Genomic DNA, 52,711 nt, shown 5'->3' with positions numbered 1-52,711 from the left:
CAAGTAAATGATGGGTTGTCGCCAGTTAATGCTGAAAATCGGCTTAAATCTGTGTCCGGAATTTGTTGACCACTACATACAGCTATTGCAGGTATTAGAAATAGTGCTGCACATGGCAAGCACGATGAGTTTTCTCGTGACGATGTAAGAGTAATGATATCTGATATCGAAAGATTTCTACTAACGTACTTGTTGGAATAATTGCCTAACAAAGCATTTAAGAGTGATTCCCAACGCTTGGCATTTTTCATTCCATCGTTGGGTTTTGTGTTTACGGTGGTATGGGTACGTGTTGGTGGTAGCGTTGCTCACACCTTAATGTGGCTACATGGACTCCCCCGGTTGTCAACAACAGTGTCAGGTAATACAAGGTTTGGGACTGCCGCTCTACATTCGGTCTGTTAACTGGCTTTCATGCCATGACCCTGATGACACTGCGCGGTTGCGGTTCCTCATTCGTTAGAAGGCATCAAACGTGCCCGCCGCATTATCAGGTTTTCCCGCAAAAGGTCTGAACCTTATATCATCATTGGCTGTTGCAATGACCCGGTGAAGCAAGTGACTCCGCTGTACAAAAATATGCTCAATTTTTATATCGGTTGATACTCAGTCTCGTTTCTCAATAACGACCAGATGATTCGGTCGTTCTTGGCTGCGAGCGCGACAATCGCCCGTTTGAACCCTCGGCGCTCGACCAGACTTTTGCACCATAAGCTCAGCCGGTCAGTTTTATCGCCGAGAGCGGCAATCACAGCGCGTGCACCATGAACAAGAAGAGTTCGCAAATACCGATCGCCTTTTTTGGTGATTCGGCCAAGCCTCGGTTTACCGCCGGTTGAATATTGACTGGGAACCAGCCCAAGCCAGGCAGCAAAATCACGACCTTTATCGAGCTGCTCGCCTTTACCGATACTGGCGATAACCGCAGTGGCTGTGATTGGTCCAATGCCAGCAACTTTCATGATTTTCTTTGCCTGATGGCTACGGAAAACCAGCATATCGAAGCATTGTTCTTGGTCTGCAATCCGTTGATTCAGAATGAGCAAATGCCCGAAACAGTCTGAGATGAGCGCTCTGGCGAGATCCGGGAGTTGATTGTCGCCATCTTCAAGCGCTTCCGGAATAGCGGTTTGTAAGGCGTGGCGTCCCTTGGGTGCGATGATGCCAAACTCGGCCAGCATGGCACGGATCTGATTGAGTAATGCCGTTCGCTCATGCACCCAATGATCACGCGCCCGGTGCAGTAGTAAAATCGCTTGCTGCTCAGCCGACTTAATCCGGACGAAGCGCGTTGAAGGACGGGTGACAGCAACACAAATTGCCACGGCGTCATTGAGATCATTTTTGGCACCCGTTCTGAAAGGCGCCACATATTTTGATGCCATGATCTTTGGCGTATGGCCGAGTTTTGCTAACTCTCGGGCCCAATAATGAGAAGCACCGCAGGCTTCCATCCCGATGATGGCCGGTGGAATATTGGCAAAAGTTTCAAGGACTTTAGACCGCGATATTGTTTTGTGGATCAATACCTTGCCTTGATGATCCTCACCGTGGATACTGAAGCTATGTTTGGCTAAATCAATGCCATAGATAGATGGTGACATGGTGGCCTCCGGCGATTACTGAGTCAGACTTTCCAAGTGTGGCAAAGTCTGAGTAGGGGGAGTCCATGTCATTCGTTAGGGTTCTCTCAACAATCGAGGTTACAAATGGAAAGCAAAGTAATCGGAAAATTAAAGGTTCATGCTGAAATTGATGAATGGTATGAAAGTGAAACGATTTCAATCCCTTTACTTGGTGGGCACAAGCTATCATTCACTATCGAAGATATCGACGAAGATGAGAGCCCAGATGAGTTTGAGGAAGCAATATCGAATTTTATGGGCCTTGACGAATCATTAAAGTCTGAGATTGAACCCTACGTATATAAAAACTATCTTGATTTCAAGGAAGCCGTTGGTGATGAGTACTGTCCTCCCAACATACTCAATCCAGCAGGTGTGTGGCAGTATGTCTACCCGAGTTACGTTAGTGTTTCGCGCAGGCCTTATGGCAACAAGGAAGTATACGTTTTACTGCTTGCTGAATGTGAATGGGAGCCTGAGCATGGATTACAAATAGTATTTCACAAAGGTAAAACTCTTAACCGGGTAAGTGATCAAGATGGTCACCTGACACACTCAGACGCATATGCCTTACCTGAGGAACAGGATCGCATATGCTAAACCCTAACAAGTCATTTAAACGGACGCAAAAACGCTGGCTTTGTTCTTCCGTCGCTAAGTATAGCCAGCAATTTTGCGCCGCTTAATGAAGCGTTATATTTTTTAGGGAAAAATCGATGAATATAAAAAGGATAAGTTTTTTATCTGTATGTTTGATAAGTAGTTCTTTCACATTTGCTACTGAAAACACAATAGAAACCACAGTTCCCGCATGTGATTACACGAGGCTAACCATTAACGTGCCTTCGACAGTCAAACTGATTGCAAGTGGTGATTCGTCTGGTACTGTGAAAGGTGCCACTAAAGAACTGAACGCTTTGAAATACACCTGCTTTAACGGCAAGTTTGAAATTAGCACTAAAGATGCTGTCATAATCAAAGAAGGCTTAATCTTTGAGTTAACCAATGGTTCAGTGTCTAGTCTAACCTTAAATGGCGCGCAAACGGTCGACATTACAAATTTGGCAGCTAAAAGTTTTACTCTTGTAGTAAATGGAGCTGGTACATCAAATTTGTTTGGCAGAGTTGACGATTTCAGTGTTTCCTTAAATGGTGCTGCTAATGTGGAAGCTACATCACTAGAGTCTCAAATAGGCAAAATCCAAGTTAATGGTTCAGGCTCGGTTCGACTCAATGTTTCTTCCGAGTTAACTGGAAAATTAAATGGTTCCGGTCGTATTGAGTATTTAGGGACTCCACAAACTATTGATACAAAAATAAATGGCAGTGGCTCGATATCAACAATACTGGTGTCACCAAAAATATAACAAGGCGTTCAAGTGGGATTCATGCCGCGTGGCATTTTTGGTATGCGGTGGTTTTTGGTGGTGAAGGTGCTCAGCGGAAAGTTGCTTTATGCGGCATTCACCCCTTAACGCGGCTACATGGACTCCCCCGGTTGTCAACAACAGCGTCAGGTTCTATAAGGTTTGGGACTGCCGCTCTACATTCGGTCTGTTGATTGGCATTGATGCCATGACCCTGATGACACTGCGCGGTTGCGGTTCCTCATTCGTTAGAAGGCATCAAAGGTGCCCGCCGCATTATCAGGTTTTCCCGCAAAAGGTCTGAACCTTATATCATCATTGGCTGTTGCAATTGGTTTAAACCCACCTCACTTAAAGGTAACTTTGAAGCAGGAAAAACGTACTACGCTGAATGGAGAGGCGATTTGACTACATTTTTGCCAATCCCTAATGGAGCTTTTACAAGCGTTATTGGAAGCGCAGGTGCTGCGCTAGTCGAGTACAAAGAAAGGCCGCGTTACCTATTTTGCAGAATTTATACGACTCTCAATAGACATTAGTCCAACATAGCATTTTAGAGAGATACCCAACATTTGGCATTTTCAGTTCAAGGTTGGGTTTCGTGTAACGATGAACAGGAGTGGGTCAGATAAAGTTGCTCACTCCTTAATGCGGCCACATGAACCCCTTCGATTGTTAACAACTATGTCGGGCCATATAAGGTTTGGGACTGCCGCTTAACGTTGGTCTGTTGACTTGCCTTTATGGCGTTGATCTGAAGACAATACGTTGTTGCAGTTCCTCATTCTTTATCTGGCATCAAACGTGCCCTCCGTATTATAGAGTGTCCGCAAATGATTTGAGCCTCCCATCATTATTGGCTTTCGCAATGAACCGTAAATCAAGTAACTTCGCTGAACAAAAATGTGCCTGGTTTATATATTGGTTATTACTTCGTATCGTTTCTCAGTAACGGCCAGATGATTCGGACGTTCTTTGTCACGAGAGTTACAATTGCGCGTTTGGATTCTCGTCTCACGACTCAACTGCTGTACCATACACTGAGTCGGTCAGTTTTATCATCGAGGCTGGCGAACAGAGAGCGTGCACTATGTACTATGAGTATTCGCAAATATTGGTCTTCATTTTTGGCTATTCGCCCGAGCCCAAGCTAACCGTTGGTTGAATACTGGCTGGGGATCAGTCCAAGCCAGGCAGAAAATTCACGGTTATTGCCGAATTGCACTTTCTTGCCGATGCTGATGATAACTGTGGTGGCTGTGATTGGTCCAATACAAGTAACTTTTGTTATTTTCTAGGTCAGATAGCTTTGAACCCAGCATAACGCAGCATTGTTCTTGATCTGCAACAAAATGATTTATAATGATAAAACCCTCGAGTCAATCAGAGTGAACGTTCTGGCTAGCTCTGGGTGTAGGTAGCCACCATCTTCGAGCGCTTCTGAAATTAGCGGCTTGTATTAAGTGGTGTCCCTTGGGGCGATGATGTCAGACTCACCAGCATGACACAGAGCTGATTCATCAATGCCGTCCGTTCTTGGTACCAATGCTCACGGTTACGAAGCAAAATTATCTTTGCTTGTTGGTCGACCGATTTGATTCGAACGAATCGTGTTGGAATACGAGTGACAGCGGTGCAAATTACCAATACGTTATTGAGATTTTTTTTGGCACCAGCTCTGAAAGGTGCTAAATCTTTTGATGCTGTGATCTTGGATGTCTGTACGAGTTTTCTCTGCTCTCTGGTCCAATAATGAGAAGCCTTACAGGCTTGCATCCCAATGACTGAATGAGGGTTATTGGGAAATGTTGGCAGGCTTTTTTCGCATGATTCATTTGTGGATTAAGATATCATCTTAATGATCTTCGCCGCGGATACTGGAAGCTATATTTTTTAAATTAATTCCATAGACAGATATTGACATGGTGGCTTCTGGTGATTGCGGAATCAGACTAACCAAGTGTGGCAAAGCCTGAAGAGGGGAGTCTATGTTATTCGTTGGGCTCAAGAGCTAATTTAAGTAAATAAGAGGTATTGTTATAGATGGGACTTGGTGAACTGTTGGATAACGTTAGAGAACAATATGTTTCTAACTTTATTCATAAATTGGAAGAATTGAGCGATTCGCATAAAGTTATTGTCGAGCCAGCATACCGTAATTCAGAAGGACAAATCGTTACTGAAGGGCTGTTAGACGTTGGGGCTAGGGTTGATGTCGCTGTAGTCGGGGAAAGTATAGAAGCACTAAACTTTGACGTTGAAAGCATGTTGTCTTTTGAGGCATTTAGTTTCAAGTGGAATAATTCACTTATGGTTAATTTGTCACCTTTTCAGTGGGATTATGTGGCAGTAACGTTTTCTAACCATCTGGAAGACTTGGTTCCAGTAAAGCAGTGGTTTGATAAATGGTTTAAGGAAAATCCGATTGATGGAAGTGAGCTTTTTGATTGCGTTCACTATATCTCAGACCCTGAAATAAATAATGATGACAATACTACTACTACTACTCTGTATATTGACTTTGGCTCAGCAAGAACCAGTGCTTTTGAAGAATTTTTGGATGCAGTAAGTGAGATTGCCACAGAAATTTACATTGGTAGGTAGTCAATTGCGCATTACAAAGCATTTAAGAGTGATTCGCTATCGCTTGGCGATTTTGGTTTAAATTCAGTTTTCTTGTTTAAAGTAGTTTGTCGTGCCTAAGGGGTAAGCGTTGATCACACACCTTAATACAGTGTTATGCCGTAAGAGGTAGTTATGAATCCAACAGCAGTTCTCATTTATGTTCCTGACTTAAAGCTAGCGCTGGAGTTGTAACCTGTTAGCGGTCTCTCGATTGAGGAGATAATAATTAATCGAACTACCACACAGTTGCAGTTAAAGTCTGGGTCTCATCTGACCTGTTTGGAGTGCTTATTATACATACGAATCGTTTAAGTGGGATACCGGACTTGCCCCGTTTTGATGGGACACGCATCAGAAGCCGAGGAAGCAGATGTACAATGAAAAACAGTTCGAAGAATGGACTAACCAAGATTGCTATAATGCAATGCAAGATTTTGTGAACTTCTACATGAATGGTGACAAAAAAGAATTTTGGAATAATCTGTTACTTGACTATAAATTACAGGGAAAGTTTCCTCCAGGAAAAGGTTTTCTGCGTGACCTAGATGAGGCTATTCAAGAATCAAGAAGCCCTGAAATGCCAAAACGACTTCAGCTATACGAACGAATTTGTGCTTATTGTATTTAAAAATATTCATAATAAAGCATTGTAGGAATGATTTCCAACACTTAGCACTTTTGATTCAAGGTTGGTTTTTGTGTTTAAGGCGAAGTAGTTTAGGTTAGGTGGCAGTATTGATCACATCTTAATACAGCGTTATGTGGCAGGAGGTAGTTATGAATCCAACAGCAGTTCTCATTTATGTTCCTGACGTAAAACTAGCACTGGGGTGGTATCAAAAAGATTTTCCAGACGCTGCACCAATCTATCACTCAGAATTTGATTTTACAGTATTGGATTTAGATGGTTTTTTCATTGAAATAGTGCAAGCGGACAAAAAGGTTGGTTTCGGTATAAAGGGACTGTTGTTTATTGGTCGGTAAAAATTCACCTAAGTCACTGGCTTATTTTGAATCTCTTGGTGCAAAACTCTACAGAGGTTCAATGGAAATAGAAAATGGGCTTTCAATGTGCCAAGTAGAAAATCCATTTGGTAACTTAATTGGATTAAGAGGCAAATCCACATAACAAAGCGTTTAAGAGGGACTCTTAGTGCCGGGCGGTTTTGTGTTATATTTGGTTTAAGTGTCTGTAGCACAATGATTTCATTTCCACGGCATAGCGTTGTCGCCGTGAAAGCAGCGTTGGAACAGAAGTTAATTTGAAATAGATTCAGGAAACAAAATGAAAAAATATGTATTTGCTTTAACTTTGCTGACAGGGCTTGTTGGCACTTATCCTGTATCAGCAAGTCAACCATCTCATGATTTGGGGTATTGTATGAATGACAACATGACTGGTGAAGAGAGGAAGATGCTTGCAAAGTGGATATTTTTTTCCATGTCAGAGTACCCGGAAATTAAGCCTTACGCAAATGTCATTGAATTAGATAAAGAGAACGCCAATAAGTATGCAGCTGAACTAATAACCAGGCTTTTGACAAAGGATTGCGTAAATGAAGCAAAAATTGCGATTCAGCACGAAGGGAAGCTTGCTATACAAGGTGCATTCCAATTGGTTGGAAGTGCTGCTGTTGAAGAATTGTCAACGAATAGCGACGTGATTCGAACCATGTCTGGTTTTGGAAAATATCTAGATCAAACTAAATTCGATTCAATTTTATCTGAGTAAATTTCAAGTGAATTCAGTAAACCTCACAAGATATTTAAGGTGGCCCTGGATTATTCATTTTCGTTTGAAGTTCGGTGTGTTTTTGAGGTATAGTGTGGCGTTTGATTGCAGATATTAGGTTCAAGGGATAGGCATGTTCAATAAATCACAAAAACGTGAAACCTATCGAGTGCTTGGGTTAGCTGCAATGTGCTCTGGTGGTAGCGAATATAAGGTGTCTTGGGCTATTTACCTATTGGAGCAAGGTTTCGAAACAGAACATCTTGCTATATTGGCCTCTCTTTTAAAGCCAGTAAATGAATTTGAAGCTGAAGCTTATTTTAATACTGTTCTTAATGAACTCGGTATTGTACGGCCAAATGAGGAAGCTGCTTTAGAGGGGTACGCGAAGGTCTTAGCACAGGCTGTCGTTGATGGTGCCTTAGCTCCAGAAGACGGCGTCTCTCAAATTTATGCGGTAAATGTTCAGTTGGATTATCCGGGAACACTTTCTGAATATACGTCACTTGAAGATAAATGGTATTGCGAACGTATTCACGGTTGGTCAGCGCAACATAGAAGAAGTGAAATAATTAATGCGTGTAAAGAAACGATTGACGTGTTGAATTACCCAGAACTCTTTAAAGACTAATAAAGCGTTTAAAAATGATTCCAAATGTTTGGCATTTTGAATAAGAGTTGGCTTTAATGTTTACTGCACAATGGATTCGGTTGGAAGGTTGCGTTGTTCACACTGAAACGCAGTGTTAGACCCCCTCACAAACATTTATCATGGAGCCATACTATGAATAACTACCAAAACAGCATACTTCTCTCTGTACCTGTCTCTCATGTTTACGAAGCCTTGACCACGCAGCGCGGCATATCTGAATGGTGGACTCCTTCTTGCGAGGTAGGCACTACCGTCGGAGAACTGATAACGATAAGGTTTGGTGAAACGTTCAAAGTGATGCGTATTGAGTCCCTGCGACCTCAATCGGAGGTTTGTTGGAGTGTTATAGACGCGCAATTAGTTGTTCCCGGTTTGACACGAACGGACGAGTGGATAGGGACAACAATCGTATTCCAACTTTCAAGTCCATCCGAATCCACTACGCGTTTGGATTTAGAGCATCTCGGTCTGACCCCACAAATTGAGTGCTTCGAAGTTTGCAGTCAAGGCTGGACTCACTTTCTGGCAAGTCTTAAAAATTACCTGGAGACAGGTAAGGGGATGCCTTATACCGAGCCTGCGGCTGAATAAGTTGCCGATTAGCTCAGTGTGAGGCTTCTTTGATTACATTCTTAAAATCAGGATATTGTATGAAGCGTTTTTTGGGCGTATCTCTTTTGATCTTGCCTCTTGTGGTAAACGCAAAAACCACGGTTGTTTTGGATTCGTCTCGGGAGCGTTCCATTCCAGTTGAAATTGAGTTTCCTAAAAATACTGACAACTGTACTCCCTTAAATCGATGCAATGTTGCTTTTATCAGTGCTGGAAATCGCGTTCCGTTTACAAAGTATAAATTCGTCTCTGAGACATTGAATCGTTTGGGGTATATGACGGTTGCAGTAGATCATGAACTTTCAACTGATCCGCCATTATCGAGAACGGGTGATTTGTATCAGACTCGTATCGAGAACTGGGAGCGAGGGGCAGACACATTGGACTTCCTCCAGCGTGAGCTGGGTATGCGTTTTCCGTCTTTTGACTTCAACAAGCTCACCTTGGTTGGGCATTCGAATGGAGGCGATATCTCGACATGGTTAAGCAATGGAAATAAAAAATATATTTATCAACTAATTACATTAGACCATATGAGAGTCACTTTACCGAAAACGGACAAGATGAAAGTTCTTTCGGTGAGAGCGTCAGAATATCCAACGAAGTCAGGTGTCTTGCCGACAGAAGCAGAACAACAGACGTATGGCAGCTGTATTGTTGAGATTCCAGCGTCGAAGCATATGGATCTAACCGACTATGGTTTGAGTGCGGTTCAACAAAAAACGATTAATATCATTTTTGGCTTTGTGAAAGGGTTAACTTGCGCTGACTTGAGAACAGAAGTCTGACAGACTGTTCAAGAGGCGTCACAACGCGGGGTCTTTGACTGTGCGTTGGTTGAAATGTCTAAGATGGTTTTTGGAGGCTTGGCTACTGTGTCGCTTTCCATTTAACAAGTGTGATGTGTCGTTAGGATGATATGCAAAAATTTTTATTTTTAGGCGGGCTTTTATTTATGCCTTTGGTGCAAGCGAAGTCTATTGAAGGTTGCTATCTGACAAGTGAGAAAATAACCAGTTTTGTCTCTGAAGAAACAGAAATGAAGTCAACGTATTTAAAGATTTCAAAGGCCGCTGATGACTTTTGGGTGGAAGGGGTCATTTGGGGGGCAAACTTTCATGTTTGCTATCTAGGCTCTCCTATTGAAGGTAGTGAAGGGCCACTACAAATGAGACGAGTCGATAACAAGCTTGTCTATAGTCAACATGAGGTTGAATATGGTATCAGCTGCGATCTTGAAATATCATTTCATAACAATAGCCTAACTATAAGCGACTCAAACGACCATTGTGCACGGCACGTATTTTACTGTGGTGCGCGTGTTGGTTTAGATCACGTGGAACTGCCAAAAGTCGTACAGAACTGTCCGGATACCGACAAATAACAAACAACTATAGCGACCGTAGCCAAAAACATGAAGGCGACACCGATGAACGCTGCTCATTGTTCGTGATGTCGCCCTGCTGAGGAAGGCAATTTAGATGACGTTGTGATGTTGTTTTTTCAGATGAATCGCCCCACAAAAGACCTCAAGACCGGCTTTTAGTTGGCTGGTAATTTCCTCGTTTTCCATCACACCATCGGCATCGAGTTCGGTGCCTAATAAAGGGACTGAAACGCTCGCTTTTTCAATCACATCACCCGACATGGTGGCAAGCACTTCCTTTAACGCTTGCTGTGCATGTTGTGCCCGGGGTGATGTATTCACCAGCATGATTGGCTTATAGGGAAAGGACACGCCGCTGACCAGCCAATCGAGCGCGTTTTTCATCGGGCCGCTGATGCCATGCGCATATTCAGGACTTGCGATAATCAGGCCATCCGCAACACTCAAAGCTTTGTTCAGCGCTTCTAAGGCCGGGATGTGTTCATCTTCACGATCCGGGTTAAACAGCGGCAACTCGCTGATAGAACCTATCATGATGTCAACATGACTTGGTGCCAGCCGTTGGAGTGCTGTGATTGCCGTGGTGTTATATGAGGTTTTCCGCAAACTTCCGGACAAAGCCAGTATTTTGATGTTTTCCATGGTGTACGACACTTCCTGTTGAAAGATTTGTTCAGCTCAGAAATTGCAGTTTATTGCACCGCTAAGCTGTCCAAATTTGTTAGTACAATGGTTTCGGGTTGAAAGTGAGTACTTTCTTGTAAATATGTGGCTTTATCACGTTTGATCAGAAGAAATCCGGGAATTGAGACAATTTCAATGAACGGAATAAGCATCTGAGGACCCAGTCTGTCTGGGTTCGCCTTCACCATGAAATAATACTGCTGATTTGGCTCAACAATGAGCTCATAAGTCATTTTTTTGCGTGGTTGAATCCGCTTTGACAGATATCGTATGTTTTCCCGGACTGATTGGCACCTCTGCATAATGGCTTGTACCCAGTTTTAAGATACTCTGATCATCGACATAGAAAATCGCGTTCATGCCCGCAGCATTCAGCTCTTCAACCCGATATAAGTGTATCGTTCCATCATTTTCTGAGATTTGATGGCGATATTGTGTAATCCCTGTACATCCGAACATCATCAGACTCATCAGGAACAAGCATAGTTTTTTCATTTTTATTTCTCTTTATGTTGTTAATCTGCTCAGGAAGAAGAATGCCTTCCTGCGATGTATTTCTTTGTTGATACTGTGTATTCATTTTGACCTCAAGAGGGGCGGCCCAGCCTTCGTTCTGGGAAGGGACAAGATACACTTGAAAATCACTGTCTTCCTCAAATGAATACATCCGCTCGTCGGTGTTGTCGAGCAGTTCTGAGCTGAATATCAGGTACTCGCCAGCCCGGTGAACAATGCCTCAGTCTGGTTTCTGAATATGGAGATGTTCAGAATGAAACATTACGAATTACCAAGCCCAACGTTTCCTTTTTCCATATAGCTGGCTAAAGCATTTGCTTCAGGTTTTTTGCTTTCACTCAGCGCCAGGTAAACACCTTGCTGATCTTCTTTTTTCCGGTGCTGGCCCAGTTTCTCTTTCGCCTGAATGTCATCAATCACAATTTTAAAGCCAACAATTGCCTGTCTCAGTTTGTTTTGAAATTCATCAGGTATGATGTCTCTGTTTGCATCTAACTCAGGCTCATGTCTGGCGATCATCACCTGCAGTAGTTGCTCCGTTTGAGCATCATCTAATAACTGAATCGTGCCATAACAATGCACCGCAGCGTAATTCCATGTAGGGACCGCGGGGGTATGATGATACCAGGTTGGGGAAATATAAGCATGAGGTCCGCTGAATACGATCAGCACCCGTTCGTTTTCCAGTGTTTTCCAGTGATCATTCGCTTTCGCAAAATGACCATACAGAACGCCCATTTCCGCCTCTTTGTCCTCAAATACAAAAGGAAGGTGTGTTGCATCCAAGTTTGATGATACGAGCAAACCGAAGTTGTGCTCTGAGATAAATGCTGAGACAGCAGTTTTGTCATGCATGAGCATGTTTTTGGGAATATACATCGGACTCCTTTCCTGCGATATCCAATAAAGAACCATGAGCAAATGGCTTTGATACAATGCTGAAGGTTTTGCATCAGACAGATATTTTGCTGTCCTGAGCATAGCTTTTATACAGTGAGATTGCAGCTACTGTCAGTGATATTCGGCAGACCAGTATAGAGAATGCTGTATCGATGTTGATTGTGGCTCAAAACATATATCCCAGCCAGTCAATATGGCCGGATGGCCATTCCAGACCGCTGACAGGCTGTATTAAGAGTTCATTCAGGGGCTCAAAACCGATCTCGTAGTTTTGATGTTCATGGAGTCTGAGCCAGCTGTGATGTGCGGTGACCTGCTGAAAGCCATGCCGGCAGTAAAAATGGGTGTGTTCAGACATCAGCATCAGGAAATCCACATCTCTGGTTTTTGCTTACGCAGACAAGGTCGCTAACATGGATGAACCGATGCCTTGTCCACGGGCATGTTCACTGACGCAGAAGTCAATGACGCCCAGTATTTTCAAGACAGCATCGCCAACCCGGATGACACGATAATCCAGTCCCATGTGCCCGATGAGTTGTTCACCAGAATAAGTAAGCATCCGGGAATGTGGCAGTTGTTTGAAGTAGGAACGATTAACCTGATGATCCTGAAATGCAGCGTTTCTGAGCAATTGAATCGCTGCATGAGTTTCAGGAGTGATTTCTATTTCTGCAATAATTTTCAACGAATTGTCCTATGTCTTATCTGACGCCGGGTTCCGTGAAGGGCAAAAGACTTTTGGTGTGATGCATGCTGAATGGAGAACCAAATCGTTTTATGATCATCGATTTGGCTCTCCTGAGTATTGAAAGACATTAAATTTAATTATATGTCCGTACGATGAACGCTGAATCTTTGTAGTTTGTGGCGTTGCAATTGTAGTTATCGGCAGGATAAGCAATCATCACATTCTTCCCGGCCATTTGCGCGGAAAGCAGTGCGGAATATCTTTCTTTGGTGCCCACATCGGTCAGTACACCTAAACGTCGCCAGATACCACTTTGCTGATAAAGGACGATACTTCCTTCAATCTGAATATTTTGGATTGGAGCGGCAGGGCAGTCAGTTCTGGCCATCACACTCTGGCTGAATAACACACTAGTAAGCAGAGAAATTATGGGGATTATTTTCATAAATAAATCCTTCAAAAAAATTGAATTATTGATTTTTCTTGGATGTTATGACTTTGGGAAAGCGAAAATACCTTTGATGGAGCATTTCCACCAGCCGGTATTTTCTGTTTGCTCAAACCTTAAGTTTCCCTGAAAGTTTTTGGTTGCCATCATCGTGAGGAGCAGAGAATATAACTCTTTATAGTTCGGATTTTGTTTGGATAGTCTTGCGCCTTTATCCTGATTGCATCCAGGCAGTGAGCCCGGCTGAAATTCGATGTATAAACCGTCGCCAGCATCATGATAAAACCCTGTCGGATATAGTGTTGCTATACGTGGCCCTGTTTCAATTTCAGCACTGGCGTTGACTGAAAAAAGAAATAGGAGTGATGCAAGAAGTGAGCGTTTCATTTTCGCCTCTGTGAATTAATGTGACTAAATGATAAAAATTGGAGTGAATAACACTAAAAAATAACCGACATATTATGTGTCATCGTTTTTTATATGGCGAGAAAATTATATTTGTTTTTGATTATCACTCGTACGAACAATGTGCAAGTTAGTTTAATTTCAGTGCGCAACGAGTGCTGCAGAGTCAATCTAATCTCATTCAAGCCGTATCATCGCCAGTCTGTAAAAGTCCAGCGCACGGCGTTTTTGTTGTACGGTGGGTCGTTTGTCATTGCAGTAAACCCAGTAGCAGGATTTTAAAATTTCGGTGATTGCTTCGGGTTGTAACCAGGAAGGTGTTGCCAGTCCGGTGAGTTCCAGCAGCAAAAAGCAGAGCTCATGATGAAATGGCACAATGAAAAAAGCACGGTATGCTTTTTTGAGGGCTTTATTGGCCAGATTTTGCTGGCGGTATTGTTGTGCCTGCTTGACTAATGTACTCCCTAATTTCAGTCGCTGATAAATTTCATCTTTAAAACCATTCAGCAATTCAATCTGGCTGAGCATCAGTCCTTCATCTTCAGCCCGGCCACAAATTTGACGGGCGGTAGCCATGGACATCTCATACATATCGGGCATGCCGCAAAAACCGTACATACGGGCAAGATTCAGTGCGGTGTAAAAGTCATCAGTTTGTTCGTGCTCCGTTCCAATCTGATTCGCGATGCTGTAACAGTTCTGAATTTCCCCGCGTAAACAGGCCAGGATGGCCAGACCGACCAGTAAACTGGGGTGATTGGCCAGATTCTTGTCTTCTTTACTGGCTTTTTGATTCAGGCGAACTAACGCATTACGTGCATCATTCACCAGTTTTGAACGATGCTGCACATCCTTGGTATAGATACTGGCTAACAGCAAGGAAATGGATGTATTCACGTCTACGCCATAACTGTACAAACTGGTATCGCGGACTTTATCGGTAAAACGCTGATAGCCGGAAGCCGCATTTTCATGCTCCTGCTGAGTGGCATACAGGTTCGCAATGATCAGTTCACGGACCGGGTTGGCAGGGTTAATTTTGTGCAGCTGTAAAAAGTGCTGCAGTGCCTGAGGCAGTTCTTCTTTGCGGATCAGACAGTTGGCCAGGCACTGTTTGGCTTTGGGGTGATGGGGATGTTTCAGCAGGATGTCCTGAAATACTTCTTCTGCTTGTTTGAGTTCCCCTAATCCCTGAAGGGCGTTGCCAAAGCCTATCATGGGCCAGACATGCTGGGTTTCCTGACATGCCTTCTGATAAAAATCTTTGGCTTCTTGATGGCGCTGTAAACGTAACAGGCAATCGCCGTGAATCCGGCCGACATAGCCTTTGTATTTCGGATACTGATGCGTGAGGTCAGTCCCCAGTGTGATGGCCTCCGCATAGTGTTTTTGCTCAACGGCTGTCAGTAAAGGGTTCAAAGCCATTTTTCGTTCCAGAACATACTCGATCCGGGAAATGAAATCGTGAAAGCGAAATGGCTTAATCAGATAATCATCGGGTTCGAGTTCCAGAAAATGTGTGACCACTTCCTGACTGTTATCCCCGGTTACACAGATAAAAACACTGCTTGGCGGAAGCAGGTGATTGTGTTTGATCTCGTCAAAAATCAGGCCCCCGTCAATATGATGCTGCAAATTATAATCACACAGAACGACATCGTACCGGTTTATTCTCAGCATTCTGAGGGCTTTCAGGCTGTCTGTGGTGGTGTGAATATTGGCGTTGGAGACGCCTGCATTGGTTAACATGGAGCGCATGAGTGCGATGGATATACTGCTGTCGTCAATTATTAAAAATGTGTGGTGGCATAACAACATACACTGCATCTTCCATGACCTTGAATACACACCAAAAAGAATAGCTCAGCATTGCATATATAACAGATAAAATTTTTCCTTTTCTGAAAGTGTTTCGTGAAACAAATTTGTAAAAAACGGAACACAGCTCACATTTTAAGTTAAACCGTTAAAATGACAGTCTGATGTGGCTGAATCACTGATAATCCAGTGAGAAAGCAATCGCACCTTGTTGATAAAATGGCCTTAAAAATCAACAGAGTGAGGATTAGGGATGCCAATAACGGTGAGTGCAGATGGCTTGAGCATTGTCCATCAAGGTTCGGATGGTGTTGCGAACGCCGATATTCCAGATGTGTGCAAGACGCAGTGTGGGCCGCCTGTGGTCCCGATTCCTTACTCAAATATGGCGAAGTCGGCCGATCTGGTCGATGGTACGAAAACCATCACCATGGATGGCGGTAACAGCATTGCCATCAAGCCCAGTAAGTTTTCAACCAGCACCGGTGACGAAGGCGGTGATAAAAAAGGGATTGTCTCCGGGGTGATTCAGGGCGAAGCGGCTTTTGTTACAGCGTCGGCAACGGTGAAATTCGAAGGCGAAGGTGTCACTCGTTTGTCCGATATGATGACCATGAACAAAGCCAACACCATGTGCTTGGCCGGGGTGTCACAGGCCAGTGTCGTGGTGCCGCCGGATGAAGCCTCAACGTTCGATGTCACGCTGAGTTGTCGTTATCCGACGGGCGCGCCATTGGCGAATGCGCCATTTACAGTCACAGATGAAGGCGGGGCTGAACTGGGAAGCGGTACTCTGAATGCCAGTGGCCAGGCGGTGGTGAGTGGTCTGGAAGAGACACTGTGTATCTTCAACATTCAGGAGTCGCAGGATCCTTACCAGCCGTATGAAGATTTGCCAGAAAACACCACAGAAAAGCCATACCCGGACATGTTCACTTACTTCTCAGCAGTGGCGGGTAACCGCGTGCCTTACTGGCAGGAACGCAGCGGGGTTCGAAATGACTGGGGCGTTCTGCTGTCTGAAACCTGTTCTGACCCGGACTTTGAATCTCTGGTCCGATTCGAAAGTCAGTTCAGTGCTGCTTACTTTGCCACGGAACACCAGCATAAAGTGTTTGCGGAATGCTTTGTTTCGGCCATGGACTGGATTCAGCGCGATCCCGATACGGTTGACCATTATGTGCCGCTGATACACAGCCTGGCTCCTTTGTGCCATCCGCAGGGTCATATCCTGGACGCCATGTTTGCACCCGATGATCTCCTGCCTGCGGCATTTTTGCTGGGCGGCGTGCGTTATCACGGCACCGGAAACAGTATTGAATATATCCGAAATATGGACTGGGACGCAGTCGCTCAGACATTTAATCAGTACATCGATACTTTTGTCAGTGGCATCAAAGAGTATCTGGCTTTCATGAAACTTCAGGCGGAATACGATCACCGGACTGTCATTGTTGATGGGATTGCCCGATATGAAGAAGGTTTAAAAACTCTGAACCGACTGTTGCCGGATATCACCACGCAATACTTTTCATCTTTAAGTGAGACCCTGATGCAGCTCACTGAAAATGCTGAAGAAAGTATTGTGACAAGTACTCAGGTTTCCGGTTACAGTTCCACGGTCGGCCAGGTGACCGCTGTGGTCTTCACTACAGCAACCACCGGACAGGAAAGCCTGCTTCCGTTCTTCGATGTGTATTCAGACTAAGGTAGTAAACACATGAAAACTGCATTCCCGATTTGCCAGGTCGACGGCAAACCATTCGAAGATCTGGCTGCGCTGAAAGTGCTGCTCAACGGACAGACCAGCGGCCGGTACATTATCAGTAAAGGCCGTGGCTGGCACGGTGGTCTTCACATCAACAATCGTATTGCCTTTTGGGCACAGCATTTTCAGCCGGTCCAGGCGATGGCCGACGGTGAGCTGGTGGCCTATCGTATGGCGGAGGAATATCCGACCACGCAATATCTGGATACCACGTCCAGCTACAGCAATAATTTCTGTCTGCTGCGTCACAGCTTCCAGAATCCGGATAAAGAAGATGAGAAATACACCTTCTATTCTCTGTACATGCATCTGCAATCTCAGAAAGAGATTCAGGATTCGATCACGGCAGCGGAGAGTGTGAGTGAAATTCAATATATTCAGCTAACGCAAACGTGGTCTGTCCGGGGTAACCCGGCCACGGCAGATTTCGAACCGTCACAGCTCATGCCAATTGGTACAGTGATTCAATTACTGGATCCGACCCGAAGAGCAACGACAAAAAAGAAAGTTAGATCGACTGATTGGGATTTTCTGAAGTGTAAAATTGTTCAAGTGGGTCAGTTTAGTGAGAATGATATATCACAGGAAAACGTGCGTGTGAACAGCCAGTCGGCAGCAGATCGGAAGCTTGGTCAGGAAGTCTGGCTGGCTGTAAATAAATACACAGAAAACACGGCAGAAAATTATATACCTCAGATAGCTAATGTTCTGACCAAGAAGTTGCCCCCATGGCACACCAAGAACGGAGCGGAAGCGAGCTTGCCGATTATTGTTGATGGCACCGTTCAGATCCCGGAAATCCCGTTCAAGATTGCCGCAGAAGAGCATCTGGGCTATCTGGGAAAATATGAATATCTGAAAAATGCTCAGGGGAATATCGATCAGGAATATCGTGTTCATCTAGAAGTGTTTTCGAACGATCCACCCCCACCTTATTTCCTGAAGGCGTTGTCTGGTGGTCAGGAAGAGCATGGCTTTCAGGTGATTGATGGAAGTGACAGCAATGGTATCATGGAGCCATCAAATATCTTTTTTTGTGATGTTCGACGTGCGATAGGAATTGATACAGATGGTGACGGTAAGATTTCTGAAAATGAGTTGGTTGCTTTTTATCAGGCTGCAACAAACAAGTTGGAAAAAGTGATCGCCAAGCACCCGAGTGAGTGGCACTTTGAAGAGCAGGTGGAAGATTCTTGGGTTAACGACGTATTGGAAAAGGGGCGAGAGCTGTTTGAACAACATGTCATCCGTTACTTCCTGACCGAAGAAACTTTTCGTGAGTCGCCATATCGTGACAAAATCATGTCACTGTATGATAAATTTACTGATCACGAGAAAGAGCGAATTGAGCAGACAGCATGGATTCAGAAGTTAGATGCCGAGAAGTTGCAGATTCAGCCGCAGGTGTGGCATTTTTGGCCGTTGGGTGTAACGTCATTGCTAGATGATGAAATGAATGAAAAGTGGTTTACCGTCACGCGTGGACAATTGACATTTGACTCTGAAGGAAATGATACGCCAGGAGACGTGTTTTTTACTCGTGTACCTCATGTTCCGAATAATAATGGAGTTGTTATAGATAACTCAGGAATTACCTTAGGAAAAGGATTTGACATTGGAAGCAGAACAGAGGCAGAAGTAAAAAATATTTTGGATACGGTTCAACTGGAGTGTAAGAATATTTCAAAGAAATTATATGACTGGCTCGTAGGTGGTGCGGGTAAAACAAAACAGCCAGCTTATAATTATTATCTTACACTGGATAGTAAAGTTCCAAAGAGTGAGCAGGTTATAACGAGAAAGTTTCAAAATAAATTATTTTCTACAATATATTCAGACTATGAGTCTGATGCTGAAAGGATAACAACTAAAAAATCCGTAAGGGATGCCTATATTAATGGTAATGATTTGAATTGGGGTGATTTGTCACAGGCAGTGAGAGAGGTAATAGTGGATTTGATCTATGTGGGGCATTATACTGGGTTATCAGATTTAAGAGGAAACTCAAGGGAGAAAATTATTCCAGCTATTTATAATGACTTAACTGAAGGGAAATCTGGTTCAGGTTCACATTTTTATGAGGTTATGGATGATAGTAATTTTTGGGAAATTGATTTTGGGGTAGCAAATGATAGGTTTACTGCTAGGAGGGATTATTTGCAATGAAATTTATATATATATTGATGTTAATGTTTTCACTTGATGCTCTTGCGGATGATGTCAGTAATTATCGATATTATCAGAAGTGGAAAACTCGTCCAAACTCTAAGGACAATGGGAGTGTCTATATTAGAAATGATGATCCTTGTATTACAGTTTATAATAAAAAAAAGGACAGTAAAAAACGATATTGTCAAATGGAACCTAGTCAATTAAACTTAGAGAAAAGCTATCCTACCATTTATCCAGCACGGATAAATTTTGATGGAGCTAATCTATTTTTTCTTGTGGCAGCACCTTGGGCTGAACAGAAATGTAAGATTCATTTGGGGCGGGAAGAGATTCAGTGTGAGCCAACGGGAAAATAATCATTCATTTCTCGCATGAATATTGTAAAAATCACCAGTGATCAATAGGTTGCTGGTTTTTTAATTAGAAAACACCTGAGATTAAGTTGATTAAATTTTAGATGTTATATTCATATTTTCGTACTCTGATGATACGTAAGGATGCATGAACTTCGTGAAAATCATATTCGTTTCGTCCTTGTTCATCTTCAGCATGAAGTCATTTGGTGCACCTGAGACTGGTTGCCTTGAGAGCGATCTGAGTATCATCCAGAAATATCAACAGGGAAACGATGCTGAGTTTCAAGGTGACGTAAAATCGATTCAGTGTAAGAAACACCCACAGAATGAAAACCAAGTATTTGCTTCATACATAAAAAGTAAAAGTACCACTGAAGATTACCAGAGTTATCTATGGCGTGTTTTATTGATTGATAACTCATTATGGCGAGTTACTTCGAGTTACAATGATGTCATCGTTGAAGGTGGTGATACTGAGATAAAAAGTACAAGTATTAACCTGGATACAGCGAGATATTATTTGGACGAAAATACTCGAGCATTGGGTGTTCGTCTAAATATTGGTACGGCTCCGCGCTGTGCAAATTTTCTAGCTAATGATTTTCTAAATTTGTTTGTACAGGATGGAGAAAAACTGAAACCTGTACTTAAAAATATGCCAACTTACTTCTGGTATCTAGCGGAGGGAGACCATTGTAGTGATTATGAAGGTGTGATTAAAGAAAGAACTGTGAAAACAGTTCTACATTTATTGAAGTCTAATTCGAATGGATTCAGAGATATAAGGATATCAAATAAAATTGAGGAAATGACTCATTATAAATACAATGATGAAAAATTTGAAACTAAAAGAGTCAATAAAGTCATAAAATTTAATGGGGATCAGTATTTTATTCCGCAAGGAACATTTTCATTTTTTGATGGTAATTACGAAAATATCGGTGGCTCAAAAGATAAAAAATGATAGCTATACAGGAAGTTAGGAGATAAGTGTTGATTAAGTTAGGTATTGTTTTTTTTACTATTTTTTCAAGTCATTTATCACTTGCGAATGATACGCAGCATTGTTCAGGTTCAATAATAAGCTTGATGAAAAAGGATGCATTTCATTCAAATGATGGAGATCATAAAAATGATGAATTAAAGGCATATTCCTGTAAAAAATATTCTGACAATCCTGATTATACTTTAGCCTCATATTTTCAGCTAAGTGAAAAATATAAAAAAAATAATTCATATCATTGGCGAGTTTTGCTTATTAAAAACGAACAAAGCGTTGAATCTTCCTATACGGGATTTATTAATGAAGAAGCTGAGATAGAGGTAGGTGATGCCCCTGTTTTTTTAGATACACAAGATTATTATATAAATGATCACGTCAAAGCATTCGGAGTAATATTGAATGTTGGATATACAGCTCCATGTTCAACGGCTGGACGAAATAAATATTTAAGCTTATTTGTTAATGATCATGATAATATAAATAGGGTGCTGATTGATTATCCAATGCAAAATTGGTTTATTTTGAAAGGAAATTCTTGTTTTAAAGATCGAAGAGTAATAAAACAAATCATAAACTCTTATATTGAAGTGCAAGAATCAAAAACAAATGGATTTTATGATTTGATGATTAAAAATGAAGATGAAATTGAAAACGGTCGAGAAGAAGTCCTAGATAATAAATTGAAAGTAACAATTGAAAATCGTCTTTTGAAATTTAATGGTGATTTTTATAAATGAAAATTCAATTCATTGTATTGAGAGTGGATTTATGTTTTGGGGGATTATTTTTATAATGAAATATTCTTGTGAAGATGTGACTCTTCTGAGCGGAGTTGGTTTTAAAGTATGAAATTCATATTGATATGTTCTTATTCCCTATTCTTATTGGCATCAGTGCAAGTTCATGCGGATGACATCAGTCAATATCGTTATTATCAGAAGTGGTAGACTCGTCCTAACTCTAAAGATAAAGGGAGTGTTTATATTAGAAAGGATGATCCCTGTATCACGGTTTACAAAAAAAATAAGGATAGTAATAAACGATATTGTCAAATGGTTCCTAGTCAATTGAATTTAGAGAAAAACTATCCAACGATTTATCCGACACGGATAAGTTTCGACGGAGCAAATCTATTTTTCCTTGTTGCAGCGCCTTGGGCTGAACAGAAGTGTAGGATTCATTTGGAGCGGGAAGAAATTCAATGTGAGTCAACGGGAAAATGATCATACTTTTTTACATGATAATTATCAAAAATCTCCAGCGGTCAACATACTGTTAGTGATGTTTAAATTTGAAATTTTTCGAAATTAAGTCTGATCCAACTTAATTATTTCATTCGTATCTCCTTTCCTAACTTGAACTCAATTTATAAGTGCAACCTTAACTTGTGTATCAGTTTGGTCGCTTAGGTTTACTAAGTCGCGCCTGACGCTGATGTATCAATTTGCGGCAGAATCTTTCCTGGCTGAATGTCAGCAGGTAAACCGGTTCGATTGAACAGAACGACAGAGTACGGTGATATGACAACACAATCTGCTGGCATTTATTTCTTGATGCCATTGCTGTTCATGCTCATGACCCTTTGCGGTTCTTTCATGGTACAGGCGCAAAAGCCAGACTGGCAAGACAGTATTCACGGCAGTTACCTTCACGATTACAAGAAATATGAGGCCAAAGATAAAGCACTGAATTTGATTTATCGGGACCTGAAGGCGCAATTGAGTGAAGACGAATACAGTCTACTGAGAGATGTTCAGCGGTCCTGGGTTCTCTACAAAAAAATGTTTGTGATCACCATCCTTATTTTGGTGATGATCTGGAAGTTCCTGAGTTGGATCCATCCGCAAAATGGATGATCTATCGATGCAAAGCAGAAGTGACGGAAGCGAGGCTGTTAGAGTTGCAGTATCTTGCATCTAAGTACACAGAACTCGCTTACGATGTACTTGTACAAACTCAAAGCTATTCCCGGAACAGAAGCTGATCAGAACATATTGTGGAAATCTTATTCAGTTAAAAACTGCCGTTTTATGCAGTCTTATCTGAATGAGGACATGGATGAATGTATGAAAAAACAAAGGTTCTATGACGTAGAGCTCAATCTGTAAAACTGATTTTTTATTGTATACAGAGGGACAATAAACATGAAAATGCTTGCTTTCAGTCTCGCCTTAACGAGTGCTGCTCCGGCATTGAGTATTGAGGTTTCAGACTTAAATGACATTTATCAAAATCTGGATGTGACGTCATTCAGAAGTTCGCTCATGCCAAAACAGACCGCGCAAGAAAGGAAATTGCCTGATTTCGATTATGTACCAAAACCTGAATTTTCTGGCAGTAGTATTACTATGGAAGATGAGCAATGGGTTTATCGTTTTGATGTGATCAAGAAAAACAAACAAGGTTATTTTGTTTGTTTTACTGATGGTTCGAAAATTGGCACTTACTCAAAACAAAAATCTATGCTGCTAAGAAAGTATGGCTCGGATCTGGTTGCGATTGATTTTGAAATTGAAGCATGTAATTAATTGAGAAAAATGAAACTTGAAGGTATGAATGATAATAAATTTTGAGTGTTTGAAATGAATGATAATTTTTTCGCAAATATGATTATTCCAGTCTTTATACTCTTTGCTTTTTCAGTGGTTAGTTTTCAAACTTCAGCTCAAGCTCAGCAGTCATGTGATGAAGCGACGCTGTTGGTAATTCAGGCTGATTATGTACAGCATAAAAATTCTCAAAGTACCCGGACCGATTTTTCATCGTTAGCATGCAAGACACTCCCGAACCAGCCAAACCTTACGTTATCCTCTTATATGATGAGAGATGGTTCTGGTGAATACGGGGATATGTTTCTCTGGCGGGTCATTCTCATCGAGAACAAAAAAAGTGTTATTGCTGACTATGAGAGTTTTTTTAGTAATGATGAAGGTGGGATCAGAATTGAAGAAGATCAAATTTGGTTAGATACAGCCAGATATCATTTGAATAAAGCAACAAGAGCTTTTGGGGTCAGGCTGGCAATTGGTCATTCATCCAGATATGCAGAAGGTGGTTGGAATGATTATTTAACCTTATTTGTTCGTGAACAGGATAAGTTAAAGCCAGTACTTGCCCACTTTTCAATGTCTTATTGGGTATTCAAAGATGGTTATCCTGGCGATTCTGTTCAGAATAAACCGGTATGGATTGAAGCGACAAAAATTATATTGGGCATTGAAAACACGATGACAAATGGATTTCGTGACATCAAGGTGAATTCAAAAATTCAAAAAAAGAAGAGTGGTGAGTTGCATCTGGATAATTTTTATTCTGAGCGAACTGAAACGCAGATCATGAAATTTAATGGGACTCAGTATGTGGGATATGACCAATGGAAATGAATAACAGTGATTGGAAATGAAATGAGAGACATTTTCATGTCTATTGGATAGAACCAATGAAGCTCAAAATGTGTCTCTGTTGGTACTCAGTTGGTTCCTGACTACGCGGAATTGGTTGATTTTTTAAAAGGTGTATTTAGTGAAAATTATATTCTTTTGTGTAGTCAATTTGCTGTGTGCATCTGTGGTTCACGCGGGCGACTTACCGGATTATCTGCAAAATGCACCTTGTGAAGAATTCAGCAACTTTAAAATTTTCACAAAGCAGGATGGTCAGCGCATTGTTGAAGTGCTGTCGAATCAGATTTATATCCAAGCCCATCTGTCAACGCATGAGGACCAAACGCTGGTTTATCTGATTCAGCCGGATGATTTGGGACTGGGTGGTATGCAATTGCATTGGGATGACTTTTCAACAGAACATCCGGTGATGGCACTTGAGAAGCGGAATGAATCACAGTATGCGGTGACCTGGTATGGCTTTTGGAGTGTGTCCCGGAATGGCTATATGCATCAGGAACTGAATGGTTTGGATGACGCTTATGCCAGCAAGGAAACTGGTCGCCATGACTTGTATCGGTGTGAGTTTTGAGAGGCGTCGTGGGTGTTCACCAGATCATGAGAATGTTGAGCTTTGTGCTGATGTTTGTATCCGGCAGTGTAATGGCATTTGAAGTCAGTCTGCAAAGTTCTAAAGAGGGCTTTGAGCCTTACTGTGCCATTCAGGTGAAGCATCATGATCAACGGATCCTTGAACAGTGGTGGGGACATGGCTGCGGCAGTAAGACGTCAGATTTTGTATACCGCGACAGTGAATCGCTGCTCAAAGTTATCGTAACGAGCGATCGGGGAAACCAGGGCATCGTGTATTACATTGACACATCCGGAGCGATAGAGGTTGTTGCTGAAGCATCGTTTCAGAAATTGCATTTCCCGCCTTTCACTGAAGTGACGGAAACCAAAGTCAGAAAGCCGTTTGAGATGGATAGGACAAAGATCCGATCCGCCGCCGATATTGTCTTGCTCTCTGAGATATTTGGGTTGCGCCTGAGCCTGAATCAATTCTCACCGTCACAACTTTACGATGAAGCTGGTTATTCACTTATCGACCGGATTGGTCATGAATTTTACACCGGATGTTCAGCCTCAGAGCGTTATTTTTATATTTGCGATATCGGTCGTCAGCGTGTTGCCAGTGTGTGCTTTGACAACAATGCGGCACAGCTGACCTATAACTTTGCGAAATCGGGACAACGTGAACTCAGCCTGAAGCAGACTTATCCGGTTCAATCGGAGGCTGAGCTTTCATTTCAGCGGGGTAATTATGAATATGCTCTGGATACCCGAACGCATCAGTTGCGGGTGAAGCATCACCGGCAAACTCTTTTTGAAGCCCAATGCAGGTAAGTGTGGATGAGTCAGATGAAATACAGAATTGCTGCTTTTCTCTCAATGATGATTTTCTCAACATTGATCGATGCGAAAGTAAAAGTCAGTACAGAAACTCTGGTCGAAGAAGTCAATATTTATCATGAATACATGGACATTGTGTTCGTGAACGATGATGTGCAAACGATACAGGCAACTCATGATGTTGAATACCTGGATTATAGCTACCGATTTGTCGATATCAATTTTGACGGCTATCAGGATTTGGTGATTGATGATGATCCTGGCGCGAATCAGATGTCTGAAATCTTTTTATATCATCCGGCAGAACAGTTGTTTTCGGAAGCGGCAGACTGGGAAATCAATGGCATAGTCGTGAATGCCAAACGCCAGCTGGTTTGTGGGTTTTACAAAACTGATGAGACACATCAAGAAGTGCAAGTGCTCGAAAAGGGCGCTTGGGTTGAACATGTTACCTATGACTACACCAAAAATCAGGGGAAATCTGAGCTGACGCAAAAAATGATGAACCGGAAGTCTTATGAAGCGCTCAAAAAACGATGTATGCATTGAAATGAGTAATACTCAATGAATAGATGAGCAACCTCTTAAGTATTGGTATCGTTATGTCGCCATTAGGGTAACAGTTAACAAAAAGGAATAATAACGATGTTTCAACGTTCTTGGCTAAAAGCTTCATGCTTGACAGCTTGTGTGGGATTGATGTCGTCCATGGCGAATGCCGGCGAAATTCAGGTGCTCAGCGCCGTGGTGAAAGGAAAAACCATTCCGGATGCCACCGTCACCTGGCAGCGGACGGGAGAGAGTTCGGTCAAAGTGAATACGGACGCGAAAGGCACAGCCGGTTTCACTCAGTTTAAAGATGATCCGGATACCACCATGCTGATCGAAAAAGAAGGATATTCGACGCTGGTTGTAAAGTGCCCGTGTGAAGGATTCACCTATGCATTGTCACCGGAAATGCCGAACCTTGACGGATTACGCGTTGTGCTGACCTGGGGTAGCTCGCCGTCAGATCTGGATTCACACATGGTGTTTCCTGATAACCATGTGTTCTTCTCAAGTAAAGAAGGCGATCAAACGCATCTGGATGTGGATGACACTACGTCGTATGGCCCTGAAACCATTACTGTGGTGAAAAAGAAGCAGGGTGAGCGTTATGTCTATATGGTCCGGGATTATTCGAATGGTGAGCGTCAGCAATCGAGAGCGCTGTCGGCCAGTAATGCCCGGGTTGATGTGTATGTCGGGAAGACACATATCAGAAGCTATAAAGTCCGAAATGATGTGAAGGCAAACAGCTGGGTTGTTTTTGGTATTGACGGCAACGGTGCTTTCCATGATATCAACCAATACCTGTCGCTGACGCGCACTGCGGATCTTAATAATCATCTCGCAGGGATTCTGAATGCTGATTCTTTTGAATCGCACAGCATGATCACGGACACCATGATTGCGCAAGCGAAACGAATGAACACGGCTGGTGAAAAAGCTTATCAGAATAAAGATTATCTGGCGGCCATGTACCATTTCCAGGATGCAGTGAACCTTTATCCTGATTTCAGTCAGGCATACAGCAACCTGGGCGTGACTTATCCGAAACTGGACCGCCGTGCCGAAGCGTTATGGGCGAACCGTAAAGCAATTGAACTGGCTTCCGGTAATCGTGCAGACCGCATTAAGGCCAGCTCATATTACAACATCGGCCGCATCTACGAAGCGTCTTCTGAATGGCAAAGTGCGCTGGAAAATTTTGAAGCGGCACAGCGTCTGCGTGAACATTCTGCTTATCAGAAGGGAATTTCACGGATGAAAGAGAAACTGCACATTCAATGATGGCTCGTCTTAAAACGCCTGCAGCGTCAGGCGTTTTCTTCTATTTCGGATAAACCATGAAAATCATCAGGTTACTGTTTTTACTCTGTCTCTGGTCCGGACAGGTGCTGGCTGCAGGCCCGGCAAAAGTCGCCACCATCGACAGAGCGTTGTGGCCGGAAGCTATTGATTCACGAGAGGCATTTGACCGTGCTTCTGCCGCAGAAATTTTGCAGTTCGCAAGTATGATGAATACTGTGCCTCTGGGCTCGGAAGAGGAGATTCAGACCTTTACCGGGCTGAAGCAGGTGAATTCTGCTTCAGTGGCACAATGGCGTGAAAAAACGCAGCGTCAGCTAATGCAAGGCTACGGGAATGCAACCGGGCAGACCGGCATTGATCGCTGGGAAACGTTACTGGAGCTGGCTGACGAGCGTCTGCCAACATTGAACAGCCAGTGGCTGAAAGCCAGTGCGCAGTTTTATCAGTATTATTTATTTGAGCAGGTCAGGCTGGCAGCCTTGTTTCCGCGAATCAGCAGTGAAATTCTGACTTATGATCAGAGTGAGCTGACGGGGGAAAATTACGCGGATGGCGAGTTTCTGCTGACATTTGACGATGGTCCGCATCCGACCCGGACAAAACAGTTGATCACACAGCTTACGGAAAAAGAAATTCACGCGACTTTTTTTGTTTTGGGTCATAAGTTAGCTGAGGCCAAAAATAAAGCGCTTTATCAGAATCAATGCCTGGGTTCGCATGGCTGGCGCCATCGCGCTCATAAAGATCTGAGCTGGTCGAAATCGTCAGTTGAAAAAACGGTTCAGGCTTTGGCGCCGTTTTCTTCGCTGAATACGCAAAAAGGTTTTCGTCCGCCTTATGGCATGCGGACTGCGGAAATTTCAGCATGGCTCCGTGAGCAGGGCCATCCGGTTTATTTGTGGAATATCGACAGTCAGGACTGGAACGGCAAGATGAGTGCAAAACAGGTGAGTGATCGGGTGACCACACTCATGTTGTTGTGGCGAAAGGGGATTATTCTTTTTCATGATATTCACCCGAAAGCCAATATTGCGTTGCCGGAGCTGGATCATCTGGTCAATCAAACCCGTCTGAAATGGCGATCTTGCATCTGATTTAATGGCGAAGAAAGTGTGCGGCATACGCATGCTTTCTTTCATTGACTGAACCTGTTTCTGTATCAAGTGAGATTGCCCAGTCATGGTGAGACCGATGCAATTTCAGTTGATTCTGGTTCTGCCAATTCAGGGTTTTTATTGTAGTTCTCAACTTTCAGGAAATTATATATTTTTATTTCTTACCGGGTTATTCACCCCGTTAACTCTCGTCAGTAAGGACGGCTGGGACTTTTTATGTTTATATCGCGTAACTTGAACCGGTGGAGGCAAATATCGCTTCTACTGTTTTGTTCTTTCTTTTCTGCGCTCAGTATTGCTGAAAATAAGCAGCAGGCACCGGATGTTTTGTTTGTTGGCAGCGGACCTTTAGTCCCGCAGTCTGACGATCAGTCGATTCCGATTAACTTTATTAACCTGAAACATGTGGATGTCGAAATTCTGAAGGTGACGGAGCCGGGTCAGCTGCTCAACCGTCATTATATTCAGGACAAAATGTCCAGTTACGACCTGGACCACATGAACCATGCGTTCCAGAGTGTATTTTCCGACCGCTATACATTGCCGCCCAGCGAAAAGGACGTCCAGACACCGGCAAGGTTACCCATCCCGCATTCATTGCCTTCAGGGTGGTATGTCGTGGTCGTGAAAGCGCCGGGTATGTTTTACAAAGTGAAAGCCAAGCATATGTTGCTGACGGACGTGGGCATTCAGGCACGAATTCATCAGCATCAGGCATCATTCTCGCTGGCACGCTTGTCTACAGGTGACGCTGTTACTCAGGGCGTGGTTGAGATTTACCGGGATAATAAACGGATCGAACGTCAGCCGGTTAATCAGCACGGTGTCGCCACGTTCGAGATGAAAACGGAACGGGAAGACATTGTGATTGCCCGGGTGAAAAGCACCAACGATGCGGGCATTGAAAAAGAAGAAATGGCGATTCTGCCGCTACGTGAAGCGCCGCTGGATTTGGCTGAAAGTCAGGTCGGCGGACGTAAATTTCAGTCTGCAGAAGCATACATTTACAGTAACCGCGATTTGGTGAAACCGGGTGAAAGCCTGCCGCTGAATATCCTGTTACGGGATATGGATGGCCGCCAGCTGGCCGATCGGCCGATTACGCTGACGGTGATGAATCCATGGAACGAAGAAATTCTGAAAGAGCAGCTGGAACCACAGGCGGGTGGCTATTATTTCCGCCAGCTGGAAACCGAGCTGAACTGGAAAACCGGACGCTATCGTGTGGAAGTCCGGTTGGATCCGACGGCGAAAGCACCAATCAGTGAGCTGGCTTTCCAGTTAGAGGAATTTGTCCCTGAGCGGATGGATCTGACTTTTGATTCTCCGGCTGAGTTTGTATTTGCCGGACAGACAAATGATGTGAATCTGAACGGACGCTATCTGTTCGGAAGCCCGGCTGCCGGCAACCGCCTGAAAGCGGCGGTCACGTATCAGCCGGTTCAGACCATACCGGGTAAATATTCCGATTTCGTCGTCGGTGAATCCTTCACACTGGATACGGATTACGCACAGCTGGAAGAGCAGACTTTATCTGACGAAGGCCGTCTGCTGGTGAAGTTACCGACGCCTGCACCGGAGAAACTCAAAAGCCCGGTGAAAGTGGTTGCCAACTTCAGTCTGCTGGAATCCGGCGGTGCCGCGGTGCAGCGCAAACTGAAGTATGTCTCATGGAAAAACACGCCTGTTCCCGGGATCAAACCTGAGTTCGTGAGTGTGCCGTATAACAGCGATGCGTTGTTCCAAATCGCGTTGCTGAGTGCTGACGGCCAGTCGCTGATCAAAGGTCAGCTTGAAGTCACCATGGATTACGATCAGGGTCCTTATTACTGGATCTATGAAGACGGGATTGGCTGGGAGCGCAAAAAGCAGGATCGCTGGAAACGGATGTCAACTCAGACGATTCAAGTGGGTCAGAATCCGGAGCCCATGGTCTTCCCGACCCGCTGGGGTGATTACCGCCTGACGGTGAAAGATACCGCCACGGGTGTTTCGTCGACCTATTCATTCTATGCCGGCTGGTATGACGGCAATGAGCAGATCAAAGCGAAGCCTGATCATCTGGCAATCAACACGGACAAAGCGGCTTACCTGGCTGGTGAGCAGGCCAATGTCACCATTACTGCGCCGGTAAACGGCAATTTGCTGGTCACGCTGGAAACGGATCAGCTGGTATGGTCTGAAAGCTATCCGGTGCAGGCCGGTGAAGTGACAATTCCGGTACCACTGGATGCCTCCCTGGCCCGTCATGATATTTACCTCACCACGACCTTAACCGGGAATGATGGTCAGACGCCGAAACGTTACTTTGGAATTCGTCCGCTGAAACTGGATCGGACTGATCGCAAGCTGACGGTTTCGCTGACTTTACCGGATTTGATTAAGCCGTCTGAGACACTTTCTGTGCCGGTTACGATTGAACATCTGGATCCGAAGCAGAGCGGTGAGACCTGGGTGACTCTGTCGATGGTGGACAAAGGGATCATCAACCTGAGTCGTTTCGAGCCGGTTGATCCGCATAGTTATTTCTTCGGTCAGCGCCGTTACAGTGCAGATGTCGTTGATATGTACTCACGGATGTACGATCCGCGCCCGAATCCGTTTGCGCAGTCCCGTTTCGGTAGTGATGCCAATAAAAAAGCGGACAACAAGAATGACGGGCTGGTTGAAAGCAAAACTGTCATTTTGATGAGCAAGCCGGTGAAAGTGGTGCAGGGGAAAGCTGTGGTTGACATGGTGATCCCGGATTACAACGGCGAAGTTCAGGTGATTGCCACAGCCTTCAATGGCGCTCAGGTGGGTCAGACGGTTCTGGATAAACCGGTCAGTGCGCCGGTGGTCGCTGAGCTCAGTGTGCCCCGCTTCCTGGTGCCGGGTGATATCTCGACGGTAACGGTTGATCTGCACAACGTGAGTGGTCACCCGCAGACACTGAATGTTGCGCTGAACCTGAGTGAAACACTGGCTGCACAGGGACAACTGACGCCTGAGCCGGTCACCCTCAAACACGGCGCGCACTGGAGCCAGAGCTTCAGTTTCCGCGTGTCGGATGCCATATTGACTGAACGTGCCCAACTGGCACTGACCGTGAAGAATGATGAGATTGATATCGATCGTTCCTGGGAAGTACCGGTCCGTCCTGTGATGCCATGGGTCACTCAGGTGCAGTCGGTTCTGCTGCAGAAAGGGAAAGAATACAAAGCCAGCGAGGGCTTATGGTCAGGAATGGATGTGGTGCAAAACAGTATGGGTCAGGCTTATTTCAGCCGGACGCCTGTGCTGAACCCGGAAGAACATGCACGCGGTCTGTTCCGTTACCCGTATGGCTGTGCCGAGCAGACCACCAGTAAAGCCTGGCCGTTCCTGATGGACGCGCCGGAGCTGAATCGCTTTAAAGCCAAAGTGCACCAGTCTGACCGCATCAGTCATGCCGAAAGCATCTCGCCGGATGAAGCAGACAAACGTGTGGTTGAAAAAGCCGTTCAGCGTCTGAAAACCATGCAGAAAGCCAATGGCGGTTTCTCGCTGTGGGACAGCAGCGGCCATGAAAACCCATGGCTGACGGCGTACGTGGCCGATTTCCTGAATACGGCGGAACAGCGTTTTAAAGGGGTTGTGCCGGAATCCATGCTGAACCGGGCGAATAACCGTCTGCTGGTTTATGTCCGGAACGATTCACTGACCAGTGATCTGGCTTATGACAGCCAGTCTGCCAAAGTAGCCCGTGCCTATGCCGCTTACCTGACCAGCAAGCAGGGTAAGCTGAAATGGAGTGATCTGGATAAGATGAAGCTGTCGGGCCTGCCGACTCAGCTCAGCTACCTGCAACTGGCCGCCAGTTATGCCAATGTGGGTGCGAGTGATGAAGCTGAAGACATGCTGGATGATATCGGCCGTTTCAGCCGGGAATACCGTTACTACGGTGATTACGGTTCTGATCTGCGTGATGTTGCCAAGTCTGTGCTGATTCTTGAAGAAATGTCGAAAGATAAATCAGTGAAGCGTGAAGCACTGGAACTTCAGGCCAAAAACCTGGAACGTTTGATTGGTTTGTCACAGACACGCTGGATGAGCACGCAGGAACGCTCTGCGCTGGTTCAGGCGTCTGTACTGGCAAGTGCTGCAAACCGTGAGCAAGTGTTCAACCTGGCTTTCAATGATCAGTCGGTCAGTCACAAGGGAACATTCAGCCAGCCCCTGACATCCGATCTGGTGATTCGCAATCTGGATCAGTCACCGGTTTATGTCAAAGTCATGGCGGAAGGTTATCAGAAACTGGATCGCACGATTGCCAATCAGGCGAGTCGCTTCAATACCCTGAACGCTGAGAGAGTCACGCGTCAGTGGTATCAACCGAATGGGCAGCCACTGGCGTCGAACAAAGTGAAAGTGGGTGACCGGGTCGTGGTCGTTCTGACCGTTATTTTGCAGGAACAGATCAATGATGCGCTGCTGGTGGACAAGATTCCGGCTGGCTTCGTGCTGGAAAACCCGGCACTGAATCAGGGGCTGCCAATTGAACGGATGCTGCCGGAGAAAGTGAAACTCGAAACACCAGACCATCAGGAATATCGCAACGACCGGTTTGTTCTGTCTGGTCAGATGTATAAAAAACAGACTTATCAGTACGGCTACGTGCTGCGCGCGGAAGTTCCGGGGACGTTTGCTGTGCCGCCTGTGTTTATTGAGTCCATGTACCGTCCGGAAAAACATCTGGCGTACTGGCAGACACCGCAAACCGTTACGGTCGAGCAATAATGGCAATCTCTGAGACGATAACGAATCCATGAAATTGCCGTTCACGACACGCTCATCCCTGCTGAAATTGGCGGCAGGGATGAGCGCCTTTCTGATTTTGATGGCGTGGACACTGAACAGCGTGTTCCCGCTTCCGCCTTTATATCCGGATGGTCCGGCAACTGTGGTTGTCAGCAGGGAAGGTGAAGTGCTTCGCTCTTTCGGTGATCGCCAGGGCGTCCATCGTTACAACGTCACCTTACCTGAAGTCGATCCTTTTTATATTGAGGCGCTGCTGAACTATGAGGATCGCTGGTTTTACCATCATCCGGGATTTAATCCGTTTTCAATTCTCCGGGCTGCGTTTCAGTGGCTGATCCACGGGCATGTCGTTTCTGGCGGATCTACCCTGACGATGCAGGTGGCCCGTTTGCTCGACCCGCATGAACGTTCGGTCGCCGGCAAATTCAAACAACTCTGGCGCGCCCTTCAGCTGGAATGGTATTACAGCAAAGATGAGATTCTGACGCTTTATCTGAACCTGGCACCGTTTGGCGGCAACATCGCGGGTGTAGAAGCGGCAGCTGATCGTTACTTCACAACCTCAGCCAGACACTTAACGAAAAATGAAGCGGCGCTGTTGGTCGTGTTGCCGCAAAAGCCGTCGCGGTATCGTCCGGATCGCTATCCGGAAGTCGCAAAAGCGATGCGAAATAAAGTCCTGTCGCGTCTTCATGACAGTGGGCTGCTCAAAGCACAGGCATTTCAATATCTTTCCCAGGAACCGGTTGAACTGCGGCAGTCTGACCGGGTTCAGCTGGCTCCCCTGCTGAGCAGGACGTTGAAACAGACTTACCCGGATCAGCATGTCATCACCACCACGATCAATGACACGATTCAGCAACGAGTGGCCCGATTGCTGGTCAAAGTCAAACGTGATTTGCCGGTACACTCGTCAGCAGCCGTATTGGTGGTAGACAACCAGACAGCTGAGATTCTGGCTTATCAGGGTTCGGTCGATTTTCAGGATGACAGCCGGTTCGCTCACGTCGACATGACACAGGCGGTCCGTTCACCGGGATCAACCCTGAAACCGTTTATCTATGGCATGGCTATCGATCGCGGCATCATTCATACCGAAAGTTTACTGAGTGATATTCCTTTTACGTTTTATGACTACAAACCACAGAACCTGAATGGCCGGTTTCAGGGAGCGGTCAGTGTCAGTGAGGCATTGAAACAGTCTCTGAATATTCCTCTGATTCAGGTGTTTAACGCACTCGGTCCGGACGTGTTTGATGCGCAGATGAAACAAGCCGGAATTCAGCTTGACCATGAAAAAGCGAATCTGACGGTAGGTCTGGGCGGGACAGGAACAAATCTGATGACGCTGGCGTCCATGTACCGCTCGCTGGCAATGTCCGGTCAGGTTTCCCCGCTGCGAGTGGTGAAGGACGGAGCGCAGGCAGTTCCTGTTGCGAACGAGGCGCAGTTGCTGAGCAAAGAAAGCAGCTGGATGGTGTTTCACATGCTCAGCAGCATCAGCGCATCTGATCGGGTAGTGCCCCGCGTGCGTCGCGAAATCGCATGGAAAACCGGTACCAGCTACGGTTATCGTGATTTCTGGTCTGTGGGTGTCAGCCCCGGCTATACCGTGGCTGTCTGGGTCGGCCGACCAGATGCAACGCCTGTGGTGGGGTATCTGGGGGCAACCCGCGCGGCGCCGGTGATGTTTGATGTGTTTGATCAGTTACCGGAAGAGAAACGACGGGTTGAACAGCCGGAGACCGTCATCCGCAAACTTATTTGCTGGCCGGGCGGACGGGCAAAGTCGGCAACGGCCGATGAAGACTGTTTTAATCAGAAATATGCCTTTACCCGAAACGGGCTCACGCCACCCACACTGGAAAGTGATGGCGACTTTGTTCGTCATGATCACTGGCCGGAATCGCTCAGCATCTGGCATCAGCAGCGGAAAATTATCAGCCAGGGACATCCGGAACTGGAAATTGCAATTCAGTCGATCAAGAACGGTCAGCATTATTACCGCTCACAAATCCGGCAACTGAAGCTGGAAAGCAATAAGCCGGCGTCCGAAGTGCTTTGGTATATTAATCATCAGCCGTACGAACAGCAGCAACTGTTATTGGCGGATTATAGTGGCGAAGTCGTCATTACTGCCTGTCAGGGGCAGCAATGTGATCAGCGAAAGATTGTGATTCACCGGTGATGTTCAAAACGGATGTGGCTTCCAAAAGTCCGAATTGCTTTGTTCTGACCGTCAAATTTTCACCGGTAGATCGACAGTTGAAAAAGTGATTTTAACCATACAGAAAATTGAAATGACATCCGGCTGTGCGTTATTGGCGGTGCAGTTCAAGTTTTATTTTTTCCGTCTTTTACCGATGAGATACCTTTTCAGGGAGAAAACCATTTGTCGCGGAGGTTTGAGGGTGATAAATTCAATGAGCCTTTTTTAACTTTCCCTTATATACGGTCGCCAAATGTGACCAGATTCCAGATAAAAATAAATTTAATCATTCTGTAAAATAGTTGGTAAGTATGACCTTAGACGAGATGATATCAATATTGTTATCTTTCCCTACCAATGTTTTTTTTGTTCCTTTCGCCATCTTTCTGATGATTATGCTGGTGGATCTGGTGTTCAACATTGTTGAAAGTGTGGCGCCGGACGTTGATTTTTTTGACGCTGAAAACATACCGGGAGCCGGTTTGTTATTACCGCCGATATTGTCGAAAGTTCCGCTGATGGTGGCGCTTTGTGTCAGCTTCTTTATTGGGACGATCCTGTCTTTTTACCTGAACCAGGGGCTTGCTGCTGTTTCTGAAGCAAGCTGGATGATTGTCATTGAGGTGGTTTCTATCCCGGTGACAGCTTATCTGGCGTTATGGATTTCAGCCTGGCTGCTGAAACCGCTGGCACCTTTGTTTGACAGAAAGAAAAGTTTTGCCAAGGTCGATTTTATTGGCCTGAAAGCCAGGGTTCACAGCAGTGCTGTCAGCCAGACTCGGGGTGAAGTGGTGGTTCACCATCAAGGTAATGAATTCTTACTTGATGCCCGTGCAATTGAGCCGGAGACATCAATGGAATACGGCGATGAAGTGATTATCGTCTCACAAGATAAAACAACAAATCATTATATAGTGGCAAAAAATAGCTAAGCATAAGGAGTTGGCTATGCAAATCTCTCCAAGCGTAATATTCATTAGTGCTGGAGTCGGTATATTTTTACTGATCTTAATTTTTCTCACAACACGATATAAAAAGGTCCGTGGTGAAGGTGATGCATTGATCGTGAATGGTCTGCATGCGACCCGAGCATCACTGACCGGTACTTTTGTCTGGCCGGTGGTGAACCAGTATGAGTACATGGATATCACCCGTAAAAAGATCTCTGTGATTCGCAGTGGTCGTAAAGATCAGGAAGGTGAAGAGTATGAAGGCCTGCACTGCCGTGACAATATTCGTGCAGACCTGAAAGTTGATTTCTATATCGGCGTGAATCACGAAGAAGAAGATATTGTTCGTGTTGCGAAGCTGTTTACTGCTCATGAAGCCTCGAATATCGAACGTCTGAAAGAACACTTCCAGCCGAAATTCTCTGAAGCCCTGAAAACGGCAGTTAAACAGTTTGAATTTGAAGAACTGCTGACAAACCGCCGTGCATTCCGTGACGCTGTTGTTGATGTAATTGGCAGTGAAATGGACGGTTTCAAAATCTATGACGTGGTTATCGATAAAGTCGACCAGACGTCTTTAGATGCTCACAGCCCGGACAATATTCTGGATGTGGAAGGTATCCGTAAGATCTCAATGATCACGGCGCAGAAGAATACGGAAACGAATGCAATTCGTCAGGATGAGCGCACAACGATCAAGAAGAAAAACGTTGAAGCTGAAGCGAACCGTCTGCAACTGGATAAACAGGAACAGGAAAGTGTTGCCCGTGCGAAGCGTGAGATCGAAATCATCAAGTCACAGGAAGAAGCTCTGACTTCTGAAAAGCGTGAAGAATACGAGCGTGTGACGCAACTGGCGAAGCTGGAAACTGAAGAAGAAGTGGCTAAGAAGCGTGAAAGTGTTCAGATGGAAGTCGAAATGACACGCATCGCGAACCAGCGCCAGGTTGCTATTCAGCAGGAAGAGCTGAACCGTGCAGTTGAAACCGAGAAAGTTCGGACTGCAACGGAAGTTGCAGAGAAAGAAATGCTGAAAGAGACGACGGTTGAGGAATCTCTGAAGGCGGTTGCAGAAACCCGTTCTCAGCGTGTGGAAATTGAACGTAAGATTGCCCGCGAAGAGGAAGAAACTGAAAACCTGCGTGTTCATGAGCAAGTGAACCGTCAGAAGCGTGTGACGTTGACTGAAGCTGAAGCCATCGCTGAAGCGAAACAACTGGAGCTGCTGGTCGCTGCGCGTGCAGAGAAAGATGCTGCCCGTGAGAAAGCGGAGCGTCTGCTGATCGAAAACGATGCGGCACTGAAGATCAGAACCCGTGATGCTGAAAATGAGCTGGCTGTGAAGACCCGTGAAGCAGAAGCTGAGCAGATTGTTGCGACCAAGCGTGCTGAAGCTGAATACGTTACGAAAGAGCGTGAAGCAGCTGCGAAAGAGCGTATGGCGAAAGCTGAGAAAGAAATGATCAGCGCGACCGGTCTGGCAGAAGTCGAAGTTGAACGTGAGCGTGCACTGGCGATTCGTGAAGTGGGTGAAGCGGAAGCGTACACACTGCAGACCGCTGGTGAAGCAGAAGCGCAGGCAATGCGTGCGAAAGGTCTGGCAGAAGCTGAAGCTCAGTCTGCCCGCTTTGAAGCAGCACAGCAGTACGATGAGCATACCCGTGAACACGACAGATGGGTGATGCAGCTGCAACAAGAGAAAGAGCTGGAAATTGCACGCATTGATGCGCAGAAAGCTGTTGTGGGCGAAAATGCGAAAGCCCTGGCACAGGCACTGTCTCAGGCTGATATCAAGCTGTTTGGTGGTGAAGGCATGGAGCAAATCCGTCGTACCATCATGGATGCGGCTGCAATGGATGCCAAGTTCGATGAATCTAAAGTGCTGAATCCACTGGTTTCTGAATACATCAAAGGCCAGCGCAGCATGCCTCAGGACATCAAAGATATCCTGGAAAACACAGATCTGAAAAGCAGCGACCTGAGTAATGTTGCTCTGGCCAGCCTGCTGAATTCACAGGGCGGTGCGACTGAGTTACTGAAGAAAATTCAGACCTCTCTGAACACCAAATCAGAAACGAACTCATAATCCACGTCTTTCATCCCACGCGATCCCGCCTCGTTCGAGGCGGGATTGATTAGGTAAATGCATGTCCGAAACAACTCAACAAGCGGTGAGCGAGGGTGGGGCGTACGAAATACTGAAATCCCGTTTATTTCAGCAAGGCAAACAGCTCAAATCCCTTTCGCAGACCTTTAATCAAAATCGTCAGGCTATTTTTGGCGGCCGTGAAAGCCAGCTGGTCGGCAAGGCGAATGTTCAGACCGAAGCCCGCTCGATTCCGATCGATATGGCACAGGTCAATCAGCAACTGCTCTTCGGTTATCAGGTTCACCTTGGCCTGAAATCAGCCCCGTCTCTGCAAGATGTCTTTGGCTTATATCAGCTGCATGAACAGGACGGTACCTTCCGTATCGAACCTCTGCCGCTCGAAAACAGCTTCCTGACTGATTCACGTTTTCTCCACGAATTCACTGAACTCTTCACTTACTACGGTGATGCGCGTCTGACGCAGATCTCTCGTCAGGAAAGCATGCTGTATATTGCGTTCCAGATTGGTATGCGGCCGGAAGACCGGAAGGTGTTTCGTTTCCAGCTGAACGCAAATTCGGTTGAATACCTGGATTCGCTGGGGAATCAGCAACTGGAAAGCGTTCAGCAGCATGATTTCGAGTGGATTGCGACCACACGAAATGATCATGTTGCCGGCACGCATCCGCATGTGTCGATTCGCGATAAGCTCTTTGTGGAGTGTATCGGCGGCGATCTGACCATTAAAGTGGAAGACAACACGGATGACGGCAAGGGGATTTACAGTGAAGTGGTGGAGGATCCGCACCAGAGTGTGGCCGATGCCCAGATCGAATACGCCTTTATCGGTGATCTGATTGCACTGAAGATTCGCCCGAACCGTGAAAAGCACTCCCGCTATTTCATTTATAACCCGATCAACCAGTCGGTCACGCGCGCGGATGCATTGCGTCACAGTGCGAAATCGCTGCCGGAAGATCACGGTGTGCTGTACTCCCATGGTTTTGTTCTGGCGAACGGCGAGAGCAAGCAGTTTGACATGCCGTGGCAGCATCTGAAGTTCTTCCAGAAAATTGCTTCACCCAATGGTGAAGACATCCTTTATTTCTTCTTCAATATGCTTGAAGGCCACTATGTTGGCTTTACCTACAACATAATTGAGAAGAAGTTTGCTGCGCCATTGGAAAGCCATGGTTTCAGTTTGTATCCGGATGGTCGGATGCTGGTATTCCAGGCGTCAGAAAATGCGGAAGCGTCGACGATTCACCCGCTGCGCATCTGGGATACGCCATTCTCTACACCGGAATATTATACTGCGCAGAATGCTTCTGCTGATGGTTCCAGTCCGCTGTTTAATCTGGGTAACGCTGAGCTGGTCCGCGCATTGTCATCTGTGCTGTCTATTTGCCAGCTGGCGCAATCCGAAGAAGTGACTCAGGTGGCATTTGAAGTGCTGCTGAAAGAGTGTCAGACCACACTGGATCATTATCACTGGCTGAACCATGACTATGCGCTCGGCATGGGTGAGGTGATCAATGTTCTGATGGATACGGCAAACAAAATCATTGATGAGTTTGCCAAAGTACTGCAGATGCAAAAATTTGCATCAGAAAGCCTTGAAGAACATCAGCAAGTGGTGACGGATTTGATTGCGAAAATCAAACTGGCACCCAAAGAACAGGCGAATGTCCTGTTAGGTCTGTTGTCTGATGTGAAAGCTCAGGTCGGTGCGACCATGGCGCTGCGTCAGCAGCATTACATGGACACTGAACGTGTCGATGAAATGCTGGAGCAATTGCAGCATCATCGTGAGCAGCTCAATCAGCATTTGTTGTCGCTGTTGCAGGAAGAAAAAGCGTACCAGCCGTTCAAGCAGCAGATTCATGAAATCGAAGAAGCGCTGGTGACAGTCAGTAAAACGGCTGACATTCAGGCGTTGCAAAAGCAGGTTGAAACGCTCCGCGCTGATTTACAGCTGGTTTCGGAAGAAGTCACGGACATTGAAACCGATGATCCGACGCAGTCAACCCGGATTCTGGATCTGACAACGGAAGTTTCTTCACTGCTGAATGCGGTGTCCGCCAAACTGCGGAACAAATCGCAAAGTCTGCAAAGTGATGAAGCTCAGGCTGAATTCAGTGCACAGTTCAAGCTGTTGGGTCAATCGGTCAGCAGTGCGATGGAGCAGGCGACGACGCCGGATGAATGCGATACTCAGCTGGCAAAACTGGTGGGGCAGCTCGATAAGCTTGAATCACGTTTTGCCGATTTCGATCAGTTCCTGGCTGAAATTTACGCCAAACGTGATGAAATTCAGTCCACGCTGGACAACCACAAGCAGCAACTGATCGCCGCGCAGCAGCGTCGGGTCCAGAATCTGCTGCAGGCTGCCAATGTCACTATGGGCAGTATTGAAAAACGGGTGTCCCGTTTTGACGATGTGAAATCACTGAACAGTTATTTCGCAACCGATGCCATGGTGCTGAAGCTGCACCAGTTGTCGCAGTCCATTCGCGATTTGGGTGACAGCGTCAAAGCCGACAGTCTGGATTCCCGTCTGAAGTCGTTGCAGGATCAGTCGCTGCGCGCCCTGCGGGATAATCAGGATATCTTTGAAGATGGCGGGAAAGTCCTTCGTCTGGGTCGTCATAAATTCAGTGTGAATCAGCAGGCACTGGATTTAAGTCTGGTCGAACATAACAAGCGGCTTTGTACACATATTTCCGGGACGGATTTCTATCAGCCGATTGAGGATGAAGGATTTCTGAAGCTGCAAGAAATCGCACGTCTGGATGTGTCTTCTGAAAGTGACGTTGTCTATCGTGGTGAGTATCTGGCTTACCTGATGCTATACAGCGCGATGAACAAAGAGGCAGAGCTGTCTCTGGACATCCTGTATCAGGCGGGCAGAGAAAAGCAGTTGCTGCCAATGGTTCAGCGATTTGCAGCGCCTCGTTACAAAGAAGGCTATGTCAAAGGGATTCATGACCACGATGCAGCCTTGATTCTGCAGCAGCTTTTACCGACGTTTGAGCAGGCTGGTTTGTTGCGTTTCAGTCAGGCAGCCCGTGCGCATGCTTTACTGTGGCTGATCGCACAGCCGGAGACAGCACTGGAAAGCTGGGGGCTGAAGGCCAAAAATGCTCAGATGCTGAAAGAGCACCTGAATGCCGCCGACGCATTCAATGATCTGAAAGTTCTGCTGGCAGAATCCGTTCAGGGACCCGCTGCGCTCGAAAGCAGTGATTACCTGATTCGACTGTTGTCCGGTTCGGATGTACAGATTGAAGTCAGCCAGGATGCTTATGAACTGTGTGAGGATTATCTGCAGTTCCGCCGTAGTCTGGGCTGGCAAGGTGATGAAAATACGCTGGACGTTGCTTTTGTGGATCATCAGCAGTGGCTGGGTCCATATACGCTACAGAAGCAGTATGGTCAGGCCTTTGTGGTGGAAGCAGCGGCGATCGCGGTCTGTAAAACCCACTCAAGCCGTCTGCTGAACAGTGTGGATTTCTCACTGGCTTGCTCAGTTCGCGCTCTGCTGGGCGAACATGACAACCTGGTAAGCGGTAAGCTGACACTGGTTCTGGACGATTTCATTCAGCGTTGTGAGCACCACCGTCGTGTGATTGTGCCGCAGTTTGAGGCCTATCTCAGCCAGCGGACGCATTTGCTCAATCAGGCGAAAGAACAGTTCAGACTGAGCGAATTCAAACCGCGCCCGCTGACATCTTTTGTCCGGAACAAACTCATCAGCGACAGCTATCTGCATCTGATTGGGGATAACTTTGCCAAGCAAATGGGCACCGTGGGTGATAAGAAGCGGACTGACCTGATGGGGATGCTGCTGCTGATTTCACCACCGGGTTACGGTAAGACGACGCTGATTGAATACGTGGCCCATAAACTGGGTCTGGTCTTCATGAAGATCAATGGCCCGTCGATCGGCCATCAGGTGACGTCGCTGGATCCGGCGGACGCTCCGGATCAGAACTCGGCCCGTGAGATTGAGAAAATTAACCTGGCGCTGGAAATGGGGAATAACGTGCTGCTGTATCTTGATGATATTCAGCATACCAACCCTGAGCTGCTCCAGAAATTTATCTCGCTTTGTGACGGTACCCGACGGATTGAAGGGACCTGGCAGGGTAAGACGAAAACCTACGACATGCGCGGTAAGAAGTTCGCGGTTGTGATGGCAGGGAACCCGTATACCGAAACCGGTGAAGCATTCCGGATTCCGGATATGCTGGCAAACCGTGCAGATATCTACAACCTGGGTGATATGCTGTCGGATCAGCAGTCTGCCTTTGAACTCAGCTTCATTGAGAACTCACTTACATCTAACCCGGTCCTGGCACCTCTCGCGACCCGCGATCTGAATGATCTGTATCGTTTCGTGAAGATGGCACAGGGTGACGGTGTTGCGCTCAGTGATATGTCGCACTCGTATTCTTCCACGGAAGCCAACGAAATTGTCGCAACCCTGCAGAAACTGATGCAGGTTCAGCAGACGGTACTGAAAGTGAATCAGCAGTACATTCTTTCAGCGGCGACTGCGGATCAGTACCGTGTCGAACCTTCGTTTAAACTGCAGGGTTCTTACCGGAACATGAATAAACTGGCTGAGAAAATTTCTTCTGTGATGACGGATGAAGAGCTTAATACCCTGCTGCAAGATCACTACCAGGGTGAAGCACAGACGCTGGCAAACGGGACTGAAGAAAACCTGCTGAAACTGGCTGAGTTGCGCGGCAATATGACCGATGCACAAATGGCTCGCTGGGATGAAATCAAGCAGACCTATCAGCGGAAACAAATGATGGGTGATGACAGTGACCGCGCCGGTCAGGTTGTTCAGCAACTGGCGATGCTGAATCAGCATATCGCGCGTTTTGCTCAGCCGGTCAGGCTGGAGGATCTGGAATGAATCAGCAACAATGGCTCGACTGGTTAAGTGACTCATTACAGGATGGTCGTTTAGACGACAACGAACGTCGTGAGTTGCAGGTTTCTCTGATGGAAGCCGGTCTGTCAGATGACGATCGCGCTTACCTTCGGAATCAGAGCTTTAAACTGGCCCAGCAAGCCATTCAGGAAGGGACTTCGTCCCTTTCTGTCCTCCGCTGGCTTGAACGTGTTGTAAAAGTGCTTGATAACACTCGAAGTTCGGCGATTGCAGAGGTGGCAACCAGCTGGTTTTCTCCCGGACGTGCCTGTGCTGCGGGTATTATTGAGCAGCTCAGACAAGTCAGAAGCAAAGTGGATATTTGTGTATTCACTATTGCCGATGATGAACTGACCAAACATATTCTCGCTGCTCATGATCGTGGGGTAAAGGTGCGGATCATCACGGATAACGACAAGGTCAATGACGCCGGCAGTGATATTGATTATCTTGCCCGTAAAGGCGTTCCGGTCAAAATTGATACGACGGCGTATCATATGCATCATAAATTTGCTGTGTTTGATGGGATGCGCCTGATTAACGGAAGCTTCAACTGGACACGAAGCGCGTCCAGATATAATCAGGAAGATATCACGCTGACCGACGATCGCCGCTTTTTAACGGCATTTGAGGAACAGTTTGATCAACTGTGGCAGCGTTTCCCCTCTCATCAGCCAACCCAAGGAGGAAGGGCATGAGTCATCTTGTGGAGCCAGTGAAGCAAACGACGGAACAATTGCAGGAAAATGGACCAGCTGAACTGACACCGGACATTGTGGCGTTAGCAGAGCGGTTTGATCCGTTTGATTCGGTGGCGACCATTACTTTTGGTAAGGAAGCACTGGAAAAGATCACCGCGTTTTCTGATCACGTGCTGGAACAGATTCGTGTCCGGGATACGGGCGATGCGGGTGAAATTCTGCAGTCCATGGTGGAATCGATGGACAGTGCGGCGTTTGATCAGCTGAAAGGCAACAGCTTTTTGGCGAATTTACCGCTGATTGGAGAGCTTTTTGATTCATTTAAGAAGTTTTCCCGAAGTTTTGATTCTGTGAAGCAACAGTTGGAGCAGTTGTCTCAGCAACTGGAAGCGCAGGAAGTGAAACTGGCGCATGATATCAGTCAGCTCGATGGGCTCTATGATAACAATCTGGATTTGCTGAAAGGGCTGGAGCAATACATTGCTGCCGGGCAATACAAGCTGGATCAGTTGAAAACTGACGTATTGCCTGAACTCCTGACTGCTTCGGAGCAGTCAGGAGATGCACTGGAAGCTCAGAAGTACCGGGATGCCAGTCAGGCTGTCGCCCGTTTGGAAAAACGCGTGCACAATCTGGCGCTGACCCGGATGGCTGCTGTCCAAACCGCACCGCAGATTCGTTTGTCGCAGGAAGGGAATAAAATGCTGATGGAAGATATCCAGGATATCGTCCATAACACCTTCCCACTGTGGAAACGTCAGTTCCTGATCGCGATTTCGAATTATGAGAAAGAAAAAGCCCTGAAAGTGACCCGTGCTGTGAAGGATTACACCAATAAACAGTACGTGAAAAATGCTGAGGGTCTGAAAATACTGGAAGAGCAGATTGCAGAGAACTACCAGCGTGGCATTCTGGATCTTGAATCTTTGCAGGCCGTGAACCAACTGACCATTGAAACACTGAACAATACCTTGTCTCGGGTGAAAGAAGGTCGTCAGCAACGTGAACAAGCCGAAAAAGTGATTGCAAAGGCGGAGCAGGAACTGAAACTGGCGTTGCAGCAGACGCTGGAAAACTGAGTGCAATAGTGAAATCAGATAAAGAAAAAACGGCAGCGATTGGCTGCCGTTTTTGTTGTTATCTTTAAACCACCATCTATGGCGGTGGTGATTGCAAATCACTTTGTTTTCTTGATGTGTCAAGATCGATAACAATTGTCAGCTGAACATTCAATCCCCACCCGAACTACAGCTGCTACAACTACTACAGCCACCACCACCGCTGCAGCTTTGGCTGCTGCTGTCACTGTCAAATCCACTGGTGTAATGATAATTGTCATTGGTATCAGACCCATTGCGATAGTCGTTGTCTGTATCGTTGTGACTGCTGCTGTCATTGCAATCATCGTAGTTATCGTCATCATAGTCACCTTCTGACCCATCGTCGTCATCCTCGGAGCAGAGGGGCGTTTTACAATAGAGAAACCACCCGTCCTCATTGGCAGAGTCAATGGTGCTGACATGGATGGATCTTTTCCTTGGGCTGTGGTGATAACAAAACCCATCTTCTATGTTCAGTTGTTCATCAATTGAAAACAGCAGCGGCATTTCCCGTGGATATCCAGGGCTGATTTGCTCGTGGAGACAAATGAATCGCCAGCTTTGTTCATTTCTTAATCTTCGGGAGGCTGTTGTATTGCTTTCCCAGTCGGGCGAGTGGTGGAAGTAACGGCCAAAAGATTTCTGGCAAAAGTGGTGGTAGGTTTTGGTTGCTAAAATGAACTCATGCCAGGCAACATCGACAATTTTAGAAGGCATAGAAATCGCTTTCAGGGGTGTTTGAGAACAAATCAGAAAATAATCTCGAAGTGCTTCAAATACGAGCTCTATTTCGTCATCTGAAAGGTGCGGGTAACAGGCTTTTACCTTTGCTTTAAGTGGCGGCGGGAAACGATATTTTTTTATATGTTCAGTTCTGAGATATGTGGTGGTCTTTATCCATACGTAAGCGATGATACCGAGAGGGATGAGTGTGATGAAGACGAAAATGGAAGTGTTCATTGATTGTTCAAATGCATTTGGCTTTCTGATGTAGTTGAATAGGCGACAGAAAAGTCTGATGCTTTAATGAATGGCTGCATTTGCAGAACAATGCATAAATTTGAATGCGATGAGAAACCAGCAACAATTGCGTTGCTGCTTTCTTGATACTGGTGCTCTTTATTTCAGGTGTAAAAATTGTTCGAAGTTTTTCAAGTGTTCTTCTTCTGAAAGGAGATAAATTATTTTAACTCTGTTTCAAGAAGCACAATCTCAGTTGAACCCACATTTTTCACATTATGCGTTTCAGCCTGAGCAAACAAGGTCATACCTTCTTTAATTTGTAGTGTTTTGGCTGGTTTTGCTGAACCGGATGAGCTGAGTTCAAGCAAGCCACCTTTCAGGACGTAGACGGTCCGGTTTGGATAGCGGTGTGTATGCATGCCGGATTCAGTCGCGGGCGGGTAGGTCAGACGTACAACCTGTACACGGTCATTATCTAACAGGATTTCTTTATGGTCAGATTCGGATGCCGAGTCGCTGAAAGTTGGCAATGACAGCATCAAAAGCAGAATTATATATCTCATGGTCTTTCCCTCTGGGCTGAAATTGCTTTTGATTGCGCTCATCATTTAATAAGCAGTTGAATTGAATTTAGATGAATCTTTCAATCAGTTCAATTTCTTCGCCATCAGGACCTGAGATAAAAAGAACTTTTCTGATTTTTGTACCATTATTATGTTTTACTTAAACTCGACCTCTCAATATCTTTACCTCTTTGGACTGTAAAAAACAGATGGAATTTTTTAATGATTGCGCTTCTATCGAAAAATGTGCGATTGTCTCCTGATTTTCAGACCGATACATATCGAAAGGAAAAAGTTCCAGGCAAGTCCCGTGACCAATATTGAGTTTGAAGTTGCCCTGTGCGCTGCCCAAATCTGTGTTGGCGGAAAAGCCGAGGATGTTCCGATAGAAGGCGATAGACTTAGTTTTAGTGTTTTGAGTCCTATTTATCACTCTTTATTGATGAAGGGAGATATTTCGCGCATTGTATCTTTCTTGATGTACCTGCGCTTTTTGTAACAGACGAAGTGTAAACTCGAACGTTTAAAATTAGGGTGCAATCTTCCACATGATTATCCTGGATGGTTGAAAAAGGAGTTATCCATGTTTCAACGTTGCTTGTTCCTGTTTTGTCTTTGGACTTGGTCTTGGTGTGCCATTGCGTCAGAAGAAGTGGTATTTCTGCATAGTGGGCATCAGCTCTCCGGGCAATATCAGTCGCCTTTGAATGGCCAGCATGCAAAGGCTGTACTGCTTTTTGTCCATGGTGATGGCGCGATGACTTATGACGCCGATGGGTATTATGCCATTTTCTGGCAACCTCTGAGGGAGAAGGGCTTTGCTATTTTTAGCTGGGATAAACCCGGTGTGGGGAAATCGACTGGACGCTGGCTGAATCAGTCAATGTCCGATCGTCAGTCCGAAGTTCGGGCTGCCGCAAAAGCTGTTCAAGATAAATATGGTTTTACATCAAAACAGACCGGATTGGTCGGTTTCAGTCAGGCGGGGTGGGTGCTCCCTGAACTGGCAAAACAGCCCTCTGGCTTTGGCTTCATGATCGGTATTGGTTTCGCATCTGACTGGATCGCTCAGGGAAGGTATTACGCCAGAACAAGACTGGCAATCACCGGAGCATCTTCGGAAGCGCTTAAGGCGGGTTTAGCTGATTACGACAAAGAGATTGCATTATTGCGCACTCAGCCTTCTTTTCTGCATTATCAGTCTGTTGTCGGGGAGGGGGATCTTTCGAAGGAACGGTATTCATTCGTGCTGCGTAATTTTCAATCGAACGCTGAGGCAGATTATCCGCGTATTGCTATTCCGACCCTGTTGCTTTGGGGAGATCAAGACCTCAATGTTGATGCCCGGTCAGAATATCGCTGGTGGCAAGTGCATCCGAACCCCTGGGTAACAACGCAGCTGATCAAAAATGCCAGTCATGGTTTACTCAAAGCGGACACCTTTCATTCGCAGCAGTTTGGCTTGTTGCAGTGGATCAAGCTGATGTGGATGGAACAGGACGCAATGGCACCTGGTGCTCTGCCAACGCTATTGACCTGGTTAAATAACGATATGATGTACAAAAGTCAGTAGGTGGCATTGCTGACGTTATCCCCGCGCGGAATATTTTGCAAATGAAGAATAAAGTCTTCAGGCTTCATATTGTCATCATTAAAAAAACGAAGAATTTCACTGGATGTCGCCTGTTGTACCAGTGGGCTGACCGCCATGGAATCAACAATACTTGGGATCAATTGGCCGGTTTGGGAAGCGGTAAGCATGTCTGCTTTTGCTTTCACAGAACAGCGGTTAAAGCCATCTAATGTAATATCTTTCCTTGCAGGAATGGACCCTTTCACTTTGTTGAAGGCTTTCAGGAAGGCAGGGGAAGACAATGTCTGACTGACAATCTTAGCTGTTTCCGGATGGGTTCGCGGGCTGTCAAATAGGGCAAAGCTGTCCATATTGTAAATAAAGCCCGTTTGTTTCGATGGGGTGGGGTAACATCCGATCGCGTCCGGAATACTCACTTTTCCGGCAAGCAGTTCGCCCAGCACCCAGTCCCCGGAAATCTGAAATGCCCGCTCACCTTCAATCAGCAATTGAGTACCTTCGTCCCAGCGCATGTGTGACATCCCGGGTTTGACGAGTTGGCTGATGGCTCTGAATCTCGCCAGAATGTCATAGGTTATCTGACTGTTAAGCGCTTCGGGGTCCATGTTGATAAAGGCACGCTGGTAATAATTGGCGCCGCCGTAGCCAAAGGCCAGATTTTCAAACAGCAATGCAATTTGCCATTGTTCTTTACCCAGAGCCAGCGGCTCAACACCTTGCTTCTTCAGGCGGGCGAAAACATCAATGAGTTCATCCCAGGTGGTGGGAATAGCCAGTCCGTATGTCCGCAGAACCTTGCGGTTAATCCACATCCAGTTCAGGCGATGGACTGTGATCGGTATGGCCACATAGTGCCCCTGATACTGATTGACATCCCGGGCAATAGGTAAGAGGTTTTCCTGCCAGTTGCCGTCTGCTGCAACCTTATCTAATTGATGGAGAAAACCCAGCGCCGCCCAGGATTGAATGGAAGGCCCCTCCAGCTGGACCAGATCTGGCGGCGTTCCTGCGATAGCACGTGCCTGCAGGATAGACATGGCTGTATCTCCACCGCCACCCGGGACGGGCAGATCCAAAATATGGACACCTGCATTATCCAGTGCTTCTCTGACCAGATTGAAGGCAGCAACTTCACCTTTGGCGGTCCACCAGTGCAAAAATTCGATTTCTTTCATCGATGACGTTGGTGATGAAGCTGGTTCTGAGGCAGAAACTGGCAGCGTCAATGCACAGATGCAGAAAAGAAGGAATCGTTTCATGTGTCTCTCGTCAATCGGATTAGCACGACCAGCCCCTGCGCAGGATGGTTTTGTAATGTCAGGTCACCACCGTGACTGCGTGCAATACTGCGTGATATCGTCAACCCCAGGCCGGAACCCAGCTCATCTTGCGGATTGACGCGAAAGTAAGGTTCGAATACTTTTTCTGACCATTTCTTATCGAGTCCCGGGCCATAGTCTCTGAACTGAATCTGGATGTCGTTTTCTGAACATTCCAGCTGAATGTCTACCTTTTTGCCATATTTCACTGCATTATCGACGATGTTGTATAAGCATCGCTTGATTGCCAGAGGCTTACCCAAAAAATGAATTGGCTCATTGGTAAACAAATGGACTCTGGGATCGTTGCGGTTGTAATAGCTGGCACACTGTTCGAGCATCTGAGTCATATCGATCCATTCTGGTTCCTCATGGATATCGGTGTCCCGGATACATTGCAACGCACCTTTCAGCATCAGGTCGAACTCATCAAGAATTTTTTCAAATCGTACTTTAGCCTGTTCATCATCCAGCATTTCTGTGCGCAGCTTCAGACAGGCCAGCGGTGTCTTGAGGTCGTGAGAAATGGCACCGAACAACATTTCCCGGTCACGAATATAAGCACGAACCCGCCGGTTCATTTTGTTAAAAGCACGGACGGCTGCCCGTGTCTCTTTACTGCCTTCTTCATGTACTTCTTCGACATAGAGCTGTCCACCCATCAGGGTTGCGGCTTTAGCCAGCCTGCGAATTGGCCGGATTTCCATTCGCAGCAGCCAGACCGTACAAAGGACCAACAGCAGTGAAGAGACACCCAGGAACATGAGCTGTTTCTGGTCGATAAACTGGGGCGACAGCGATGAAAAAGGGACAGGTAAGGTGGCTGCCAGATAAAACCATTCCTGCTCAGACATCCGGATTTGCATCACGACAATGGGTAAGTCCATGTCTCCAAGAGCCAGGCTGTAACTGGCCCAGATTTCCGGGAGAGCATCCAGTTTGATTCCGGAATTGAAGACCCTCAGGTCCTGACGCCGGCTTAAAGCGATATCGATTTGCTCTGCGTGGTTTATCTTTTGACCCAGTACATCATGCGCGGTTGAAAGCAGCAGTTCAGTCCGGTCATTTGCTGTCGGGAGGGTGACGGGTAATTTCCGCTGGTTAATCGAGATAAAAAAGCGCGTACCGCCCATTTCACGTATCTGGTTCAGGATCAGGTAGCGATAATTCACGGGCAGCACATGGAAATAGTTATAGGTGTCTGCGGCATTCGACATCAGACTTGTCATGGTTTTCTGCAGGTTTTCGGCTTCTTTTTTTGCACCGGACTGATACCAGATCAGTCCGGCGATCAGTTCCGCAATCACGATAACGATGAGCAGCGTTGCACCAATACGAAAAGTGATGGAAGAAAAAAGAGATGATAGAGAAGTCAGCTTCATGAGGAGAATCAATTACACCGTTATCACATCACTGGCCAGCATGTAGCCTTTGTTTCTGACGGTCAGAATCAAAGACCGGTCATCATCATGCAGATGTTTTCTCAGGCGGCTGATCTGGACGTCGATCCCCCGTTCAAACGGTTCGGCATCCCTTCCCCAGATACAGCGGGCAATATTGTCACGGCTGAGTAACTGATTCGGCTTTTCCAGCATCAGGCTGATCAGGTTGAAGTCAGCCCCGGAGAGCGGAGTGATTTCGCCCTCTTTGCTGATTAAACGACGTTTTATCAGGTCACAGGTCCAGCCGGAAAACTGTACCAGATGGTGCGATGCGGCTTCTCCGTGTGTGACCTGAGTCCGGCGCAGCAAGGCCTTGATTCGCGCCAGCAGTTCTCTCGGGCTGAATGTCTTGGTGATGTAATCATCAGCTCCGATTTCAAGACCGGCAATCCGATCCACTTCATCGGTCACAGCGGTCAGCATGATAATCGGCACATTGGAACGCTTCCGGATCTGACCGCAGAGGGTTAGCCCGTCATCTCCCGGCATCATAATATCGAGAATGATCAGATTCGGTTCGGCCTGATTGAAGTGTGCCCACATCTCTTCGCCATCGCAGGCAGTCAGTACATGAAACTCTGAGCGACCAAGGTATTCAGTGAGTGCATCCCTGAGTTCCTGATTATCGTCCACGACGAGAATCGTCTTCATTTCTCTGGTGTTCTTCATACCTGACCGCGTTGCTTATTCCATTTGTGTATCTGATACATCATTTCAACATGGAAAACCACAGCTATAGCTCAAAACTCATACGTACCTCAACTTGGCTATGTAACAGGCTACTTACAAACTCATAGGCTTTTGTAACCTTCAGTCCGCTTGTTTTCATTAAGTTAGTTATGTACCTCTACGAAAATATCAAGAAGGACATAAAAAAATGATAAACAGTACTTTTGGACTCTTACAACGGATTGGCAGATCTCTGATGCTGCCAGTTGCCGTGCTTCCGGTCGCGGGATTATTGCTTGGGATTGGGTCAGCCAATTTTGCCTGGTTGCCGGAGTTGGTCTCAAACATTATGGCTATGTCTGGTGACGCGGTATTCAGTAATCTGGCACTGATTTTTGCTATCGGTGTCGCACTGGGATTATCAGATAATGACGGCGCTGCAGGGCTTGCTGCAACGGTCGGTTTTGCCATTATGACAGCCACCATGGGAGTCATGGCAAAATTGCACGGCATTGAACCTGCAACAATCATCGGGATTCCGAGCCTGAATACCGGGGTATTCGGCGGGATCATGATCGGTGCTGTGGCCGCTTATCTCTTTAATCGCTTCCACAATATCAAGTTACCCGAGTATCTGGGCTTCTTTGCCGGTAAACGTTTTGTTCCAATTATCACCGGTATCAGCGCTATTTTCCTCGGGATTTTACTGAGTTATGTGTGGCCGCCAATCGGCAGCGCAATTGACAGCTTCTCGCACTGGGCGGCATACCAGAGTCCGACAACCGCGTTCGGGATTTATGGTCTGGTTGAACGTTCCCTGATCCCGTTTGGTCTGCACCATATCTGGAACGTTCCTTTC

General features: G+C 45.9%; 45 protein-coding genes and 2 pseudogenes (1 of these 47 cut by a window edge). 33 read left to right on the top strand and 14 right to left on the bottom strand.

Features of this window, described 5'->3' with window-relative positions; genetic code table 11:
* Positions 1–590 precede the first annotated feature (590 nt).
* On the bottom strand, positions 591–1,604 hold the full coding sequence (locus ACYP03_RS16385) for an IS110 family RNA-guided transposase (protein WP_459781061.1): 1,014 nt from the start codon (positions 1,602–1,604) through the stop codon (positions 591–593).
* 105 nt (positions 1,605–1,709) lie between these two features.
* Here ACYP03_RS16385 and ACYP03_RS16380 point away from each other — a divergent pair, with 105 nt between their 5' ends.
* On the top strand, positions 1,710–2,225 hold the full coding sequence (locus tag ACYP03_RS16380) for a DUF6985 domain-containing protein (protein ID WP_459781059.1): 516 nt from the start codon (positions 1,710–1,712) through the stop codon (positions 2,223–2,225).
* A 116-nt stretch (positions 2,226–2,341) separates the two neighbouring features.
* Entirely contained in the window at positions 2,342–2,992 is a 651-nt protein-coding gene (locus ACYP03_RS16375; protein ID WP_459781057.1) for a GIN domain-containing protein, read from the top strand.
* A 1,150-nt stretch (positions 2,993–4,142) separates the two neighbouring features.
* On the opposite strand, the gene ACYP03_RS16370 is transcribed toward ACYP03_RS16375, so the two are convergent.
* On the bottom strand, positions 4,143–4,283 hold the full coding sequence (locus ACYP03_RS16370; RefSeq protein WP_459781080.1) for a transposase: 141 nt from the start codon (positions 4,281–4,283) through the stop codon (positions 4,143–4,145).
* Between the two features lie 752 nt (positions 4,284–5,035).
* Between ACYP03_RS16370 and ACYP03_RS16365 the strand changes: the two genes are divergently transcribed.
* The 8 genes and pseudogenes from ACYP03_RS16365 to ACYP03_RS16330 all read left to right on the top strand — a co-directional run bounded on the left by ACYP03_RS16365 (position 5,036) and on the right by ACYP03_RS16330 (position 9,997).
* On the top strand, positions 5,036–5,596 hold the full coding sequence (locus tag ACYP03_RS16365) for a hypothetical protein (RefSeq protein WP_459781056.1): 561 nt from the start codon (positions 5,036–5,038) through the stop codon (positions 5,594–5,596).
* Positions 5,597–5,987: 391 nt separating this feature from the next.
* On the top strand, positions 5,988–6,245 hold the full coding sequence (locus ACYP03_RS16360; protein WP_459781054.1) for a hypothetical protein: 258 nt from the start codon (positions 5,988–5,990) through the stop codon (positions 6,243–6,245).
* Positions 6,246–6,394: 149 nt separating this feature from the next.
* Positions 6,395–6,746: pseudogene (locus ACYP03_RS16355) on the top strand (VOC family protein).
* A 156-nt stretch (positions 6,747–6,902) separates the two neighbouring features.
* Complete coding sequence (locus tag ACYP03_RS16350; RefSeq protein ID WP_459781052.1) at positions 6,903–7,349, top strand: hypothetical protein; 447 nt, start codon at positions 6,903–6,905, stop codon at positions 7,347–7,349.
* 133 nt (positions 7,350–7,482) lie between these two features.
* The gene (locus tag ACYP03_RS16345; protein ID WP_459781050.1) at positions 7,483–7,980 is read left to right on the top strand and encodes a hypothetical protein; all 498 of its coding nucleotides are present in this window, start codon (positions 7,483–7,485) and stop codon (positions 7,978–7,980) included.
* A gap of 153 nt (positions 7,981–8,133) precedes the next feature.
* The gene (locus ACYP03_RS16340; RefSeq protein WP_330960256.1) at positions 8,134–8,592 is read left to right on the top strand and encodes an SRPBCC family protein; all 459 of its coding nucleotides are present in this window, start codon (positions 8,134–8,136) and stop codon (positions 8,590–8,592) included.
* A gap of 59 nt (positions 8,593–8,651) precedes the next feature.
* Complete coding sequence (locus tag ACYP03_RS16335; RefSeq protein WP_459781048.1) at positions 8,652–9,401, top strand: alpha/beta hydrolase; 750 nt, start codon at positions 8,652–8,654, stop codon at positions 9,399–9,401.
* Between the two features lie 131 nt (positions 9,402–9,532).
* Positions 9,533–9,997 carry a hypothetical protein gene (locus ACYP03_RS16330; protein WP_459781046.1) on the top strand — a complete coding sequence of 155 codons (465 nt, stop codon included), beginning with the start codon at positions 9,533–9,535 and terminating at the stop codon, positions 9,995–9,997.
* 93 nt (positions 9,998–10,090) lie between these two features.
* Here the strand turns inward: ACYP03_RS16330 and ACYP03_RS16325 are convergent, their stop codons facing one another.
* The 7 genes and pseudogenes from ACYP03_RS16325 to ACYP03_RS16295 all read right to left on the bottom strand — a co-directional run bounded on the left by ACYP03_RS16325 (position 10,091) and on the right by ACYP03_RS16295 (position 15,462).
* Positions 10,091–10,642: an NADPH-dependent FMN reductase gene (locus ACYP03_RS16325; protein ID WP_248142029.1), complete on the bottom strand. Its 552-nt coding sequence runs from the start codon at positions 10,640–10,642 to the stop codon at positions 10,091–10,093.
* A 448-nt stretch (positions 10,643–11,090) separates the two neighbouring features.
* On the bottom strand, positions 11,091–11,351 hold the full coding sequence (locus tag ACYP03_RS16320) for a hypothetical protein (RefSeq protein ID WP_459781044.1): 261 nt from the start codon (positions 11,349–11,351) through the stop codon (positions 11,091–11,093).
* A 110-nt stretch (positions 11,352–11,461) separates the two neighbouring features.
* On the bottom strand, positions 11,462–12,079 hold the full coding sequence (locus tag ACYP03_RS16315) for an FMN-binding negative transcriptional regulator (RefSeq protein ID WP_459781043.1): 618 nt from the start codon (positions 12,077–12,079) through the stop codon (positions 11,462–11,464).
* Positions 12,080–12,266: 187 nt separating this feature from the next.
* Positions 12,267–12,788, bottom strand: a pseudogene (locus ACYP03_RS16310) (GNAT family N-acetyltransferase).
* Positions 12,789–12,924: 136 nt separating this feature from the next.
* Positions 12,925–13,236, bottom strand: a complete 312-nt coding sequence (locus ACYP03_RS16305) for a hypothetical protein (protein WP_459781042.1) — start codon at positions 13,234–13,236, stop codon at positions 12,925–12,927.
* 45 nt (positions 13,237–13,281) lie between these two features.
* Positions 13,282–13,626 (bottom strand): hypothetical protein, encoded by a 345-nt coding sequence (locus ACYP03_RS16300; protein ID WP_248142034.1) that lies wholly within the window; start codon positions 13,624–13,626, stop codon positions 13,282–13,284.
* 195 nt (positions 13,627–13,821) lie between these two features.
* A complete protein-coding gene (locus ACYP03_RS16295; protein WP_459781078.1) occupies positions 13,822–15,462 on the bottom strand; it encodes a response regulator in 1,641 nt (546 codons plus the stop codon).
* A 253-nt stretch (positions 15,463–15,715) separates the two neighbouring features.
* Between ACYP03_RS16295 and ACYP03_RS16290 the strand changes: the two genes are divergently transcribed.
* The 20 genes from ACYP03_RS16290 to ACYP03_RS16195 all read left to right on the top strand — a co-directional run bounded on the left by ACYP03_RS16290 (position 15,716) and on the right by ACYP03_RS16195 (position 45,281).
* Positions 15,716–17,170 carry a DUF4150 domain-containing protein gene (locus ACYP03_RS16290; protein ID WP_459781040.1) on the top strand — a complete coding sequence of 485 codons (1,455 nt, stop codon included), beginning with the start codon at positions 15,716–15,718 and terminating at the stop codon, positions 17,168–17,170.
* Positions 17,171–17,182: 12 nt separating this feature from the next.
* A complete protein-coding gene (locus tag ACYP03_RS16285; protein ID WP_459781038.1) occupies positions 17,183–19,396 on the top strand; it encodes a pesticin C-terminus-like muramidase in 2,214 nt (737 codons plus the stop codon).
* Positions 19,393–19,758, top strand: a complete 366-nt coding sequence (locus tag ACYP03_RS16280; protein ID WP_248142038.1) for a hypothetical protein — start codon at positions 19,393–19,395, stop codon at positions 19,756–19,758. The genes ACYP03_RS16285 and ACYP03_RS16280 overlap by 4 nt, the downstream gene beginning before the upstream one ends.
* A gap of 154 nt (positions 19,759–19,912) precedes the next feature.
* Entirely contained in the window at positions 19,913–20,722 is an 810-nt protein-coding gene (locus ACYP03_RS16275) for a PA3715 family protein (protein ID WP_248142039.1), read from the top strand.
* A 29-nt stretch (positions 20,723–20,751) separates the two neighbouring features.
* The gene (locus ACYP03_RS16270; protein ID WP_459781036.1) at positions 20,752–21,498 is read left to right on the top strand and encodes a PA3715 family protein; all 747 of its coding nucleotides are present in this window, start codon (positions 20,752–20,754) and stop codon (positions 21,496–21,498) included.
* 783 nt (positions 21,499–22,281) lie between these two features.
* A complete protein-coding gene (locus tag ACYP03_RS16265; protein WP_459781034.1) occupies positions 22,282–22,617 on the top strand; it encodes a lysozyme inhibitor LprI family protein in 336 nt (111 codons plus the stop codon).
* 288 nt (positions 22,618–22,905) lie between these two features.
* Positions 22,906–23,289: a hypothetical protein gene (locus tag ACYP03_RS16260; protein WP_330960244.1), complete on the top strand. Its 384-nt coding sequence runs from the start codon at positions 22,906–22,908 to the stop codon at positions 23,287–23,289.
* Between the two features lie 54 nt (positions 23,290–23,343).
* On the top strand, positions 23,344–24,144 hold the full coding sequence (locus ACYP03_RS16255; protein ID WP_459781031.1) for a PA3715 family protein: 801 nt from the start codon (positions 23,344–23,346) through the stop codon (positions 24,142–24,144).
* 139 nt (positions 24,145–24,283) lie between these two features.
* The gene (locus tag ACYP03_RS16250; protein ID WP_459781029.1) at positions 24,284–24,736 is read left to right on the top strand and encodes a hypothetical protein; all 453 of its coding nucleotides are present in this window, start codon (positions 24,284–24,286) and stop codon (positions 24,734–24,736) included.
* A gap of 26 nt (positions 24,737–24,762) precedes the next feature.
* Positions 24,763–25,551: a hypothetical protein gene (locus tag ACYP03_RS16245; RefSeq protein ID WP_459781027.1), complete on the top strand. Its 789-nt coding sequence runs from the start codon at positions 24,763–24,765 to the stop codon at positions 25,549–25,551.
* 15 nt (positions 25,552–25,566) lie between these two features.
* Entirely contained in the window at positions 25,567–26,106 is a 540-nt protein-coding gene (locus ACYP03_RS16240) for an XAC2610-related protein (RefSeq protein ID WP_248142046.1), read from the top strand.
* Positions 26,107–26,265: 159 nt separating this feature from the next.
* Entirely contained in the window at positions 26,266–27,390 is a 1,125-nt protein-coding gene (locus tag ACYP03_RS16235) for a tetratricopeptide repeat protein (protein ID WP_459781025.1), read from the top strand.
* A 56-nt stretch (positions 27,391–27,446) separates the two neighbouring features.
* Positions 27,447–28,505 carry a polysaccharide deacetylase family protein gene (locus ACYP03_RS16230; protein WP_459781023.1) on the top strand — a complete coding sequence of 353 codons (1,059 nt, stop codon included), beginning with the start codon at positions 27,447–27,449 and terminating at the stop codon, positions 28,503–28,505.
* A gap of 237 nt (positions 28,506–28,742) precedes the next feature.
* Complete coding sequence (locus tag ACYP03_RS16225; protein ID WP_459781021.1) at positions 28,743–33,284, top strand: alpha-2-macroglobulin family protein; 4,542 nt, start codon at positions 28,743–28,745, stop codon at positions 33,282–33,284.
* A gap of 28 nt (positions 33,285–33,312) precedes the next feature.
* Positions 33,313–35,493 carry a penicillin-binding protein 1C gene (pbpC, locus tag ACYP03_RS16220; RefSeq protein ID WP_459781019.1) on the top strand — a complete coding sequence of 727 codons (2,181 nt, stop codon included), beginning with the start codon at positions 33,313–33,315 and terminating at the stop codon, positions 35,491–35,493.
* 359 nt (positions 35,494–35,852) lie between these two features.
* A complete protein-coding gene (locus ACYP03_RS16215; protein ID WP_459781017.1) occupies positions 35,853–36,446 on the top strand; it encodes a DUF1449 domain-containing protein in 594 nt (197 codons plus the stop codon).
* Between the two features lie 16 nt (positions 36,447–36,462).
* A complete protein-coding gene (locus ACYP03_RS16210) occupies positions 36,463–38,550 on the top strand; it encodes a peptidase (protein ID WP_248142052.1) in 2,088 nt (695 codons plus the stop codon).
* A gap of 61 nt (positions 38,551–38,611) precedes the next feature.
* On the top strand, positions 38,612–43,483 hold the full coding sequence (locus ACYP03_RS16205) for a DNA repair ATPase (RefSeq protein WP_459781014.1): 4,872 nt from the start codon (positions 38,612–38,614) through the stop codon (positions 43,481–43,483).
* Positions 43,480–44,199 carry a phospholipase D-like domain-containing protein gene (locus ACYP03_RS16200; protein ID WP_330960231.1) on the top strand — a complete coding sequence of 240 codons (720 nt, stop codon included), beginning with the start codon at positions 43,480–43,482 and terminating at the stop codon, positions 44,197–44,199. The genes ACYP03_RS16205 and ACYP03_RS16200 overlap by 4 nt, the downstream gene beginning before the upstream one ends.
* Positions 44,196–45,281, top strand: a complete 1,086-nt coding sequence (locus tag ACYP03_RS16195; RefSeq protein WP_459781012.1) for a toxic anion resistance protein — start codon at positions 44,196–44,198, stop codon at positions 45,279–45,281. The genes ACYP03_RS16200 and ACYP03_RS16195 overlap by 4 nt, the downstream gene beginning before the upstream one ends.
* Before the next feature lie 150 nt (positions 45,282–45,431).
* On the opposite strand, the gene ACYP03_RS16190 is transcribed toward ACYP03_RS16195, so the two are convergent.
* Together ACYP03_RS16190 and ACYP03_RS16185 are read right to left on the bottom strand one after the other, a co-directional pair.
* The gene (locus ACYP03_RS16190; RefSeq protein WP_459781010.1) at positions 45,432–46,262 is read right to left on the bottom strand and encodes a glycine-rich domain-containing protein; all 831 of its coding nucleotides are present in this window, start codon (positions 46,260–46,262) and stop codon (positions 45,432–45,434) included.
* Positions 46,263–46,483: 221 nt separating this feature from the next.
* Positions 46,484–46,828, bottom strand: a complete 345-nt coding sequence (locus ACYP03_RS16185; RefSeq protein WP_459781008.1) for a cupin domain-containing protein — start codon at positions 46,826–46,828, stop codon at positions 46,484–46,486.
* Between the two features lie 310 nt (positions 46,829–47,138).
* Between ACYP03_RS16185 and ACYP03_RS16180 the strand changes: the two genes are divergently transcribed.
* A complete protein-coding gene (locus ACYP03_RS16180; RefSeq protein WP_459781006.1) occupies positions 47,139–47,327 on the top strand; it encodes a hypothetical protein in 189 nt (62 codons plus the stop codon).
* A gap of 84 nt (positions 47,328–47,411) precedes the next feature.
* Entirely contained in the window at positions 47,412–48,401 is a 990-nt protein-coding gene (locus tag ACYP03_RS16175) for an alpha/beta hydrolase family protein (RefSeq protein ID WP_459781004.1), read from the top strand.
* Here ACYP03_RS16175 and ACYP03_RS16170 read toward each other — a convergent pair.
* The 3 genes from ACYP03_RS16170 to ACYP03_RS16160 are packed head-to-tail and all read right to left on the bottom strand — an operon-like array spanning position 48,395 to position 51,852.
* Positions 48,395–49,681: an ABC transporter substrate-binding protein gene (locus ACYP03_RS16170; RefSeq protein WP_459781002.1), complete on the bottom strand. Its 1,287-nt coding sequence runs from the start codon at positions 49,679–49,681 to the stop codon at positions 48,395–48,397. The two genes, ACYP03_RS16175 and ACYP03_RS16170, sit on opposite strands and share 7 nt — an antisense overlap.
* Positions 49,678–51,123 carry an ATP-binding protein gene (locus ACYP03_RS16165; protein ID WP_459781000.1) on the bottom strand — a complete coding sequence of 482 codons (1,446 nt, stop codon included), beginning with the start codon at positions 51,121–51,123 and terminating at the stop codon, positions 49,678–49,680. Before ACYP03_RS16165 ends, ACYP03_RS16170 begins: the two co-directional genes overlap by 4 nt.
* Positions 51,124–51,135: 12 nt before the next feature.
* Positions 51,136–51,852 (bottom strand): response regulator, encoded by a 717-nt coding sequence (locus ACYP03_RS16160; protein ID WP_459780999.1) that lies wholly within the window; start codon positions 51,850–51,852, stop codon positions 51,136–51,138.
* 208 nt (positions 51,853–52,060) lie between these two features.
* Between ACYP03_RS16160 and ptsG the strand changes: the two genes are divergently transcribed.
* Positions 52,061–52,711 carry the 5' portion of a glucose-specific PTS transporter subunit IIBC gene (gene ptsG / locus ACYP03_RS16155; protein ID WP_459780998.1) on the top strand. The gene runs 792 nt beyond the window's last position, so the window shows 651 of its 1,443 coding nt (coding positions 1–651); it begins with the start codon at positions 52,061–52,063; its stop codon lies beyond the right edge, outside the window.

The sequence above is a fragment of the Photobacterium sp. R1 genome (assembly GCF_054600795.1).
The sequence above is the reverse complement of the archived record's forward strand: the minus strand, read 5'-3'. Positions and strand labels throughout refer to the sequence as shown.

Bases quoted from the DNA above. Each gene is read 5' to 3' on its own strand.
- ACYP03_RS16385 (WP_459781061.1), bottom strand. From the start codon at position 1,604: ATGTCACCATCTATCTATGGCATTGATTTAGCCAAACATAGCTTCAGT.
- ACYP03_RS16380 (WP_459781059.1), top strand. From the start codon at position 1,710: ATGGAAAGCAAAGTAATCGGAAAATTAAAGGTTCATGCTGAAATTGAT.
- ACYP03_RS16375 (WP_459781057.1), top strand. From the start codon at position 2,342: ATGAATATAAAAAGGATAAGTTTTTTATCTGTATGTTTGATAAGTAGT.
- ACYP03_RS16365 (WP_459781056.1), top strand. From the start codon at position 5,036: ATGGGACTTGGTGAACTGTTGGATAACGTTAGAGAACAATATGTTTCT.
- ACYP03_RS16360 (WP_459781054.1), top strand. From the start codon at position 5,988: ATGTACAATGAAAAACAGTTCGAAGAATGGACTAACCAAGATTGCTAT.
- ACYP03_RS16350 (WP_459781052.1), top strand. From the start codon at position 6,903: ATGAAAAAATATGTATTTGCTTTAACTTTGCTGACAGGGCTTGTTGGC.
- ACYP03_RS16345 (WP_459781050.1), top strand. From the start codon at position 7,483: ATGTTCAATAAATCACAAAAACGTGAAACCTATCGAGTGCTTGGGTTA.
- ACYP03_RS16340 (WP_330960256.1), top strand. From the start codon at position 8,134: ATGAATAACTACCAAAACAGCATACTTCTCTCTGTACCTGTCTCTCAT.
- ACYP03_RS16335 (WP_459781048.1), top strand. From the start codon at position 8,652: ATGAAGCGTTTTTTGGGCGTATCTCTTTTGATCTTGCCTCTTGTGGTA.
- ACYP03_RS16330 (WP_459781046.1), top strand. From the start codon at position 9,533: ATGCAAAAATTTTTATTTTTAGGCGGGCTTTTATTTATGCCTTTGGTG.
- ACYP03_RS16325 (WP_248142029.1), bottom strand. From the start codon at position 10,642: ATGGAAAACATCAAAATACTGGCTTTGTCCGGAAGTTTGCGGAAAACC.
- ACYP03_RS16320 (WP_459781044.1), bottom strand. From the start codon at position 11,351: ATGTATTCATTTGAGGAAGACAGTGATTTTCAAGTGTATCTTGTCCCT.
- ACYP03_RS16315 (WP_459781043.1), bottom strand. From the start codon at position 12,079: ATGTATATTCCCAAAAACATGCTCATGCATGACAAAACTGCTGTCTCA.
- ACYP03_RS16305 (WP_459781042.1), bottom strand. From the start codon at position 13,236: ATGAAAATAATCCCCATAATTTCTCTGCTTACTAGTGTGTTATTCAGC.
- ACYP03_RS16300 (WP_248142034.1), bottom strand. From the start codon at position 13,626: ATGAAACGCTCACTTCTTGCATCACTCCTATTTCTTTTTTCAGTCAAC.
- ACYP03_RS16295 (WP_459781078.1), bottom strand. From the start codon at position 15,462: ATGTTGTTATGCCACCACACATTTTTAATAATTGACGACAGCAGTATA.
- ACYP03_RS16290 (WP_459781040.1), top strand. From the start codon at position 15,716: ATGCCAATAACGGTGAGTGCAGATGGCTTGAGCATTGTCCATCAAGGT.
- ACYP03_RS16285 (WP_459781038.1), top strand. From the start codon at position 17,183: ATGAAAACTGCATTCCCGATTTGCCAGGTCGACGGCAAACCATTCGAA.
- ACYP03_RS16280 (WP_248142038.1), top strand. From the start codon at position 19,393: ATGAAATTTATATATATATTGATGTTAATGTTTTCACTTGATGCTCTT.
- ACYP03_RS16265 (WP_459781034.1), top strand. From the start codon at position 22,282: ATGACAACACAATCTGCTGGCATTTATTTCTTGATGCCATTGCTGTTC.
- ACYP03_RS16260 (WP_330960244.1), top strand. From the start codon at position 22,906: ATGAAAATGCTTGCTTTCAGTCTCGCCTTAACGAGTGCTGCTCCGGCA.
- ACYP03_RS16255 (WP_459781031.1), top strand. From the start codon at position 23,344: ATGAATGATAATTTTTTCGCAAATATGATTATTCCAGTCTTTATACTC.
- ACYP03_RS16245 (WP_459781027.1), top strand. From the start codon at position 24,763: ATGAGAATGTTGAGCTTTGTGCTGATGTTTGTATCCGGCAGTGTAATG.
- ACYP03_RS16240 (WP_248142046.1), top strand. From the start codon at position 25,567: ATGAAATACAGAATTGCTGCTTTTCTCTCAATGATGATTTTCTCAACA.
- ACYP03_RS16235 (WP_459781025.1), top strand. From the start codon at position 26,266: ATGGCGAATGCCGGCGAAATTCAGGTGCTCAGCGCCGTGGTGAAAGGA.
- ACYP03_RS16230 (WP_459781023.1), top strand. From the start codon at position 27,447: ATGAAAATCATCAGGTTACTGTTTTTACTCTGTCTCTGGTCCGGACAG.
- ACYP03_RS16225 (WP_459781021.1), top strand. From the start codon at position 28,743: ATGTTTATATCGCGTAACTTGAACCGGTGGAGGCAAATATCGCTTCTA.
- pbpC (WP_459781019.1), top strand. From the start codon at position 33,313: ATGAAATTGCCGTTCACGACACGCTCATCCCTGCTGAAATTGGCGGCA.
- ACYP03_RS16210 (WP_248142052.1), top strand. From the start codon at position 36,463: ATGCAAATCTCTCCAAGCGTAATATTCATTAGTGCTGGAGTCGGTATA.
- ACYP03_RS16205 (WP_459781014.1), top strand. From the start codon at position 38,612: ATGTCCGAAACAACTCAACAAGCGGTGAGCGAGGGTGGGGCGTACGAA.
- ACYP03_RS16200 (WP_330960231.1), top strand. From the start codon at position 43,480: ATGAATCAGCAACAATGGCTCGACTGGTTAAGTGACTCATTACAGGAT.
- ACYP03_RS16195 (WP_459781012.1), top strand. From the start codon at position 44,196: ATGAGTCATCTTGTGGAGCCAGTGAAGCAAACGACGGAACAATTGCAG.
- ACYP03_RS16190 (WP_459781010.1), bottom strand. From the start codon at position 46,262: ATGAACACTTCCATTTTCGTCTTCATCACACTCATCCCTCTCGGTATC.
- ACYP03_RS16185 (WP_459781008.1), bottom strand. From the start codon at position 46,828: ATGAGATATATAATTCTGCTTTTGATGCTGTCATTGCCAACTTTCAGC.
- ACYP03_RS16175 (WP_459781004.1), top strand. From the start codon at position 47,412: ATGTTTCAACGTTGCTTGTTCCTGTTTTGTCTTTGGACTTGGTCTTGG.
- ACYP03_RS16170 (WP_459781002.1), bottom strand. From the start codon at position 49,681: ATGAAACGATTCCTTCTTTTCTGCATCTGTGCATTGACGCTGCCAGTT.
- ACYP03_RS16165 (WP_459781000.1), bottom strand. From the start codon at position 51,123: ATGAAGCTGACTTCTCTATCATCTCTTTTTTCTTCCATCACTTTTCGT.
- ACYP03_RS16160 (WP_459780999.1), bottom strand. From the start codon at position 51,852: ATGAAGAACACCAGAGAAATGAAGACGATTCTCGTCGTGGACGATAAT.